The following is a 57,671-nucleotide window of genomic DNA, read 5'->3' on the forward strand; positions in this document are numbered from 1 at the left end:
GATGCCGCTGACCATCTGTTTCTTGTTCCCGTAAACAGAGACCAAATACTCCCGGTACGCCACATCATCCGCGCTGTCCAACTTGGCTACTTTGATTTCTTCGCTCGCCGGCATGATCGGCGGGATGCTGCAAGGCAACAAATATTCATCTTCCGGCAAGGACCGCAGCACGACATCATGGATAGCCATCAGCCATTCATGCGTTTCCTCGATCGACTGCATCGGCGGTGTGATCAATTCCGGTTGGCTTTCCGCAAAATCAGTCTGGATGTAAGGATGGAAACTGCGATTACCGAATATGATTGGATGGTTTGTATTGGCGATCGTGCCGTCATCCGTTATCCGTTGGCTTTCTTTTTCGATTCCAAAAGAGGCTTTCGAAAATAATGCCGATAATTTATGTGTTAAAATAATCTCTTTGAAATCTGTCATTATGTACTCTCACTTTCTGCTTCCAATTTTCAATGTATTCATTATAGCTTTTCTGCTTGTAAATAGTAAAGATGTTGCCTGCCTTTCTTTTCAATCAATTTTCACAAATCCGCAAAAAATAACCGGGCGAATGTTTGTTCTTTTTTATCAGATGGCATATAATGGGTAGAGAAAAAGGAGCGGAGATCAATGAAACAACCTTTAGCATACCGTATGCGTCCTGTCCACATCGACGAAGTCATCGGCCAAAGTCATCTGGTCGGCGAGAATAAAATCATCCGCCGCATGGTCGATGCCAAGATGCTTTCTTCCATGATACTGTACGGCCCACCGGGAATCGGCAAAACCAGCATTGCGAGCGCCATCGCCGGTTCGACGCATTCGGCTTTCCGGCAACTGAACGCCGCCACTGACACAAAAAAAGACCTGCAGATCGTCGTGGAGGAAGCCAAATTTTCCGGCCAAGTCATCCTCTTGTTGGATGAGGTGCATCGGTTGGACAAACCCAAGCAGGATTTTCTCTTGCCGCACCTTGAAAGCGGCCAGGTCATCCTGATCGGCGCCACCACCGAAAATCCATACATCAGCATCAGTCCCGCCATCCGGAGCCGGACCCAAATTTTCGAATTGAAGCCCCTGACAACACAGGACGTCATATTGGCGTTGGAACGGGCCATTGCGGATGAAAAGCGCGGTTTGGGGAATGAAAAAATCGTAATCGACGAAGATGCCTTGCTTCATTTCGCCAGAAGCACGATGGGTGACGTGCGCGGCTCGCTGAACGCCTTGGAATTGGCTGCCCTATCCACCAAACCGGATGCGGATGGCACCATCCACATCACCTTGGACATCGCCGAGGAGTGTGTCCAAAAGAAGGCATTGGTCCACGATAAGAACGGCGATGCCCATTACGATGTCATATCAGCCTTTCAAAAATCGATCCGCGGCAGCGACGTCGATGCAGCCATGCATTATCTGGCCAGGCTGCTGGAAGCCGGCGAATTGCTGATCGCCTGCAGACGTTTGATGGTCTGTGCCTACGAAGACATCGGCTTAGGCAATCCGCAGGCAGTATCCCGGACCGTTTTGGCCGTTCAGGCTGCTGAAAAATTGGGCTTGCCGGAAGCCCGCATTCCCTTGGCCAACGCTGTCGTCGATTTGGCCCTTTCGCCGAAATCCAATTCGGCCTATCTTGCCTTGGACAGCGCTCTGGCCGACGTGCGCGCCGGAAAGTCCGGGGACATACCGGATAGTCTGCGCGATGCCCATTACAGCGGCGCTAATAAGTTGGGCCGCGGCATCGGCTATCAATACCCGCACGATTTTCCGGATCACTGGATCAAACAACAATATTTGCCTGATTCGCTGAAAGATCGCCGCTACTACGAGCCCGCTTCGACCGGGAAATATGAACAGGCCTTGGCCAGCCAATTGCAGCACCGCTTCAATAAAGATTCCTGAGGATTGTTTGGCAGCGTTTAACCTGTTGCGGCTGTAATGTTTCCGGAATGAAACTCTTGTGTTTTGCTTGCCAACGATTGATTAGTATGCTACTATACGTATATAGATTTCTGAGGTGTTCGACATATTCTCAATGTGTTGACCGAACAATTTATTACTACCTTGGGATCCTGTTTATTCCGGTGGATAACACGCCTTATCATTTGGTAGTTAGAGACTGGATATTGGAGCCCACCTGCTTATATGCGGGTTCAAAACTAGTAGAATATAACTCACCGGCACCATCGGATTTCTAATAAAGTTTTATACTTTTGGAGCTGCTCTTTGAGCAGCTTTTTTTGCAGACTGGAAAGCACAGGATAGCACTTTTTGAGCCATTATCCCGCAATTTCCTTGAGGAGGACGCACTTTGGTAGAATTGTTGATTGCCATTTTTTCATTATTGCTGGTTTCGACCGGACTTTTCATGACATTGAAAGGCCCCACCGTCTTCGTGTTGGCTCCGGACCGGATCACCGAACAGCAACGCCATCAAATCTGGCTCTTTTTCCGTAACGGCGGAGCCCTGTACATGTTGATCGGTTTTCTCTGCCTGCTGACGATTTTCTTCAGGAGTACCCTGCTTTATGCATTTGCCGTGCTGATTGCTTCAGGGTATACAGCACTCTTCAGCATCAGGCTGGCCGGCATGATGAAAGATCAGGGCCGCTGACCAAGAAATTCCCGGAAAGAATCGCATACGCTTTCATTTTTATGTAAAGTGAAGTAAAATAAACTTGTAAGCGATACTAGTTTAGAGGAGTGGTTAATATGTTTCAAGAGTATAAGAAAATTTTGATACCGGTTGACGGATCGAGAGAATCAGAATTATCCTTCCGTAAAGCTGTGGAAGTGGCCAAACGGAATAAAGCAGCCATCATCATCACTCATATTATCGATACAAGAGCCATACAGACCCCCACAGGTTTTGAAGGCAGCTTCACGGATGAAATCGTCCGCCAATCCAAAACGTTGATGGAAGAATACAAAACCTATGCTACGAATGAAGGCATAACCGATGTTCATACCGTCATCGAATACGGTTCACCAAAAGCCATCATCGCAAAAGATTTGCCTGCCGAATACGGCGTGGATCTGATCATGATCGGTGCGACCGGCCTTAATGCCGTAGAAAGACTGTTCATCGGCTCCGTATCCGAGTACGTCATCCGCAACGCACCCTGCGATGTGCTGGTCGTCCGGACCGATCTCGAGAACAAACCAAAACCTAAAAAATGACAGGCAGCGGCCTGACCGTCCTGCCCCAGAAAAAATTCAACAAAAAAATTCCGTTATGCCAGTAGTTGGCATAACGGAATTTTTATTTTTAATGAATATTTTTAGCTGAAGCGTACGACGTCGCGAGCAATCATCATTTCTTCGTCCGTAGGGATCAACAGCACTTTAACTTTTGAATCGTCAGTTGAAATGATTCTTTCAACGCCGCGGACATTGTTCTTTTCATCGTCGATTTCGCAACCGAACCAAGACATGCCATCGATGATGATTTTGCGGGTAGGCGCTGAATTTTCTCCGACGCCGGCAGTGAAGACGATCGCATCCACACCGTTCATGATCGCAACGTATTGTCCGATGTATTTTATGATGCGATTGTGGAAGATATCCAATGCAATTTGAGCTTGCTCGTTGCCTTTTTCAGCTTCTGTTTCGACATCGCGCATATCGCTTGATACGCCGGATAATCCCAACAGGCCTGATTTTTTGTTCAGGATGTCAACGAATTCATTGATATCAGTGATGCCCAATTTGCCCATCAAATACGCGATCAATGATGCATCGATGTCGCCTGAGCGAGTTCCCATCGTGATGCCTGCCAATGGCGTGAAGCCCATGGATGTGTCGATTGATTTTCCGCCTTGGACAGCAGTGATGGAACCGCCGTTACCGATATGGCACGTAACGATCTTCAACTCTTCGATCGGTCTGCCCAACATTTCAGCAGCGCGTTCAGCAACATATTTGTGGCTTGTTCCGTGTGCGCCGTATTTTCTGGCAGCATATTTTTCATAGTATTCCATCGGGATGCTGTAAAGGTAATTTACTTTCGGCATTGTTGTATGGAAAGATGTATCGAATACAGCAACACTTGTGATGTCAGGCAACAATTTCTTGAATGCACGGATTCCAGTAGCGTTCGCTGGGTTGTGCAACGGCGCCAATTCAGCCAATTCTTCGATTTGTTCCAGGACAAGATCATCCACTCGCGCAGAATCTTTGAAGATTTCGCCGCCGGCAACGACACGGTGGCCGACGCCTGTGATCTCATCGTAGCTTGAAATGATGTTTAGTGCTAACAATTGATCAAGTAATTTCTGTACCGCGATCTCATGGTTCGCAATATCTTCCGTTACTTGGAATTTTTCGCCTTCTCCGTGTTTGATTGTGAAGACGGAATCGTTCAAACCGATTCTTTCGATAATTCCGGTTGCAAGAACTTCCTGATCAGGCATAGCGTATAATGTAAATTTCAAGCTTGAGCTACCAGCATTGATAGCGATGATTTTTGACATTTTTTTCTCTCCTTTAAATTGACTGATTTTTCTTATATCTCTAATAAATATTATATCATCTTTGCGCTCCAATTGTGGAAAATATCCAGGAAAGATTGCATCTTTTGTGCGTTTTTAAGATCTGGAATTTCCCCCAAAAGCACTTGTTCGGCTTGAATCGATTTTTCACCATTTTTTTGAACAATAATGATTGATTTTTTCATTCCATTTTTGTGGAACAGATCTTCCGGAAGGCTCAAAAACGCCTGTATATGAACGTTTTCCTTCAACCACCCAATTAATACAGATGTTTTATCTGTTTCAAAAATGTCGGACGGAACGATAAAAATCCCCCAACCGGATTCTTTCAAATAGTTCACATTTTGTTCAAACATTAGGAAATGCGCAAAAGAATTCCCTTCCGAAAAAGCTGTTTTGTAGTTTTTTGCGCGCTCGTTTACCGGATAATATCCGATTGGAAAATCCGATACCATGATATCCGAGGGTTCGATCAACAGTTCCTGCAGGCTGTCTGAATGGGTGTAATGGATTTTTTCGGACAATCCCATCAAGGATCCGCTGTTTGCCGCGACGCTGATCAACAGGTCATCGTTGTCAACTGCTTCCGCAGTCACTTCATTGCCTCTGCTTGCCAAATGCGCCAGGACGATATTGAGAAGATTCCCTGTCCCTGCTGCCAAATCTGAAACATGCAGTTTTTCTGTCTTATCTTTTTTTATTTCTCCGATGAAATAAGCGATCAGATACGCAATCGTGTCCGGAGTCATTTGATGATTCATCTGAAGCTTGTCTTCTTTCGTGGCTTTGATGAAAGTCAGTTGTATGCTCTTGCGGATGATTTCTTTGTCCAATGCTTCCAAATTCATCTTTTTGTAGAGGCTGTTCAGGCGTTCGATTGCCTCATTTGAAGGCAAACCTTCCACTTGTTGTGCTTTCCCTTCAAAGGAAAGATTTTCCAGCGTCTCGGACAACGCTTCTATATATGAAAGTTCAGCTTCCGTTTGAAGTAATTTGATGGCTTCATCCATTAAACCGAAAAGACTCTCAACATTTGTTGCTTTCAAGTCGTTCACCGTCCCTTACTTTTTGTTGTTCTGTAAAAAACAAAAAAACCTGCGAAGGAAGTGACTGATCATTTGCCCCCGCAAGGTTTTTTTGTGTGTATGTAATTGGTTGATCGGCAAAAGTACAAGTATTATTTAGCTGTAGGGTATACAGAAACTTGTTTTTTGTCACGGCCTAAACGTTCGAAACGAACGACACCGTCAACTTTTGCAAATAGAGTGTCATCTCCACCGATACCGACGTTAGTACCTGGATGGATTTTTGTTCCGCGTTGACGGTACAAAATCGATCCGCCAGTTACTGTTTGTCCGTCTGCACGTTTAGCGCCTAAACGTTTAGATTGGGACTCACGTCCGTTGGTAGTAGATCCGCCCCCTTTTTTGTGGGCGAACAATTGTAGATTCAATTTCAACATGTGGTTTGCACCTCCTTATTAAGTAGTACAGTTTTTATTGCATTTTTATGGTCACATAATCTGGATATGTCTGAGCGACATCTTCCAGTGAATAGAATAGATGCTTCAGTAAAATCTGCGTGATGTATTGCTGTTCCGCTTCCCTTTCGGAAAGTATTTCTGCATAGAGATACCCGCCTTCATCATCAGCTTCATCAACAAGCATCTGGTAACCGGCTAAACGTTCAACGCTATTCACAGTTTCGATGGCCAGTACAGAAACAGCGGCACAGATAATATCTTCACCTGCTACCCCATACCCGGCATGTCCCGTAATCTCGAAAGAAAGCAGGTTGCCATGGTCATCTTCTTTAAATTTCACTTCAATCATGGTTATTCACACTCTTATGCTTTGATTGCGTCAATGATTACTTTTGTATAAGGTTGACGATGACCTTGCTTGCGGTGTGTATCTTTTCTTCTCTTGTATTTGAAAGTAGTTACTTTCTTTTCTTTGCCCTGTTTTTCAACAGTGCCTTCTACAGAAGCACCTGTTACGAATGGAGCGCCAATTTTGGTTTCTTCTCCACCTACAAATACGATTTCATCAAAAGTTACTTTATCACCAGCTTCAGCATCTAATTTTTCAATGTAGATCGCTTGTCCAACTTCAACTTTTAATTGTTTACCACCTGTTACGATAATTGCGTACATATTCTCTGCACCTCCTTATTTTACTTAGACTCGCCAAACGAAGTGCCCTTTAAGGTCTTATGACTCCCATTCGTGCGGTTGTAGCCGTGGTGCGCACATTTACAACATTAATAGCTTATCAAAAATCAAGCCTCAAGTCAACCAAAATCAAAACATTCGTCAAATAAGTCGCCTTTTACCTCACTGAGGACCAAAAATGGTAAAACAAAAAACAGGGCAGCTGCCCTGTTTTTTGTTTGGACTGTCCGATTTTCTGCGGACATGCCCGAGCCTTCACAATATCATTAACGGTTCTTGACGAATTCGCTTGAGGATACGATCCGGGTACCATATTGTTGCCCGAACTCGGTATCATGCGTAACGATCAGGATGCCGGTTCCTCCTGCTGCAATTTCCTGGATTAGCTTGCCGATGCTGTCGGAAGATTCACGATCAAGCGCAGAAGTCGGTTCATCAAAACAAAGCACGCGAGGATTCAGCATCATCGCCCGGGCGATTGCGACCCTTTGCTTCTGGCCTCCGGACAACGTCGACGGCATCGCGTTCAATTTGTCTTCCAATCCCATTTGCTCCAATAATCCAGCTGCCTTCGCCGTCAACTCTTCACGGCTGCCCAATTTTTGAGCAAGCGGCGCCTCAAGCAGATTGTCCAGCACAGAAAGGTTCGGGAACAAAGCGTAGTCCTGGAACACCATGCCGATTTTATTTTGGTAAAGACGCCTTTGTTTGCGGTCCGCATATTCTGCGCCTTTCAAACCTTGCTTGCACAAGACAGCATCTTCGATCGAAATGGTGCCTTGGTCTGCTTTTTCAAGATTGTTTAGCAAGCGCATCAAAGTTGTCTTACCCGTTCCGGAACGTCCCACAAGCACAACGATTTCATTGGAATCGATGTGGAATGAAAAATCATCGATTACGGTTATGTCATGATAAGACTTTGTTAAATTCATCGCATTTAATAACATGATTGCCGCTCCTCCCTAAAAGTTCCCTTTGGATTCAAGTTTATTCAGCAGCACCGTAATGACAGCCGTAACGGATAAATAGACGATACCCACTGCCAGGAACGGCACTAACGAAGCATACGTGTTCGCGGCAATCTGCCCTGCCCGCAACAGTTCCCCGAGACCGATGACATAAACCAAAGATGTATCTTTTACTAGCGCAATCACTTCATTCCCTACAGATGGCAATACGATCTTGGTGACCTGTGGAATGATGATTTTGAAAAACCCTCTGACCTTACCGATACCCAACACCGAAATGGCCTCGAACTGCCCTTTCGGAACAGCCGTGATACCTCCGCGGAAGATTTCCGCATAATAGGCGGCATAGTTGATCATATATGCCAGAATTGCTGCCGAAAAACGATCCAACGTGATGCCTATCAGCGGCAAACCGAAGAAAACAAACATCAATTGCAACAGCAATGGCGTCCCTCTCATGATGAAGACATATATCTGGATCAGAAAACCCAGCCACTTGGGTCCGTAAACCCGGATGACGGCAATCAGAAATCCTAACGGAATGCTGGATATCCCTATGATGAAGAACAACGTAAGTGTCATCTTCAAGCCGTCAAGCAATGATGGCAGTATCGTCTGTATCAAGTCCATTTCATAAACCTCTTTCTTACCCTTTATTTTCGTTATTCACTATAGAACCATTTGTCGTATATTTCATCGAAGGTTCCGTCTTCCTTCATGTCGGCCAAAGCTGCATCGACACGCTCCTGCAAGTCAGTGTTGTCCTTTTTGAAGGCAACCGCCATCTCGTCTTCCCCGAAGTTATCCTCCAGGACACGGTAGATGTCTTTGCCGGACTGCTTCATGTAATAACGCCCGTAGACTTCACCGACTACAATGGCATCCACACGGCCTGATTCCAGGTCGCTGAAGGAATTATTATTGGAAGGATAAAGCACCAGATCCCCGCCCAATTTTTCAAATATCCCTGATGCGTCCTCCATGATTTTGTCCACAGAACTGGACGATTGTTGTGTCGAAACCAACTTCCCTTCCAGGTCTGCTTTCGTTTGGATGTCGCTGCCCTTCAAAACGATGATGGATTGCGCATCCACGATGTACGGTTTGCTCAAGAGGACTTTTTCGGCCCGTTCCGGCGTGATGGCATAGCCATTCCAAATCATGTCGATGTTACCGGAATCCAATTCGGTTTCCTTCATTGCCCAATCAATCGGTTGAAAAACCATTTCGGCTCCGATCCGTTCACCGACCTCTTTCGCCAGATCGACATCGAATCCGATGATTTCATTGTTGTCATCACGGAATCCCATCGGCGCAAACGTGTCATCCAAACCTACAATCAGCGTTTCCTCGGCAACAGCTTCCGAGCTGTCGGAAGCATCATCAGCAGTCCCGTCGTTGCATCCAGCCAACAACAATAAACCCGTTCCGATCAAAGCGGCTTTTTTCAGCTTATCCAACATGCGGCTTTCCTCCTTCAATAAACAATTATGTTATTCAGCGAACCAAGTTGTGTAGATTTCATCGTACGTTCCATCTTCACGCATGTCGTTCAACGCTCCATCAATCGCTTCTTTCAGTGCGACATCTTCCTTGCGGACACCCACACCATATTCTTCCTCGCCAAAATTATCGGTAAGAACGGTATACTTTTCCTCACCTTTTTGCTTCATTGTGTAACGGCCCAACACTTCATCAACGACGATTGCGTCACTGCGGCCACTTTCCAGGTCATTGAACACGTCATTGAAAGTAGGGTACAAAATAGCCGTGCCCCCATCAAACTCAGCGGCAATTCCCGTTTCGTCGGCATTGATGGCATCGAATGCCGCAGATCCTTGTTGTGTCGCGACGACTTTCCCGGCCAAATCGGCTTTTGTTTCGATATCACTGTCCGCCATTGTGACGATGATTTGGCTGTTGTTCAGATAAGGTTCTGTGAAAAGCACTTTCTCTTTGCGCTCATCCGTGATGGTATAGCCATTCCAGATCATGTCGATGTTCCCGGAAGCCAATTCGGTTTCCTTCATTGCCCAATCAATCGGCTGGAAAGTGATTTCAACATCCAAGCGTTCAGCGACTTCTTTCGCCAAGTCGACGTCAAAGCCGACGATTTCGCCGCTCTCATCTTTGAAGCCCATCGGTGCAAAAGTATCGTCCAACCCCATCACCAATGTTTCTTTGATCCCTGAATCTTCCGATCCGCTTGCAGAAGAATCCTCAGCAGCTCCTCCACCGCATGCAGCCAATAAACTTGTAGATGCCAACAACATTAATGCTAATTTTTTCATATTCTTCTCCTCCATATATGTGTACTTTTTTATTACCGTATTTTGTGGTGGCCCCTCATCAATCCGTTTCCAATAAAAAAAGCCCTCTAACTTCCTGCTGAAAGTTAAAGGACGATTGAAGTCGTGGTTCCACCTTTTTTTGCGGCATCTTCACAGAAACCGCCTCATAACGTTCCATTCGAAACGTCAGCGCTGTAACGGGCACAACCGAGTCAACCTACTGAGAACAGCGGATGCTGTCTTTTCGGCCTTCTTGCTCAGAGACGTGATTTCACTGCATGCTATTGTTTGCTCGCACCACCCGCAAACTCTCTGGAAATAGGCAAAAGTTACTTTTTCTCTTCATTGCATTTAGAATTTAAGACAATAATACCACAGCGTTCGTTAAATGCAAGCATTTCATTAAAAAAGATCTCATTCATTTCTCATCATGGTCAGTCGTACATCCAGCCCACAAGTTTAAACAATGGGTAATAAATTACAATGAACAGCACAATGTTCAACACGATGGTTGGTCCCAGACGTTCTGAAGCGAAAGCGCTGAAATCAAGCTGCGTAATGTCAATCAAGCTGTAAAAGCCAAAAACGAATGAATCAACCATAACGATCGCTAAGATGAACAACAGAGCCAACACGAAAACATTTTCCGTCAAATATTTCTGCATTTTCTTCACGAAGTACACGATCACCGCAAAAGCGACTGCGTAAACGCCCAAAATGCCGCTGTAATAACTGTCGAACAACAGCCCGAACAGAACTGCGTATAACTGCATCGGTTGTTTTGGGAAGTAGTAGGCAAAAAGCACGAATCCGAACAGCGCCAAGTGCGGCACAAGGATATACTCTTCACTGACGAACTGGCCCGGGAAGGCATTGATCAAAAAACCATCCAAAATCAAAAGCAAGTAAAGCATCACGGGGATGAAATAAGTGTGATGCAAAGATCTGTTCTGCACCATCACTCACCACTCCCGCTCAGCCGTTTGATGACCGTCACGAAACGGATATTATAAACCTCTCCGGCAGGCTCGATCGTCACCTGTTTGAACAGGCCGTAGCTGTCCATGGATACTTCTTTGACGGTTCCGATCAACAAGGCGCTTGGCGAAACGCCGCCCAATCCTGATGTGATCACACTGTCGCCCGGATTGATCACTGCATCCGGGGCAATCTGGGACATGGAAAGCATCTTCGTATTTTCATCATAGCCATTGACGATGCCATGAACAGGTCCGGATTCCGTTTGGATTTCAGCTGACACGCGGTTGGTCGTATCGTTTGAAGTGGTCAACAAAAGCACTTTCGCGCTGGTCGAATTGACTTCGGATACACGGCCGATCAGACCGTTTCCGGCCATCACCGACATGTCGACCTCCACCCCGTCCTGGGACCCTTTGTCGATGACGATCTGGTTCAGCCAACTGTCCGGGTTGCGGGATACTACGGAAGCATTGATTTGTTCATATTCTGATAAAGTGTTTTTTAGTTCAAGCTCTTCCTGCATCCGGGCATTTTCTTGCTCCAGATTATAGACTTTCACTTGCAGCTCATAAACGGTATCAATTTTACTTTTTAAAGATTGGTTTTCTTCATACGTATTCATCAGGTTATCGACTGAATCAACAAAATTCGCCACTACTTCCGCTGGCTTAGAAAATATTCTCGCAATGGAGCCCGTCACATCGTTCCCTACTTGTTGCGGTATCGATGTATCTTCTCTGTTGTTGGTGAGAGAATATGCTATCAAGCTGATAAAGGTGATCACACTGATCAATAGGATAATCAATTTTTTGTTGTTAAAAAACTGATTCACATTGACACCTCATTTCGTACATCACTTTCAATTACATTCATTATCTTAATGCCTTAAATTTTTACGCTTGTACACGTTGATATTCTTCAATGTTTCGCCTGTCCCGATGGAAACGCAATCCAATGGATCGTTGGCGATAAATACAGGAACTTCCGCTTCCGCCGAAATGACTTCAGCAATGTTCTTCAACAAAGCCCCGCCGCCTGTCAAAACGATGCCATGATCGATGACGTCGGCAGATATTTCGGGAGGAGTCTCTTCCAGAACTTCCCTCACGGAAAGGATGATGTTCTCGACCACATCGTGGATTGCAACCGCTACATCCTCGGCATGGATCTCCAAAGTCTTGGGCAGGCCGTTGACCATATCGCGGCCCCTTATTTCCATGGAGCCGTAGGAAGCTGCCTTTTCGATGTCGGCACAACCGATCGTTATTTTGATGTTCTCGGCCGTCCGCTCGCCGATCAACAGACCGTACTTTTTGCGTATGAACTGAATGATTGCCTCATCCATGCGATCGCCAGCGGCTGTGCTGGAACGGCTCGTAACGATGCCTCCGAGCGAAATTGTCGCGACATCCGTCGTCCCGCCACCGATGTCCACGACCATATTGCCTGTAGGCGCATGCACCGGAAGTCCGGCACCCACCGCGGCAGCAAAAGGCTCCTCTATGATGAAAGCTTCTTTGGCTCCGGCTGTCCGGGTAGCATCCAGAACTGCCCGTTTCTCGACTTCCGTCACACCACTTGGTACGCAGACCATCACGTATGGTTTGATGAATGCATTTCCAGTCGCTTTTTTGATGAAATATTTCATCATTGCGACAGTTGTATCATAATCCGCAATGACGCCTTCCTTCATCGGGCGGGATGCCACAATGGTTCCTGGTGTCCTGCCAAGCATCTGGAAAGCCTCTTCCCCAACGGACAGAATCTCCCCCGTATGGATATTTTTGGCGACGACAGAAGGTTCTCTGATCACAATGCCTTTGCCGGCTATGAAGACGATCGTATTGGCCGTACCTAAATCAATTCCGATGTTTTTACCCTTAAAATTCAAACTTACCAAGTACTTCTCATCCTTCCGTCTGATTGACTACAAACTCTCCCACAAACAAATTCTTTTCTATTTTACCACAAACCGGAACAAGAAAAACATCAATGTAACAAACAAAAGAAAGAATTAATCTATTTGACAGGAATGCCGTCGATCGGTAATGCTGACGTAAACAACTCACCCTAATTGACACAATATATCTACACGAGCCACAGTGAATCCTCCAGCAGGTCGGCATTTAAAAAGGCCCGAGACAGTGTCCCGGACCCTTTGATCGTTTAAGTTAAGGAAAATTAGATTTTTTCTACGTTAGAAGCTTGCGGTCCACGGTTTCCATCAACGATTTCGAATGAAACTGCTTGTCCTTCTTCTAATGATTTGAAGCCGTCGCCCAAGATAGCTGAGAAATGTACGAATACGTCGTCTCCGCTTTCGCGTTCGATAAATCCAAACCCTTTTTCTGCGTTAAACCATTTTACTGTTCCTTTTTCCATGAAAAATTCCTCCTCGTGCAAAGCACTAAAAATGTGATTCTTGCTTTTGGTACGATAGGAATGTTCAAGACAATCTTTTCTTTACCAAACAAAAACACTGATATAATGATATATCAGGTTTTCCGATATTGCAAGTTTTTTGCCATCAGATTTTCATTTTCATCTGCGGAAATATTGGCGGCAATAGAGACTAAATGATGCCGTATTCCCGCAGGCTGAGATAGTCATCGACCCCGATGATGAAATGGTCAAGGATTTCGATCCCCATCATCTCTCCGCATTCCACCATCCTGCGGGTGAAGACCAGATCAGCTTCCGAGGGATCGGGGTTCCCGGAAGGATGATTGTGCGCAAGGATGATCCGCGCAGCGGCAAACCTTACCGCTTCACGGAAAATCTCGCGCGGATGCGCAACCGAACTGTTCAGGCTGCCGATGAATATCGTCTTCTTCTTGATGATTTCGTTCTTTGTGTTCAGATAGACAGCCACCACGTGTTCCTGCTGGAGATCGCGCATCTCTTTCTGCAGAAGTGTTCCGGCACTTTGCGTCGAGGTGATCGTTCCGCTCTTCAATTGCGTGGCATTGGCTACGCGCACTCCCAACTCGACACAGGCCTTGATTTCGATCGCTTTGGTTCGGCCGATTCCGTGGATTGAAGTCAACTCTTCCAGTGAGGCCATCTTCAAGGAATGCAGATCTTCGAACTCATTCAGCACCCGTAACGCCAGTTGCATGACATTGCTGTCCCTGGGCCCCGTCCGCAGAATGATCGCCAATAATTCATGCGTCGCCAGGGCTTTTTCTCCGAATTGATCCAATCTTTCACGCGGGCGCGAGGCTTTCGGAACCTCCATCAGCAGATTTGTTTCTTGAACCATCCTGTTTTACCCCTTTCCTTCCGTCTACTCAATAGATACGCAGGAAGGGGCGGAACAGGTTATTTCTCTTTCAGCCAATCCATGACCGCGTGCAGGTCCGGCAAAATGGCAATCGTTTTTGCTTTCGCTTCGTCATCCGGAACGATCAGATCCGGGATCATGATCACTTCAATGCCCGCATCATAGGCCGCACGGATGCCGTTAAGCGAATCTTCCAGGATCAGACAGTCCTCTTTCGGAATGCCGAGGGGTTTCCAGGCGCTCAGGAAGATTTCCGGATCCGGTTTGGCGAAGGATACTTCATCCCCGCAGACTTGGTAGCGGAAATACTGCGAAATATCAGCCAATTCGAGGTAGAAGCTGACTTCTCTCCTCCGGCTGCTGGAAGCAACGACGCACACCACGCCCTCCTCCTTCAGAAAGGCCAGCAAGTCATAAAGGCCTTTTTTGATCGGGAGTCCCTGCTCGGAGGCGATGTCCGTCTGCCGCTTCTTCATTTTTCTCAGGAATCGCTCCGCCAGTTCAGCATCGCCGAAGTCGGATGCCAATTCAGGCATCACATCCTTATCGGATCGCCCTACTTGCTTCAGGTAATAATCGAAGTCGAACGCTATCGGCAAGGCCAGCTCTTCCGCCAATTCACCTTGTGCCTGATAGCCCAACGTTTCCGTATCGAACATCAGTCCATCCATATCAAAAATGACCGCTTTTTTACGCATCTCAAAACTCCTTATTCTTTAATAAATAATGTCTAACTTCGGAAAGAAAATACAGTGAGCCTGTAATCAATAGCATGCCCGCTTCGGATTGCGTCGCCTTCAGATCATCGATCGCAAAGCGCCAATCTTCATAGGCCGCAGCTTCTGGCACGCCCACCCGCTCGCACAGTTCCTTGACAGAGGCAGCCCTCGGAAAATCGAAACTGGTCACGTACAGCTTGCTGTCCGGGATCGACTTGATCAACTGGCCCATTTCCTCCAAGTCCTTATCCGCCAACGCAGCCAACAGAATGGTGATATTTTTGTCAGAAAACTTCTTTTTGACCGCCTCAGTCAGCACTTCCATAGCCGGGATATTGTGGGCACCATCCAGCATGACGAACGGTTCTTGCGAAACGATCTCCATCCGGACTGGCCAAGCTGTCCCCAGAAGTCCTGCTTTGATTGTGGTCTCCGAGTAGTTTAAAGCGTATTTTTTGCAGAACAGCAAGTAGGTCTGCAGCGCAGTGGCCGCATTGTCGACTTGATGGCCACCCATCAAGGCAATTTCAAGGTTTTCAAAAGTGCCCAAAGGAGAGGCAAAGTCAAAGACTTCATGGTAATCGGAACCCTCATGCCAATTGGTGACGCTGAAGTCCGGTCCGAATACATGCAAGGGCGCTGCCTTTTTTTCCGCAGTGTCCCGCATCACCGACAAAGCCTCTTCAGGCAATCTTCCGATGATGACAGGTGTCCCTTTCTTGATGATGCCGGCTTTTTGATAGGCGATTTTCTCAATGGTATTCCCGAGAATATTGCTGTGGTCTTTGCCTATCGTCGTGATGAGCGACAAATCCGGCTCGGCAACATTCGTGCTGTCGTAAAGACCGCCCAGACCGACTTCCAACAATACGACATCGCACGGATGGGAGCCAAAATAGGAGAACATCATGGCGGTCACTACTTCGAATTCCGTCAGCGGACCCATATCCGTCAGGCCGATTTCTTCATAGAGTGCGTAAAGGATGTTCGCTTGTTCCAATACGTCTTCATCCGGGATGTTCGCTCCATTCACGCCGATCCTTTCATTGAAACTGACGATATGCGGCGAGGTGAAGGTTCCCACCGTATAGCCAGCCGCCATGAACAGGCTTCTTAAGTAAGCAACATTCGACCCTTTTCCATTTGTTCCGGCAATATGGATGGATCTGAATTTGCGTTCCGGGTGATCCAGTTTTTCCATCAACCATTTCATCCGGACTATTCCCGGTTTAGGGCCCATGCCTTTGCGGGTATGGATCCATTCCATCGCTTCTTCATAAGTTGCAAACATCTACCGCTTCACTCCATTTCCATTTAAGAAGAACCCTATCCACAAAGGAGCTTGCTAATAGGGTTCTTCCTGTTCAATTCGATTCTCTTATCAAGCTAGCTGTTCTTTTAGGGCAGCGATGCGTTCTTCAACGGCCGCCAATTTTTCGCGGTATTCCGTTCCTTTTTGTTTCTCCCCGTCGATTACAGCCTGCGGGGCTTTGCTGACGAATTTTTCGTTGTTCAATTTGCTTTCCACCCGGTCGACTTCTTTGGTCAATTTCTCCGCCTCCTTCTCGAGACGGGAAATCTCATCTTCCAATTTGATCAGACCGGCCAACGGCATATACACCTCTCCGCCTGAGAAAACCGCGGTGACAGCGTCGCTGGCTGCCTGGATGTGTTGGCCGATTTCCAGTGTATCCGGGTTGCAGAAGCGGAAGATGTACGATTCGTTGGCGCGGAAAATCGCTTCGGTCGCCTCGTCATTCACTTTCAGCTGCATCGGAACTTTCTTGGATAACGGTGTGTTCATTTCAGCGCGGACATTGCGGACGCCGCGGATCAATTCGATCAGTTTTTCCATCGCTTCCTCAGCTGCTTCATCGATGTAGCTGTCATCCGCTTCCGGATAGGCTGCCGTCACGATGGAATCGCCTTGATGCGGTACATTCTGCCAAATCTCTTCGGTGACGAACGGCATGACTGGATGCAATAAGCGCAACACATTATCCAAAACATACGCCAAGATGCTGCGGGTTGTCTGTTTGGCCTCTTCATTTTCCCCTTGCAGAACTTCCTTGGACATTTCGATATACCAGTCACAGTAATCATCCCAGATGAAACGGTACAACAATCGGCCGGCTTCACCGAATTCAAATTTCTCGAACAGATCCGTCACTTTTGTGATGGTCTTGTTCAGGCTGGAAAGGATCCATTTATCGGCGATCGTCTTTTCCCCTGAAATGTCGATAGCGTCGAATGTCAGATCTTCCAAATTTAGCAGCACGTAACGGCTGGCATTCCAGATTTTGTTGATGAAGTTCCAGGATGCATCCATCTTCTCATAGCTGAAGCGGACATCCTGACCAGGTGCGGAACCGTTCGCCAAGAACCAACGCAAAGCATCCGCCCCGTATTTTTCGACCACATCCATCGGGTCGATCCCGTTTCCGAGCGATTTGCTCATTTTGCGGCCTTGCTCGTCACGGATCAGGCCATGGATCAGCACATTCTCAAACGGACGCTTTTCGGTGAACTCCAGACTCTGGAAGATCATCCGGCTTACCCAGAAGAAGATGATGTCATATCCGGTAACCAAAGTGCTGGTAGGGAAATAACGTTTGAAATCTTCCGCCTCTTCATCCGGCCAGCCCATCGTCGAGAACGGCCAAAGCGCTGAACTGAACCACGTATCCAGAACATCCTCATCCTGCGTCCAGTTTTCGCTGTCGCTCGGAGCTTCCATGCCTACGTACATTTCGCCGGTTTCTTTATGATACCAAGCCGGGATTTGATGTCCCCACCATAATTGGCGAGAAATGACCCAGTCATGGACGTTACCCATCCAAGTCAGGAAAGTATTCTCAAATCGTTCTGGATAGAAGGAAACTTTTTCTTCTGCGGATTGGTTTTCGACCGCACGCTCAGCCAACGGTTGCATTTTGACGAACCATTGCGTCGAGATGCGCGGTTCCACAATAACGTTTGTGCGTTCCGAATGTCCGACGCTGTGGGTCATTTCTTCAATTTTGACCAAATAGCCCAGTTCTTCCATATCTTTTACGATCGCTTTGCGCGCTGCAAAACGGTCCATTCCTGCATATTTTCCGGCTGCTTCGTTCATCGTCGCATCATCGTTCATGACGTTCACTTGCGGCAAATCATGGCGCAAACCGACTTCAAAGTCGTTCGGGTCATGAGCGGGTGTGATCTTAACGACACCAGTACCGAAGTCCATCTCGACATAATCATCAGCGATGACCGGAATTTCCCGATTCACCAGCGGCAACGTCACGGTCTTGCCGATGAACTGCTGATATCTTGCATCTTCCGGATGAACCGCGATGGCAGTATCGCCCAACATAGTTTCGGGACGGGTAGTCGCCAACTCCAGGTAGCCTGAGCCATCCGTCATCGGATAGCGGAAGTGATAGAAGGCGCCCTGAACGTCCTTGTGGATGACTTCGATATCGGATAAGGCCGTTTTCGCTTTGGGATCCCAGTTGATGATGTAGGCGCCGCGGTAGATCAAGTCTTTTTCGTACAAGCCGACGAAGACTTTGCGGACCGCATCCGACAGACCCTCATCCAGCGTGAAACGCTCGCGGTCATAATCAACGGAAATGCCCATTTTTCCCCATTGCTCGCGGATGACGCTAGCGTAATCCTCTTTCCATTCCCATACTTTGTCGACGAAGGCTTCCCGGCCCAGGTCATAACGGGTAAGGCCATCTTCGGCTAATTTCGCTTCAACCTTGGCTTGGGTGGCGATGCCGGCGTGGTCCATCCCAGGCAACCACAGCGTATCGAATCCTTGCATGCGTTTTTGGCGGATCAACATATCCTGCAGCGTCACATCCCAGGCATGGCCCAAATGCAGTCTGCCGGTTACGTTCGGAGGCGGAATCACGATTGAATACGGTTTTTTGCTCTTGTCGCCGCTAGGTTTGAACAGCCCCGCTTCCACCCATTTTTGATATTTCCCTGCTTCTACTTGCTGGGGTTGATACTTTGTCGGCATTGCGTCTGCTTTAGACATTCAGCCACTTCCTCTCTCTTTTACATTGATTTGTTGCGAAAAAAAATCGTCCTGCATACGAATATGCAGGACGATATGAATCGCGGTACCACCTAAATTACAGGAATCGGATCCCTGTCTCTCTTTTTGATAACGGAGAATACTCCGAGCTGCGCTACCCAGTCCACGGACCTTCACGCAACTTGCTCACAAGCTACTTCACTTTCCTTCCCCAAAAAAGCTTTCACCAAACGCTTTTCTCTCTTGTGTGGTTCCGGGTAAGCTACTCTTCTTGATCGACGCTTATTTATACTTCACTAGTTTAGCACCTTTTGATTGAAATCTCAATGCGATTAAAGTAAATTTTTTGCAGCTGCCAATGCTGCAGCTTCATCCGGTTCCGTTGAGATTTCAGGGACGATCTCCATGTAGGTAAGAACGCCTTCTTTGTCGATGACGAACACGCTGCGGGCCAACTTGTTGCCCATCTGAGGCACCTTCAGTCCGTAGGCTTCGGCAAATTCGCCGTTGTCGTCGTGCAGCATCTGCATATCGATGCCGTTGGCCGAGCACCAGTCGGCTAATTCTTCTTTTGTGTTTCTCGAAACTGACAACAGTGTAACGCCTTCGATATTCGCTGCTGTCTCGTTGAATTTGCGTGTTTGATTATCGCAGACCCTCGTGTTGATGTCCGGGAATACGCTGATCAGGACAACCGAACCGCGCAAATCATCCAAAGATACCTTTTCGTCTTTTGTGTTGTACAACGAAAATGCCGGTGCCTTCTCCCCAACAACAGGCTGAGTCCCTAAAACCTCAATAATTTCACCTTTTAATGTCACTTGCATGAAAACATTCCCCCTTATCCGATAGTACTCTCATTATACAGATAAGCGGCGATTTATGGTAAGGATACGCTCTCGTAGGGAGAGTTACAGCAGATCCGAAAAGAGCGCCTCGTCTTGGCTGGCGGTATCCTCGCGGCCGGTTATGCTTGATATGACAATGCCTGCAACCGCGCGTGCCACGAGCGGTTCCACATCCAGGATTGCTTCAAAACGTCTGGCCTTGTCCAAATGCGGTTTTGTTTTGGGTGATGGTGGCGCAAAAATCGTGCAGCAGTCCTCGAACGGTTGTACCGACAAATCAAATGTATCGATTTTCTGCGCCAAATCGATGATTTCCAATTTGTCCATCGTTGCGACAGGGCGAATGATCGGCGTCGTTGTGACATCATTGATGGCAATCATGCTCTCCAGCGTCTGGGAAGCGACTTGGGCCAAAGATTCCCCATTAAAGATGGCCAGCCCTTTGCGTTCGGCTCTGATGGCATCAGTGATCCGCAGCATCATCCGGCGCGTGATCGTCATCAGATAATCCGCCGGAATCTTCTCTTTGATTTCTTCCTGGATTTCCGTGAACGGCACTTCGATGAACTGGATTTCACCGCCGAATTTAGTCAATTTGGCAGCCAGATCTTTGGCTTTCTGCAACGCTTGCGGACTTGTGTAAGGCGGACTGTGGAAGTGCACCGCCTCAATCTTCACGCCGCGCTTCATGGCGAGATAACCGGCTACCGGCGAATCGATGCCTCCGGAAAGCATAAGCATGCCTCTGCCGCTGGAACCAACAGGCAATCCGCCAGCCCCCTGGTAGGTTTGCGTGCTCAGCATGATGCCGCTGGTCTTGATGTCTACGCGCACAAGGATGTCCGGTTGCCTCATCTTGACCGAAATACCCGGGAAAGCATCCAGTACGGTTGCCCCCAGTTCGGCATTCATGAAGGTCGTGTCATGCTCGTAGGCATGATCCGCGCGACGCGTAGCTATCTTGAATGTCTTTCCGGCAGTCTCCATTTTGGCAAGCAACTCCACCAAAACCCGTTTCACTTCATCGAGATCACGCGAAACCAGATAGACCGGCGAATAGTTTTGGATGCCGAACACATGCTGCAGGCGTTCGATAATGACGGCCTCATCAGCTCCGTTCAGGTCCAACAACATAAAATCGTGCTCGGGTTTGATTTTAATCTGCGGATAATCCTTTGTGACCATCCTGACATTTTGCGCCAACTGCTGGACAAAACGTTTTTTGTTTTTCCCTTTGGTCGACAGTTCGCCAAAGCGGATTTGAATGTGCGTTTCCATTTATGTTCTCTTCCTATCTGTCAGTTATTCTACTGTATTTTTTGGAACTGTTCATGCAGCGTCCGGAAATGTTCAATGAAGGCTTCCGCTTCCGACTCGGTATTTTCGCCGGAAAGGCTTATCCTGACAGCACACTGGCTCCAGGAAACGGGCACACCCATCGACCCCAACGTATAGGGTGTGTCTTTCTTTCTGCTCGAGCAGGCGCTGGTTGTTGAAATGAAGATGTCCTGGCTTTCGAAAGCATGGACCATCACTTCTCCCCTGACGCCTTTCATGGCAAAACAGAGGATATGGCCGGCGCCATCTTCAGGTGAAAAGATTCGGACATCCTCATATTCCGAAAGGGCCGCAATCAACTTACTCCGGACCAATTGTTCTTGTTTTCGGCTTGATTCGCTGCCTTCAAGCGTCATGCGCAGGGCTTTCGCCATCGCTGCGACTCCCCCGACATTCTCCGTCGTGCTGCGCATGCCGGCTTCTTGACCGCCTCCCGTCAACAACGGTGCAATCCGCTTACCATGTTTCTTGTAGAGAATGCCTACGCCTTTGGGGCCGTGGAATTTATGCGCTGAAAGCGACAGGAGATCCACACGTGGATGCCGGATCAGCGGATCGCATTCACCGACAGCCTGCACGGCATCCACATGGAAATGGACCCAAGGATAATTTTCAAGCAGCTCGCCGATAGCCTCGATCGGCTGGATGCTGCCGACTTCATTATTGATGGCCATGACGCTCAGCAGGATCGTATCTTTCCTTATGGCTTTCTCAAGCTCCTCGATGGATACGATTCCGTTCGCGTCGACAGGCAAGTAGCTGATTTCAAAGCCTAACTTTTCCAGTTGCTCCAATGATTTGGTGACCGCCGGATGTTCAACCGAAGAAGCGATCATGTGCTTCCCTGCAGCGAACTTCTCCATCGCGGTGCCTTTGATCGCCCAGTTGTCGCTCTCCGTACCGCCGCTCGTGAAGAAAATTTCATCCGGCTGGGCACCCAGTAAGTGTGCAATCTGTTTGCGCGACTGCTGCAGCAAAGCATCGGCTTCATTGCCTAATCTGTGCAGACTCGAAGGATTGCCAAAAAATTGTTCGTTGACCTTCCGGTAAGTATCCAAAGCTTCCGGATACATTTTTGTTGTTGCACTGTTGTCAAAATAAATCATCTTTATCTACACTTCCTTAATAACTTCACACTCTCGTCGGGACATCCTATTCATTATATAGAAAATGCCTGACCATTAAAAGCTTACGGCTTAATTTTATTCACTTCTCATAAAAGAGTGTCCAAAAAAGGGCCGAGACAATGTCCCGACCCTTGCGTTTCGTTTGTTCTGTATTTAATAGTAGCGACGATTTTTTTCTTCCTGGTAGGATTCTTCCACTTTGCGGGCAGCACCTGCTTCGACGCGATTCAGCGGGATTTTGACAGCCTCCAACGCACCTTCGTAGTCATATTCGCGATGGAAAAGCACCAAAGCTTTGTTGATGGCATTTTCGATTTCCACATGCGAATGGCGGAAACGGTTTGCGTACTGGATCATATACTCCGTCAGCATCGCATTGTCCACGATCGCTTGCGTTTGGTTATCCAACATTTCGATGTCCTCTTCGCACATCTTGGAAATGGCATCGATTTCGTCCATGTCGATCTTCACGCGATTCAGCTTGGAAGCCAAATCCTCGATGCGATCCGTGACTGAGAAGAAAAGATCCAAATAGATTTTCGGCAAACCAGGCAGATGGTATTTCTCGATGGTCCGCTTCATGTTACGCATATCCAACTCATACAAATCGATGCTGTCTTTTATTTCCTTTTCGCGGTTGCGCAGATCACTGAGGTTGCTTACCAATTCAGACTGTTCCTTGTCGATTTCGGAAAGGCGTTGGCTGATTTTTTCGTAATATTCGCGGACAACCGAGTAGGAAATTTCATGTTCCTTCATCATCTTATCGTAATAACGCAAGGCTTCATTTTCCTTCAGCAACTGCTCTTCGAACTCTTGCGCACGTCCCAATTCATTCTTGTTCAGGAAATAATTCTGGGAAACGCGGTCGATTTCAAGCAGCACATAACGGTTGCTCTGCAGGACATGATCCATTTTCTTCTGCAGATTCGCCGTATGACGACCCACAAAATCCTTGGCTTCCATTTCCTTCTCCATGATGGCATAGACCGCTTCGATATCGCGTTCGACCTTATCCATCTTCTTGCCTGCTTCATTGATATCAGCAAGGCCGATGGAATCTTTTGCTTCCTGGATTTCTTTTTCGACAGCAGCTATCTCAACAGAGACATCCACACCTTCGAAAATGTACTTCTCATCCAACAGGCGTTGGTAGCCGTCTTTCAGATCATTCACTTGTTCTTCATACTCTGTTTTGATTTTTTCGTTCAGCTGAGGGATCTTTTCAACGACTTCTTCCATAACAAGCAGATCCTGCTCGATTCGCGATAAGATTTCTTTGGCTTCCATATGGTCGCCTTCGTTCGTCAATGAATTGAATTTCGTGAAATCCAACTCCATGTAATTCAGGTTCTTCTCCAACGTTTCGATGGCTGGACCGAATGTAAAGCTGTGCGCCAATAATTGTTTGCGGATTTTATTATAGCGTTCCTGGATTTCTTCCAGCTCTTTGCGGTTTTCCTGTGCACTTTCCAATAGTTTTTCGAGTGCTTTGTTCACTTTTTCAACGCTGTTTTTTGTTTCGTCGATCAGTTGATCTGCTTGCGAAATGGCTTGCTTCGCCTTGATGAAATTCATGCGTTGGATGTATTGTTCGGCACTGACCAGCGCCGCCTCGATTTCAGGATACTGAAAGCGCGTGATGGTCTGCCATGTAGCTTGCCAACTTTCATAAGTGCGCTTCGTTTGGCCTGTCAAATTCATATTTTTCAATGTGAACAGGTTGTCGGCCACAGGTATGGCCATCGCTTTTTGTTTCTTCTCATCGATTACTTTGATCCGATTCGCTTGTTGCCTCGTCAAATACATGATCGCACCGTACCCGATCAACACTAACAATATTATCGCTACTAACCAGTATATAAACTCCATCAATAAATCCTCCACCTATTCCGACAATTTCGTTTATTTGATCTGAAAATTGAAAACGCCCAATATATCTCATTTTTCAGTATAACATAGAAAGAACCAATCAGAAACCAGAAAATTATAAGGGAGCTGAATTCCTTCCCTTGGAGGCGCGAAAGCGTTCCGCCGCCGCCCAAAGTCCGAAAAACATCACTTTTCCATTGCATTAACTTCTGTTGTTTGGTACAATAACCTTTGTGTAAAATAATGCAGCGAGAAAGAAGCACCCGCGTCAACAGTTCATCGCCATCGTTTGATGGTTCAATTGCGTACCCTTGCGGCTGCATAAGGTGAAGATTGAAGGATCAACTGCACGCATTGCTGACTTATCATTCTTATTTTACTCCAAAAATCAAACATTTATTGGAGGAATTTTATTATGTCACGTTATACAGGACCAAGCTGGAAACAGGCTCGTCGTTTAGGCATCTCCCTTTTGGGAACAGGTAAAGAATTGGAGCGTCGTCCATACGTTCCAGGTCAACACGGCCCTAACAACCGTAAAAAATTATCTGAATATGCTATGCAATTGCAAGAAAAACAAAAATTGCGTCACATGTACGGCATGAACGAACGTCAATTCGCAACTTTATTCAAAAAAGCTGGTAAAATCAAAGAAGGTAAACAAGGTGTTAACTTCATGATCTTATTGGAACAACGTTTGGATAACGTAGTTTACCGTCTAGGTTTAGCTTCTACTCGTCGTCAAGCACGTCAATTAGTTAACCACGGTCACGTAACTGTCGATGGCAAACGTGTTGACATCCCTTCATACGAAGTGTCTGTCGGCCAAGTAATCGGCTTGCGCGAAAAATCTAAAAACTTAGTAGTTGTTAAAGCTGCTGCTGAAGCTTTGTTCGGACGTCCGGACTTCATCACCTTCGACACAGAAACATTCGAAGGTTCATTGAACCGTCTGCCAGTTCGCGAAGAATTGCCAGCTGAAATTGATGAGTCATTCGTAGTAGAATACTACAACAAATTAGGCTAATCTCGCCGGAGATCAGCTTCAAGGAAACGGCAAAGCAATTTGCCGTTTTTTTGTACAAAGAAAAGGACTGAACAGCGATCAATCCCGCTGTTCAGTCCTTTTTTTGGTTTGTCTTGGGTTACGCACTTAGCGATACTGTTCCATACAGACCCGGTAGATCGGCAGCAGTTCACGGAGCGTTTCCTCCATCACTGCAAGCGTGCCTGCTTCCGTCGCCAACCGGGGATCGGCTGGCGCCAATTTGCGGCCGATCAACAGTTCAGCCTTCTTCACATCCCGCAGCCGGATCAGGACAGGCTGCCAAACGACAGCCTCTATCGGCAACACAGCCGGCACGGTATGGTCGACCGAAACGACGAAATCACGCGGCAACTGTCCTAATTCCGGAATCCGCTCCAATAAGGCAGCAGCCATCTCTTTTTCTTTGACTGGTTGATCGATCAGGCAAAGATAAAAGCTGACCCCCTCTTTCGCAATTCCGATCTGGAAATGCGGATATTTCTTGTAGCCCCTCGCGTTCCCACCGATGGCGCACCAGGTATTCTCGGGCGCATGTTTCGTGCGGCGCAGGTGCTTGGCGACATGCACGGGAACTGAGTCAGCCTCCTCTTCCGAAACGATGAGGCGGGCCCCCGCTTCCGCGAAATGCCGGAACTTGGGTTGGATCCGTTCACGGATGCCTGCCATCCTCTCATCGAGTCCCTGAATGTCAAAAACGTTGAAGTCTTCCTTGCTGAAGTGATTACCTTCCAAACCGTGCACCTCTTTCTGATTTCCTTCCATCATTATAGAGAAAAAACCAGCAGATGGACAATCTTTTGATTCCGCTTATGATTACTGGAAATCCGCTGCGACCTCTTCGACCATCAGGTGGATCGATTCTATCCCGCCTCCGGAAAGATACCACAAATCGGAGGACAGGTTGATGATTTTGTTGTTTTTATAAGCATCCGTTTGATAGACGAAATCATTCTCCAACAACGCCGCATTTTCATCCGATGCTGTTCCGATTGCCGCTGTGCGGTCGACGACGAACAAGATCTGCGGATTAATTTCCAGCAACCCTTCATAGCCGACGGACTGTCCATGTGTGGAATCCTCGATCGCTGCATCGACAGGCGTGAAGCCCAATGTATCGTATATGAAGCCGAAGCGTGAGCCTGTGCTGAAAGCGGACATGCTGCCATCGTTCAAGAGCAACGTCAATGTTTTCTCGCTGATTCCGGCCGTCTTCGCTTGCACAGCCTCAATCTCTTCGTTCAAGGTAGCGATGGCTTCATCGGCTGCAGCCTCTTCGTCAAAGATGGTCCCCAAGGTAGCGATGTTCTTTTGGGCCGACCCCCAATAATCCGTGTAGTCGACACTGAGTACGACTACGGGCGCGATTTCCTCCAATTGTTCCGCAAAGTCCACCAATCGGTTCGAAATGATGATGAGCTCCGGCGCCAAATTCGCCAACGCCTCCACATTCGGTTCTTTAAGTGTCCCTACATTCTCGAATTGATCTGCCTTATCCGCCAGATAAGCCGGCATGTTTTCGGTCGCTGTACCCGTGACTGCATCCTCTTTACCCAATGCGATCAATGTGTCCAAATGTCCAAAATCCAAAACAGCCACGTTTTTCGGGTCTTTGGGCACTTCTACGGAGCCGCGTGCATCCTCGATGGTCACCGTCGCTTCGGATTCCGCAGTCGCTGTTGTTGAATCTGCCGCATCGGCAGCCCCTTCCTGGGCGCCGCAAGCCGCCAAGGTGAAGATCGAAGCCAAACTTAAGATTGTCTTTTGCCATTTTTTCATTTTCCATTCTCCTCTATGTCAAATTGCTTGATAGGTGCAATGTTTTTTTCCATCCGCAGTCGTGATGACTTCCAATGGCACTTCATATAATTCCTGCAAAACTTGTGTCCGGATGACTTCCTCGACCGTGCCGCTCCGGAACACCTTTCCGTTTTTCATGGCGATGATGTTGTCCGAAAAAACAGATGCGAAGTTGACGTCGTGGATGACAATCAGAATGGTTTTACCCAATTCATCCGCCAAATTCCGGATGGTCTGCATCGTCACGATGCTTTGTTTCAGGTCGAGATTGTTCAGCGGTTCATCCAATAAGATGTACTCGGTATCCTGCACCAGTATCATCGCGATGGCCGCCCGCTGGAGTTGCCCCCCAGACAACGTATCCAAATAGCGGTTGGAGAATTCCACCAGGTTCAGATAGCCCAAAACCTTGTCGATCATAGCATGATCCTCATCATTCAGCCTGCCCTTCGTATAGGGGAACCTGCCGAACGAGACCAGTTCGCGGACCGTCATGCGCACTTGATAGGCATTCTGTTGTTTCAGGATCGAAAGCTCCTTCGCCAGTTCATCGGATTGCCAGGCCTCGATTTCTTTCCCGTGTATCGTCAATATGCCCTCGTCCTTTGTCAGCAGACGGCTGATGACCGAAAGGAGCGTGCTTTTGCCTGCCCCATTCGGACCGATGAAAGCCGTGATTTTCCCTTTCTCGATCGCCAAAGAGATGTCATCCAATACTTTTTCAGCCTCATAGGCTTTGCTGACGTTGCTGATTCTCATAGTTTGCCCCTTTCCTTCCATAATAACCAAAAGAAGTAGATTCCCCCGAACAGTTCGACCAGAATGCTCAAATTCGTCTGCAGCTTGAAGACTTCTTCTGCCACGAATTGTCCGCCCACGACCATCACAAAACTGAGCAGACTCGCACCAGGCAACAGGTAGTTCAGGCAATACGTCCTGAATAGCCGATAAGCGATGTTCGCCGCCACAAAACCGAGAAACATCATCGGTCCAACGAGCGCTGCGGAGACTGTCATCAACAGGATGACATGCATGAAGGTGAGCTTCGTCTCCTTTTCGACGGCGACCCCTAAATTTTTAGCCGTTTGTGTACCCAGTCCCAAAACTTCCAATACCTTCCGCTTGCGCCACAAGCTGATGATCGAAAACACGGCGATCGGAACAGCTAAAATAAGTACGGAATCATTGATGTTCTGAAAACTGGCATACAGCTTCGTCTGCAGTTTGTCGTACTCATTCGGGTCCATCAGCACTTGCATGAAGGAACTGATGCTGTTGAAAAATGTCCCCATGACGAGCCCAATCATCAGGATGACCTGCATATCGTAATTTTTCCGGTTCCAAGATAGCCGGTACAGCAAAAAGTAACTGCCAAGCATCAGGAACAACAAGAAAATGAACTGCCATTCAGCATTCATTTGGCTGCCCAACAGCGAGAAACTGAAAAACATCAACACTGTTTGCAGAAGCCTGTAGAAGGATTCGACCCCAAGAATGCTGGGGGTCAGAAAATTGCTGTGCACGACAGTCTGAAAGCTGACAGTCGCAAAAGCAGTGCTGATGCTGATGACCGCAAACGCCAAAAGCTTCGTGCTCCGCAACTTCATGATGAACAAATTTCCGTTGCCTTGGTTCCAGAAAAAATAAAGGAAAGCCACAGCCACTGCAATCACAGCCAACCGCTTCATGATGATGCGGTTTTTCAACACGTTTTTCATGCCGTCTTCCCTCCCTTCAGCAACAGCCACAAGAACAGGCCGCCGCCGAAAACACCCAGCACCGTTTCCACCGGAATTTCGTACGGTGGGATGACCGAGCGCGAGAACACGTCGCACAGCAACAAGAACATCGCTCCGAAAAGCGCAACCTTGCCGTGGGTATTGCGGATGTTATCGCCGAAGCGCAACGAGACGAGGTTCGGGATGATGACTCCCAAAAATGGCAGATTGCCGACTGTACTCAGGATGACCGCAACAGCCAAGGAGACGAACAGCGTCCCGATGAACAAGACGGCTTCAAAAGGCAGGCCGAGGTTTTTGGCCGCGTCTTTCCCGAAGCGCGCAATCGTAAAATGATCGGCAAAAAAATAAAGTGCCAAAAACAACAGGAAAATGAGGTACATCCCCTCATATTGTCCTTTAATGACCAATGAAAAATCGCCTTGCATCCATGCGGAAAGATTTTGTGTGACGTTGAAGCGGAAGGCAAAGAAATTGGCGATCCCTCCCAAAATGTTTCCATACATCAGACCCAGCAAAGGGATCGTCATCTGGCTCTTGAAAGGCAAGCGATTCACGACCACCAAAAACAGGAACGTCCCCGCCGCCGCAAAGATGAAGGAAAGAGTCATTTTCCCCACAACCGATAAGCCCGGAAAGAAAATCATCCCGCACAGCATGCCCACCCGCGCCGCATCCACCGTGCCGACTGTATCGGGAGCGGCAAATCGGTTCTGCGTCAATGATTGCATGATCAAGCCGGATAACGACAATCCCGCTCCTGCCAAAAGAACCGTGATCGTCCTCGGCAGCCGTGACGACAACAATATCAGACGGTCCGTGTTGCTCCCGACCAGAAACTGTTCCACCGAAAAAGCAGCAGTCCCCACTCCGAGGGAAAGCACAATCACTCCTGCCAACGCCAGAACAAGCAGTAATTTCTTCAACATCTATTCACCATCTTCAAAAAACAACTCCTTAATGATAACGATTCTAATTGAGAATCGTTCTCAATTAATGGTATAGGTGCTATTCTACTTGATGCGGAAATAAAACACAATACCAAATATGAGATTTTCATGAAAAAAAGTAAGCAACTTTAAGGGGAGCGTTTTCACGTCTTCGGATCATCCGAAAAAACGAACCCAAAAAGACCAGCCCTTGTGGGACTGGTCTTTTCGGTCTGTCTTCATTTTTTCAGGATGCCCAAAATACCGCGGGAGATGACGCGGCCGACTTCCCTGCCTACTTGCGACATCAAATTTTTTGTGAATCTGTCCATCGTCGAATCGCGGGAACTGCTCGTTCGTTTTTGCTGGGTTTGTTCTTTTTGGCGCTCTTTTTCGAGTTGCTTCAGCTGTTCGGCTTTTTCCCTGTCCCTTGCGGCAAGCTCTTCATTTTCCTCCAACTCAATCGCCTTGATTTCCGACAGTCGCTGCAGTTGTTCGTAGGAGGATTCCCTGTCGATTGCCTCGCTGTATTTATAATACAGCAAGGAACGGTTGATTTTTTCTTCTTTGACGAGCGGATCCAGGATGCCCATTTTACTCTCTGGAGGATAAATCATGACTTGCTGAACATAGCCGGGAATCCCTTCCGGATCGAGAAAGGAGACCAGCGCTTCACCGACCTTCAGCTCCGTCAATTTCTTGTCCAATTCTTCCCCCTCCAGCTGCCTGAACGTTTCGGCAACCGCTTTGACTGTCTTCTGCTCCTTTGGCGTGAAGGCACGCAATGCATGCTGAATTTTGTTGCCCAATTGGCTCAGAATAGCATTCGGCAGGTCGGTGGGATTTTGCGTCACGAAATAAACACCGACTCCCTTGGACCGGATCAGCCGGACAATCAGTTCGATTTTTTCCTCAAGCACATCCGGAACATCCTGGAAAAGGACATGCGCTTCATCAAAAAAGAAGACAATCTTTGGTTTTTCAAGATCACCGACTTCCGGCAATTGCTCATATAGCTCCGAAAGGAACCACAGCAGGAAAGTCGAGTAGAGTTTTGGCGACATGAACAGGCGGTTCGCCATCAGAATGTTCACATAGCCGCGTCCCTCTGCATCTATTTTCAATAAATCCTGGATATCGAACATCGGCTCCCCGAAGAAAAGATCGCCGCCCTGTTCCTCGATCACCAATAAACCTCTTAAGATCGCACCGATCGATTGCTTTGAGATATTCCCATATTCGCGGCGCAGCTCTGTGGCGTTGTCTCCGACGAAATTCAGGATCGCCCGCAAATCTTTGATGTCGATGAGCAGGAGTTGTTTCTCATCCGCAACTTTGAACGCGATGTTCATGATCCCTTCCTGGGTTTCATTGAGTCCCAACAGCCGCGACAACAGGATCGGACCCATATCGGAAATGGTCGTCCTCACCGGCACACCGTTCGATCCGAAAATATCCAAGAGTTCAACGGGGTATGCGCGCAGCTCAAAATCCTCCGGCTGCAGCTTCGTTACCCTTTCCATTATTTTTTCGCTCAACTCACCCGGTTCCGCAATGCTCGCCAAGTCCCCTTTGACGTCCGCAAGGAATACCGGAATCCCCGCTTTGCTCAACTGTTCCGCAATCACTTTCAAAGTCACCGTTTTCCCCGTACCGGTCGCTCCGGCGATTAAGCCGTGGCGATTCAGCTTATCCAGATGGATGATTGCCGGTTTGTCCCCTTTCCCGATCACCAGTTCTTGGCGCATCCAAAACCCCTCCTTAGCCTGACATTTCATTCTTATTGTACAATATTTTGAAAAGCCCTTACAACAGTAAGCACTTTCTTTTGCAAGTAATAGTCCCGAAAGTGCCGCCGACAGTAAAAACCACTCCACCGTTTTCGGTTGAGTGGTTCAGGCTTGCTTAATTGCTGATTTCAGCTCCCAAAGGACCGGCAAAATGCCGCAAGGCTTCTATTCTTCGCTAGTTTTCAGTAATTCGATGACCATTTCCGCGGATTTTTTCCCGGCTTCGACGATGAACTCGTCGAACGTCAGCGCCGCGCCATCGCTTGCTCCGTCCGAAATGGCACGGATGATTGCGAATGGTGTGCCCAATACGTAACAAGCTTGGGCGATTGATGCGCCCTCCATTTCGGTCGCATAGGCATCAGGGAAATGTTCCTTGATGCGGCTAGTGCCGCTTTCGGAAGCGATAAAGGAATCGCTTGATACAATCGTACCTTGGACAGCATGCAAACCGACTTTTTCTGCTGCCCGCGTTATTTGTTCAACGATTTTTTTATCAGCCGTATAATAATGCGGCATCTGCGGCACTTGTCCCACAGAATAACCGAATGCCGTAGCGTCCACATCATGGTAAGCAACCTTATCCGCTACGACGACGTCACCCACATGCAAGGCTGCGTTTAATCCCCCGGCTGAGCCGGTGTTGATGACGAAGTCGGGACGGTAACGATCGATGATGAAGGCGGTGGCTATGGCCGAGTTGACTTTACCGATGCCGGACTGCACCAATACTACATCCTGATTTTCGATTTTCCCTCTTGTAAAAACGAGGTGGAAATGTGTTTCTTCTGTTTTGTCTGTCATATTTTCCAATAAAATACGGTTTTCTTCTTCCATTGCTCCAATAATTCCGATCATGAGTGTTTCCTTCCTTGTATCTGCATTGTTAGGTCATAGGACGAAGGCTATCGCAAAAACCAAGATGATCAACAAGATGACGATCAGGATGGCTTTGTTCAGATAGTTGTCCAGTTTTCTGCCTCTTTCTTTGTCCGTCAGACGCTCCACCTTCGTTGAAGTTGCGGATTTGTCGGCCTTCCGGAACAGCTTCGCCTTTGGCTTGGCTGTCTTGGCTTTGTTGCCGTTTTCCGACCTTTTCTTTTCAGTCGGAATACTGCTTTTCTCAGTTTTAGAGGCAGAAGGCTGCTTGTTGTTTTTTTCCTTTGCCGGTGCGGAACGCTCTGCGTCTTTTGCCTGCGGAGCGCCTTTCTTTTCATCTGTCACCGGTTTTGTTGTTTGGTCCCTTTTGTACTGACGATAACGTTCCCGAGTGATCAGAGGTTTCTTTGGTTCTGACATACTATCCCTCTATTCTTTCCCGCAAAAGACGCATCTCCCAATACAGCATGGCATAGATTGTTTTCGAATCGCAGATTTCTCCGGATTCCTGCAAAGCTTTCGCTTCGTCGTATGTCAATTCCAGGATTTCGATGAATTCATCCTCATCCATCGGCAAAGAATTTTCGACTTTCGTCAAACCTTCCGCCAAATAGATTGTGATTTTTTCATCCAAATAAGCCGGTGTCGGATAAAAAACCGTCAATTCTGACCAATTCTCCGCACGGTAATCGGTCTCTTCCTCGAGCTCGCGGATCGCTGCCAGCAAAGGTTCCGCATCAGATGTCTCCAATTTGCCTGCCGGGATTTCGACAACTGTCCGATCCAAAGGTTTCCGGAACTGTCTGACCATGACCATTTTCCCGTCGGAAGTAAAGGGTATCATCGCTACAGCACCCGGATGCCTGATCATCTCTCTGACTGAAGTTTTCCCGTTCGGCAGCAACACTTCTTCCCTCACCAAATGCAGCAAGACACCGTCGAATATTTTTTCACTTTTCAATGTTTTTTCTTCAAATTCCATTTTATGTTCCTCCCAATCTACTATCCTGATCATGTATTATCATAACCTATCTTTTCCGCTATTTACAAGAGCCGCGAGCGAATCGGCCCAAACGGGGGCTGGCGATGAAAATCATCCTTTCGGCCGATAGGTGTACGTAATGCTTTTATGCTAGAATAATAGCATAAGCACAGACAAAGTGAACAGCATGTTATCAAAGGAGGAAAAATTTATGTGGAGCAACATCAAAGATATATTGAAATACACGTTTTCCAGCGTCATCAGCCTGATTGCGTTAGTGGTATTCTTTTTCATATTCGAGTTCGATTTCTGGACTTCGATCGGCTTGACAATCGGCTTGGGCGCCTTCCTATACTACATCCAATCCGGCGGAAGGATGCAGTGGTCACCTAAGTCAAAAAGACAAAGAGACACACTGGGAAAAGTGAGCGCCGACAAAGAAGCCTTCTACCATTCAAAAGGGATGACCAAGGAACAGATCGCCTATTTCCGCAGCACCATGGATCAAGCCAAGAATACGATCCAAGACATCGAATCGAATCTGCAGCAGCGATCAAAATTAAAAGCTATCGCGGCACGCAACGATACGGTGGACATACTGAAGGATTTCTTCAAAAATATCGTCAATCAGCCTAACCGACTGCACGAAGTCGATAAATTCCTGTACACCAATCTCCCCAACCTGAAAGAGCTGACAGACAAATACATCGCAATCGATGGCCACGTTTCCAAGACGAAAGAAACCTACACAGCCTTGGATAACTGCTCCAAAACAATCGATGATATGTGTCGTCTGATCGCTGAAGACTACGTGCGCTTCATGTCCAATGATATCGAGGATATGGATATCGAGTTGGAACTTGCCAAGCAAGTTTTGAAAAGGGATAATGAAGGAAAGAGCAATGAAAATGCTTTAGACGAAGAGCTATAGGGGGAATACTGATGGACCAATTTGATGCTACCGGAAAAAATGGACAAACAGACAGCAAGGATGTCAATCAAGAATTGGACGATTTGCTGGCCAATCCTTTTTCGGATCCGTTTGCTCAACCGGCAGTGGTTGTCGATAATACCACAGTCGCCAACGAGGTGATCAACCCGGATCGGCTGATCGACCGGTTGCCGGAAGAAAGACAAAAACAAGCACTGGCATTAGCCGGCCAAATCGATGAGAACAACATGCAAGCCATCATCAGTTATGGCGCTGCAGCTCAAAAACAATTGGGGGAATTCTCCCATTCGATGCTGGACCATGTTCAGAACCAGGACACCGGCGAAATCGGCGATTCCCTGAACGATCTGATGTACAGGCTCAACGAAGCCAAACCGGAAGATCTGCGGGCAGAAGACAACAACGTCTTCCGCAAAATCTTCGGCAAGGTAAAACAATCCGCCTATGAAATGACGGCAAAATACCAGAAGATCGGCGCCCAAATCGACAAGATTGCGATCAAGCTGGATAAAGAAAAGAATGGCCTGCTCAACGACAACGTCACGCTGGAACAGCTTTACCAAAAAAACAAGGATTATTTTGAGGCCTTGAACATCTACATCGCTGCCGGTGAAGTGAAAATGGAAGATCTTCAGAAAAATGCGATCCCGAAAGCGATCCAGACCGCCGAGGTTTCCCAAAGCCAAATGGATGTGCAGATCGTAAACGATCTGAAACAGTTCCTTGACCGTCTCGAAAAACGCACCCATGATTTGCGCTTGACAAGACAGATGACGATCCAACAGGCGCCACAGATCCGCTTGATCCAAAACACGAACCAGGCATTGGCTGAGAAAATCCAATCCTCGATCCACACCGCCATTCCCTTATGGAAAAACCAAGTGGCCATCGCCCTTACCCTTCTGCGCCAAAAAGATGCAGTAACGGCGCAAAGGCAAGTATCCCAGACCACGAATGATCTGATGCGCAAGAATTCGGAAATGTTGAAAATATCAGCCATCGAAACCGCTAAAGAAAATGAACGGGGTGTGATCGATATCGAAACGCTCAAACAGACGCAGCAGGATCTGATCGAAACATTGGAAGAGACGCTGAAGATCCAGCAAGAAGGCCGAATCAAACGCAGAGAAGCTGAAAAGGAATTGTCTCTGATGGAGAACGATCTCAAAGTCAAACTGTTGAATATCCACCAACAAGAACAACAACTCCATTAATGACACAGGGCTGCCTCATTTTCTGGGCAGCCTTTGGTTTTGCCCACTTATCCGATTCAAATTCGTTCCGAAAATACGCGCTTGTCGTGAATCAGAATTCTGAATTTTTCCCGTCGTTTTCAGAAAACCTCTCATCTCGAGGGCATATTATTTGTAATGTGACTCATTTTATATATAATAAGAGTATAGTTAATTAGAAATAACTATATTGTTACTGCATTTGTATTTGAAAAAAGGAGGAAAAGAAATGGGCTTTATTTGGTCTTTAATTGTTGGTGGTATCTTAGGCGCATTAGCAGGATCGTTCATGGGTAAAGATATTCCAGGCGGCATCATCGGCAATATCATTGCTGGTTTCATCGGTTCATGGTTAGGAACAACTTTATTTGGAGCATGGGGTCCTGAAATCGGCGGATTCTATATCGTTCCTGCATTAGTGGGAGCAGTCATCCTGATTTTCATCGTATCCTTCGCAATGAGAAGCATGAAAAAGTAACCTCTCCATACCTAACATAAGCAGACAGTTGTCTGCTTTCTTATAAAAGCGTTGTTTTGCGATCCTGAGAGGGATTGCTGAAACAACGCTTTTTTTTGCATGTAAAAAGCGCACCAGGAGTAGTGAACCTCCCGATACGCTTTGAATTCGCTAATGTTAAAAAGAATAGGATTATAATTTTACAACGTTAGCTGCTTGAGGACCACGGTTGCCGTCAACGATTTCGAATTCAACATCTTGGCCTTCTTCTAATGTTTTGAAACCTTCGCCTTGGATAGCTGAGAAATGTACGAATACATCGTCTTTTCCGTCGACTTCGATAAATCCAAAACCTTTTTCGCCATTAAACCATTTTACTTTGCCTTGTTCCATAATCGTGTAATACCTCCAAAAATTTCATTGGTAAAATGCTAATACAAATATTTACTATCATATTAGTACAAGTTACTAATATAATTATAACGAATATCTCACCCGATTTCAAGAGAAAGTTATGCGCTTTCTTTGAAAAAATTATCAACATTGGAGAAAACATCTGCCCATTTGCCCTAAAACCAACAGAAGCACGCAAGAATGACGTCAGAAGCCGTCCTCTTGCGTGCTCTTTACTTATTGTTTACATAATTTTAACGATTTTATTCAAGGCCGGGTGGGTTATGCTTCTTCCGGCACAAGTGCTTCCGGATATTCAGATCTCACAATATCCGCACAGCGTTCGCATAAGGATGTTGCGTCCGCGATTGTTCCGACCTCTGCTTTGATGGCACGGCATCTTTCACAAGTTTCCCCATGTGCGTGTTCCACCAGGATCGCAAGATTATCGAACTGCATCGCTTCAGCTGGAGCAGCCGCCAATTCTTTGATGTCAAGCTGTGAAACGATGAATAATTGTTCCAGGTTTGCATCAAGGGAAGTGAACAATGCTTTTGTATCTTCATCAACAAACAGGGACAGATGCGCTTCGAAAGATTTTCCGATCGTCTTTTCATTACGCGCAACTTCCAATGCTTTCAAAGCCGCATCGCGGATGTCCAGGAATTTTTCCCATTGGCCTAAAATCTCCGCTTGGTCTTCACGGACGCTGCTTTCCGGCAATTCAGCCAGTTGGGCGTATTGTTCCTCTTCCTTCAGGAAACTCCAGATTTCTTCTGTTGTGTGTGGGATGATCGGCGTCAAAAGTTTAGCCAATTTAACCAATACTTCGTAAAATACGGTCTGCATGGCGCGTCTCTCCAGGTTATCCTCTTTTTCGATATAGACAACATCTTTCGCAAAATCAAGATAGAATGCCGACAAATCAACTGTACAGAAGTTCATGATCGTTTGGTAGATGGTCGAGAACTCGTACTCCTTATAGGCTGTCACACATGTTTCAACGACTTGATCCAAGCGCGCCATCATGTACTGATCGACACTGCGCAGCTCTTCGTAGGCCACTGTATGTTCTTTCGGTTGGAAATCTTCCGTATTCCCGATCAGGAAACGCATGGTGTTGCGGATCTTGCGGTACGTTTCGGAAACTTGTTTCAGGATGTCGTCGCTGATTCTGACGTCGGATTCGTAGTCGACACTGGATACCCAGAGACGGACGATGTCTGCGCCCATGTTTTTGACGACTTTTTCCGGCAGGACAGTATTGCCCAATGATTTGCTCATTTTGCGGCCTTCTCCATCCAAAACAAAACCTTGGGAAAGGACTGTTTTATAAGGGGCTACTCCGTTGATCGCAACGCTGGTCGTAATGCTTGAATTGAACCAACCACGGTATTGATCGGAGCCTTCCAAGTACATATCAGCAGGGAATGTCAAATCTTCCCTTGCACGAAGCACCGCTTCATGCGAAGAACCGGAATCGAACCATACGTCCATGATGTCCATTTCCTTCGTAAATGTGCCGTTCGGGCTGCCTGGATGCGTGAACCCTTCAGGCAGCAGGTCTTTCGCTTCTCTTTCGAACCAGACGTTCGATCCGAATTCGCCAATCAATTTCGCAGCGTGGTCGATTGTTTCCGGCGTGATGACAGGTTCTCCATTTTCCGCATAGAAGATCGGCAACGGAACGCCCCACACACGCTGACGGGAAATTACCCAATCGCCGCGGTCGCGGATCATGTTGAACAAGCGGACTTTTCCAGATGGATGCAGCCACTCAACATTTTCGATTTCATCCAAAATGTCTTGACGGAACTTATCGATGGAAGCGAACCATTGCGGTGTTGCGCGATAGATGACCGGTTTCTTTGTGCGCCAGTCATGCGGATAGCTATGGACGAAGAAATCCAATTTCAGCAAAGCGCCTTTTTCAGCCAACAATTCGGTTATAAGTTTATTGGCTTTGTCGTAGAACACGCCTTCGAAACCTGGCGCTTCCGCCGTGTAGCAACCTTTGTTGTCGATCGGTGATAATACTTCCAGACCATATTTTTTGCTGACCAGGTAGTCATCCTCACCGTGTCCAGGAGCAGTATGAACCAAACCGGTACCTGCTTCAAGCGTTACGTGCTCACCTACCATGATCAGTGATTCGCGATCGTAGAACGGATGCTGGACAGTCATGTACTCCAACTCCGAGCCTTTCAGTTCTTGCAAGATTTCCACAGATTCCCATCCGATGGCTTCCTTGACTGTGCCCAACAGTTCTTTTGCGACAACAAATTTTCTTCCGTCAGCGGAAACAACCACATATTCGAAATCAGCATTAACGGAAATGCCTAAGTTTGCCGGCAAAGTCCACGGCGTAGTCGTCCAGATGACGAGTGCAGTGTCATTATCCAACAGGCCTTTGCCGTCTTTGACCTGGAAAGCCACATAGATGGAAGCAGACTTCACATCTTTATATTCGATTTCGGCTTCCGCCAGAGAAGATTCGCTTGAAGGCGACCAATAGATCGGCTTCAGTCCTTTATAGATGTAGCCTTTTTCCGCCATTTTTCCGAACACGCGGATTTCGGCTTCTTCATATTTCGGCAACAAGGTCACGTATGGATTTTCCCAGTCGCCTGCGATACCCAAACGTTTGAAGACGGTTCTTTGACCTTCGATCTGATTCCAAGCATAATCTTCACATAATTTACGGAAATCGGCCAAGCTCATCGCTTTGCGGTTCACGCCTGTATTCGTTAAGGCTTGTTCAATCGGCAGACCATGCGTATCCCAACCCGGGACAAAAGGGGATCGGAACCCGGACATGGATTTCGAGCGGACGATGATGTCCTTGCTGATTTTGTTCAAGGCGTGTCCCATGTGGACAGCACCATTGGCATATGGAGGGCCATCGTGTAGGACAAATGTCGGTTTATCCGCATTTTTTTCTTGTCGTTTGGCATAAATATCTTTTTCTTCCCAATCCTTTTGCCATTCCAATTCACGGACAGGCAGGTTGGCTTTCATAGGAAAAGCCGTTTTCCCCAGGTGCAGCGTTTCTTTCATTTTCATTGTCGGAAGCTCCCTTATCATTAATTTTATTTGAGAAAAGCTGAACGGGTTTGTTCAGCCCTGAAAGAATTTTAGGAAATCGTGCCGACTGAGCATCGTAGAGCGCAATAGGTACGATTTATCTAAATTCCGAAGGGCTTACCCGTGAAGCTAGCCATCATTCATGGATGCATAAAACATTTACAAATCTGTGAAACACCTACGGTGATGCACTTTTTAAATTAAAAATTTTTATGAACTACTTTATGCATACAAAAAAAGACCCGTCTCCAAAAGGGACGAAGTCTTCGTGGTACCACCCAAATTTAAAGCGACAACGGCCGGAACAGGCTGTCATGCTTCCTCATTCAAACCGTTAACGCTGTTCAGGCGACCTTTTTTACTTATGTTTGTTCAAAAAGATTCTCATGGAGGATCCTTAAAATAGAGGGACTTATTGGCCTTTCACCATTCGCCAATTCGCTGGAAGTTTCTTTTTTTCGGGTGTTCCATTCTTCAATATCTAGATTTTACTTGTTTTCTTCCGGAATTTCAATAGCTTCCACAGCAGCTTCCGCAAGTTTCTCTTCAGCTCTGGCTTCTTCGGCCAATCTTCCGCCGATTTCGAATTCAGCCGCATCCTCAGAGTTGGCGACCAATTCGTCGATGATGCGTGTGCGGTTGGATAACACTTCATTCAAAGTTGGCGTTGAAACTTGACCTTCCGGAGAAGCATTCAACAAGTTATTCCATTCATCATTCATGATGAGGTTCAATTGCGACTCAACCAAAAGTTGCAGCTTCTGTTTGAAGTTGCGGCTTTCCTTGCGGACGCCGTCAGTCTCTTCATTGATTTTTGTCGCTTTCCCAGCCGCTTCATGCAATAAACGATCCGCACTCTTTTCGGCTTCGAACAGAATGATTTCAGCTTCTTTGCGTGCATTTTCTTTCAGTCTGTCGGCAGCGTCCTGCGCCACTACGATCGACTTGTTCAAAGCATCCTGCAGGTTGCTGAAATACTGAAGTTTTTCTTCGGCAAATTTCAGTTGCTTTTGCAGGTCTTTATTTTGTTTGATGACTTCTTCAAATTCTTTTGTGACATTATCCAAAAAGTCATTGACTTGTTCTTTATCGTACCCTTTTATTTTGACAGGGAATTCCTTGTGTTGAATATCTAATGGAGTCAAGCTCATCTTATACACACCTTTCGTTCTTGTCATTCTTATTTGTACAATACGCCAAATTCGACGCGCCATTTGTCTTTCTTGGACTTTCCTTCTATAGCCTTAATCTGGATCCGTCCATAACCGCGGATGGAAACGATGTCCAACAAGCCCAATTCGAAATCGGGGCGTTCAAATGCGGCCCAGTTCAATTTCACTTTTCCGCTGGTCACCAATTCTTTTGCGCGTTGTCTCGATATGTTGTAGATGGCAGCGATCACTGTGTCCAACCGCAGCGAGCTGACAGTGTCATGCACAATCGTCCAATCATCGATAGGTATGATCAAATCAGTATAGGACCGGCTCTCTAAGCGGACACTGACCTTGCCTATCTTAGTGACCTGCGAATGCACATAGCTTGCTATATTCGACGCCAACAGAAACTGCCAGCGTGTGCCATCAGACAGGATATCGCCGAAAAGCTCCCTTTTCATGCCGGTTCCGATCAGCGTCCCCAGTATTTTACCATGGGTCAGACTGGCAAATTTCGATGGGTACACTACTTCAGTGAGCTCCATTTCAAAATCACTTTGCGTCGGACTGAAATACTCGGGGCAAATGATTGCCCGCTTGCGCTCCGCCGCTTCGTAACCCCCATAGAATTGGACATGGATGTCTCCTTTTTTCCCGACCATCATTTCAAGGATGTACTGCTGTCTCGGATCCAGAAAATCCGTCAAATACGGTGAATAGGTTTCCTCCGCTTGCGTAATCCAAGATTGAGCACTGTCAATGAATGGCTGCTCTTCCTTGCGGAAATGTTGATAAACTTCTTGCATACGAATCCCTCACTTTTTCGTTTGATGAAAAAATGTCCGTCAATTCAGCAATCTGATCAGGAACAGGATAACGACCTGTGCTCCATACTCCACCAAATTCAGGAACAGGATGCCCGCCACTACACTGAAGCTCATCATGCCTACAGATGGGATCAATCTTCTGAATATATCCAGGTAAGGCTCCACAATGCTGGAGATAAAATAGCCGAATTTGGAACTTCTTGCACCCGGCAACCAACTCATCAATGCGTATACCAGCAGGACGGTTGAATAGGCCGATATGCCCCAACGGATAATCTGTAAAAGCCAAATCAATATTTGTGTCATTTTGTTTCCTTTCTAGTAGAACGAACGCTCTTCCTCCAGTGTTTCGTCCAGTGCGCCTTCGACTCCGACTGAAGCGGGGGTGCATAAAAAGATTTCATCGCCAACGCGTTGGATTTCTCCCCCGATCGCATATACCGTTCCGGTCAGAAAATCCACGATCCGTTTTGCTTGTTCCGCATCTATCCTTTTGAAATTAAGTAGGACTGCTTGGTTCATCAGCAGATTATCGGCAATCTTCTCCACCTCGGAATAGACTCGCGGCTCCACGACATGGATGCTGGCTTTTTCGGTCATTGCTTGTTGATTCATAGGAATTACCTTTGCTTTCGTCGATCTTTTTTGGGTGCTCCGATAAGACGGAGCCCCTTCTTCATTGCGCTCGGACCTGCGGACTGGAACGACTGTCGATGGTTCCTCGACTTCCTCAAATCCGTCTTCCTCGTCTTCAATGACAAAGTACTTTCGGAATAAATCTTTCAGACCCATAAGACCCCTCGCTTCTTCTTCGTCTATGCTTCTGTTTCAGCAAAGAACGCCGATCCGACGCGTACGAAGGTCGCACCTTCGGCAATCGCTACCGGATAATCTTGGCTCATGCCCATGCTCGTCTCCGTACATGGAGCATAAGGCAAGTTCAACGCCGCTACTTGCTCTTGCATTATTTTCAGATCTTTAAAGCATTGACGCAACTCCACGTCTGTCGCATCAATGGGTGCCATCGTCATCAATCCGACAACGATGATATTCGGAAAACTTTCCAGACTCTGGATGAAAGGCACTGCCTCGGATGCGGAAAGCCCATGTTTTGAACTTTCACCTGTAACGTTGACCTGCACGAAGCAAGAAACAGGCTTCTCCGCCCGCTCATTGATTTCCTTTGCCAATGAGGGACGATCCAATGCGTGGAAATAGGCGATGCGATTGATCACCTGCTTCACTTTCCTTGTCTGTAAGGTACCGATGTAATGCCAGCTGATATCTTCTTGCGGAAGAGCTTCCTGCTTTTCGAGCAGACCTTCAAGGCGATTTTCTGCAAAGTGGCGGTAGCCCAAGCGGTACAATTCCTCCACTTGCTCTGCAGGTTTCGTCTTCGTGACGGCGATGACCGTCACATCTTCGCGTTTGCGTCCAGCTTTCAAGCAGGCTGCTTCCACAGTTGACTCCACTTTCCGGCAATTTTGCTCAATATTCATTCTTATCTGCGTCTCTTGCGGAAGAAAGGTGGTGTATCCAATGAATCCTCTCCACCGTTTTTATCTTCTTTATTTTCGTGATAACGTGGATAATTATTTTCTGTTTGTTTGACAGGGTATTCTTCTGGCTCAGGTTGAACCGATTGGGGCGCCTGTTCTCTTACGTTTGTGTCTCTGCGGATATCCCAGTCGCCGAATAGGTCTTTGGCTGGTTTTTCTTCTGCTCTTTCAGTCGGAATTTGTTTCTCCGGGTACGAGACAGGTGCGTTCCCTACTTCTTTACGCCCCTTAAAAGCACTGCCTCCGCGATTAGCGGTTTTTTTTTCATCTTTTTTTTTGTCGTCGATCCCTGTAGCGATTACTGTAACGATAACTTCGTCGCCCAAGTTTTCATTGATGGAAGTACCGAAGATGATGTTCACTTCGGATGATGAAGCTTGTGCTACGATATCACTTGCATCTTGTGCTTCGAACAACGTCAAGTCTGAACCACCCGTGATGTTCAACAAAATCTGCTCGGCGCCATCGATGGAAACTTCCAACAATGGGGAAGAGATAGCTTTTTTGGTTGCTTCTGCAGTACGGTTTTCACCTGAAGCGATACCGATACCCATCAAAGCAGAACCTTGATCTTTCATGACGGTCTTCACATCAGCAAAGTCCAAGTTGACATATCCTGGAGCTGTGATCAAGTCTGAGATCCCTTGAACGCCTTGACGCAATACATTATCGGCTTCACGGAAGGCTTCCAGCATAGGCGTCTTTTTGTCGACGATTTCCAACAGACGGTTATTTGAGATGATGACCAATGTATCAACGTTTGCTTTTAAATCAGCGATACCTTCTGCAGCATAACGGCCTCTTTTAGGCCCTTCAAAAGTGAACGGACGTGTCACAACACCGACAGTCAACGCGCCAAGATCTTTAGCGATTCTGGCTACGATAGGGGCTGCACCAGTACCTGTACCGCCGCCCATTCCGCATGTGACAAAAATCATGTCTGCTCCAGCCAAGGCTTCAGAGATTTGTTGTTCGCTCTCTTCCGCAGCTTTGCGGCCTACTTCTGGAACTGAGCCTGCGCCCAATCCTTTCGTCAATTTAGGCCCGAGTTGGATTCTTGTTTCCGCACTTGATGCATTCAAGGCTTGTGTGTCCGTATTGGCCACGATGAATTCAACACCTTTAACGCCTTCTTCGATCATACGGTTAACGGCATTGCTCCCTGCCCCACCGACACCGATAACTTTAATTTTTGCTCCATCACTCATGCTTGAATCGAATTCCAATTCCATTTCATTTCCTCCTATTTCATACCATTCTTTTTATGTTCAGCGTAATTATTCAAACAGATTATTGAACCAACGTTTTAATTTCCCGACTAAGCTTTCTTCGTAATGATCCTCATCGGCATAAGTCTCATTTTCATAGACAGGTTCTTCGATGATTGTCGGTTGTTTCGCAGCTTTCGATTGCAAAGGGATCACTTTGCCTGTCGCCTGTACTTTTCCTTTGGCGACACGGTAAATGTCATCCAGACCCGCCACATACTTGATCAGGCCGATGCTCGTTGCATAGATCGGATTGCGCATCCCCATCTGCTCCGGAATATACAGCTTGACGTTGATTTCAAAGATTTCTTTCGCCAAATCGACGACGCCAGGCAATGCCGCTGCGCCTCCTGTCAGAACGATACCGCCGGGTAGGTCGCGGGCTTCCACTTTATCCAAGGCACGTTTGATGTTTTCGAAGATCTGCACAAGGCGCGCTTCGATGATTTCGGCCAGATATTTTTCATCCACTTTCACTGGTTCTTCTTTCCCGATCGTTTCGACAGGGAAAAATTCTTCAGCGGACGTGTCTTCGGAAATGGCATAACCGTATTCGCGTTTTACGCGCTCCGCATTTTCCAACGTCGTGTTCAAGATGACGGAGATGTCCTTGGTCACAAGGTCGCCGCCCTCGGGATCAACAAATGAAAATTTCAATTGATCGTCGTGCATGACAGAGGCGCTTGTTTGGCCGCCACCCATGTCGATAAGGATGGTCCCGAAATCCCGCTCGCCCTTATTCATGGCTACGCTTGAGATGGCCAATGGCTGTACAACCATATCTTCGATTTGAAGGCCTGCTTTTTCTACACAACGTTTGATGTTATGGATGATTGTTTTCGGACCGGTGATCATGCTTGCGTACAATTCAAGACGGACGCCGATCATGCCTCTCGGGTCCCTGATGCCGTCGAACCCATCTACGATGAACTCTTCAGGGATGACGGAAATGATTTCTCTTTCTGGTGGAACGGAACGGACTTTTGCGGCAGCAAAGACGTTTTGCACATCCTTGTCTGTGATTTCCTTGTTTTCGCTTGCGACTGCATACATCCCGTGGCAAGGTTCGATACTGATTTGATTGCTTGGTATGCCTACGATGACGTTTGATATTTGAATATTCGCTTTTCTTTCAGCTTGACTGACTGCACTGCGGATTGACTCGACCGTTTCATCGATATCAACGATGACGCCACGGCTAAGACCTTTGGAAATTTCATTACCGACTCCAATAATGTTCATTTGATCTTTCACATATTCTGCGACTACAACTTTTATTGAAGTGGTTCCAATATCTAGACTGACGTATATTCCTGAATTCTTCATGGTTTTATTGAAACCTCCGTTTGACATAATGGCTTGTGTAAACATCCGCATTGTTCCGAAAAAAATTGTCGGTTACTGATACGTGATGCCAGAAAGCTATACCTTATCATTTTATCATAATAATTCTTCATTTACGAAGATTTTTACAAATAATTCTATCAGAAGGAAGTCTGACAAAAGTTCTTCAATCCCTCAACAATGATCGGAATCATTGTTCAAGGATTGACTGCAAGTCAATCCTAATCTCTTTCAGCTCATTCGGCTGGAGTGGCGGAATCTGCCGAAGCGGACGCTTCCTCTTCCGTTGTTTGCGCAAAGGGCGTAAAGTAGACACCCACCTCAAGATCGATGGTCCCTTTCGTCTCGCCCAATTGGCTCACGATGTCAGGGTAGTATAAGATCTTCTCGGCAAAGGATGGCAAGATCGCCTTCACTTCATTCCCATCGTTCATATAGACCGTGATCGCGTATGGATTTTCTTCCGTTCCGGTATATTTGATTTCAGAGATGCTGTTCTGGACACTGTCCGTCAATTGCATATATTGTTCGAGCAGGTCCTCCAGATTCTGGTTCATTTCAAAGCTTGTGATGATCGGGTTATTCCCGATCGGAACCTTCAATTCCGTGTCTGCCACTGTACCGTTCTCCAGGACATTATAATAGCTGCCGCCCGAATAAACATAGGCAATGGTTTCGTGTTCCGTCACATGGATCGTGACATCGTTCATGCCGCGCAACGTCACTTCCGCTGTTTTGACTTGGGACAAAGTATTAGTGATGTAAGCATCGATCTTTTCGTCATTCCAGACGACTCCCAAGGCGGTCAGTTTCCCGGTGATGTGGCTGGCATCGATGATGCTTTGTTCCGGAACATCTTCGGCCCCTTCCACATAGATGTCCTTGACTTTACCGTAGGGGGAAATCAGAAAACTGCTGACGATGGCCCCAACCAAGAAAATGCTGTACCAGCCAAGGTACCCTTGTCTTTTGCCGGTTTTCGCGGTTTCGGAAAGGTTTTTTCTTGGTTTCAACTTCGCTTTTTTCTCTTCCAACAAACGATGCAGGCGGCCGATTATTGTGACCTTCTGCTTTATCTGCGCCTTTTTTTGCCTTTCCGATTCAGCAGTCGCGCGCTGCCAGGGAGTCCCTTCCGACGAACTCTTACTTTTCAGCTTCTGCCGGATTTTTCCGAAAACCATCTGGCCTCCCTCCCTTTCTCACTTTTTCAAAGCCAGGATAACATCGATGATCCGGTCTGATGCATCCGTTATGCCCATCTGTTTGGCTTGGAAAGCCATTTCTTTGCGTCCCGTTTCATCGGTCATCAGCTTGTCGATGGCGTCAAACAAGGATTGTGCCTGCAGATCCTTCTCGAGGATCATTTCGGCTGCCCCGTTCTTCACTAGGCTTTCCGCATTTTTTTGCTGATGGTTGTTCGTGACATAAGGACTCGGGATCAGGATACTCGGCAAGCCCAAAGCCATCACTTCCGTCAATGTCGTCGCACCGCTGCGCGATACAATCAAGTCGGTACGCTTGAACAATTTCGGCATGTCGTGGATGTACGGCAAAATACGGACGTTGTCCAAACGGTCAGTCACCGCGTTGATTTCTTGCTCCACCGCATTGAAGTGGACATCTCCGGTAGCCAGCAGCACTTGATACGGCTTGTCTTTGAAGAGCGGATAGGCGGCTACGAAAGATTCATTCAGCTTCCTGGCTCCCCGGCTGCCTCCAAAAATCAAAACGGTCGGCACGTCTTCCTTCAATCCGTATTCCTTCAGATCGGCACTTTCCTTCAAGGAGGCTACTTCCTGCGCCCTTGGATTCCCCGTGAAAACAATCTTCTCTGGATAGGCGGAGAAATCACTGCGGGCATCCTCAAAACAAATGCAGATGCGGTCCACAACTCTGCTCAAAAATTTATTGGTGACGCCTGCGACTGAATTTTGCTCATGGATGATGGTAGGCACGCCCAGTTTGGAGGCGGCATACAGGACGGGGGCGCAAACATAGCCACCCGTCCCGATGACGACATCCGGTTGGAATGCCTTGATGATTTTCTTCGAGTCCGAAATGCTCTTGATCATCAGGTAGACCGTCTTCAGGTTCTGAAGCGATAAACTCCGGCGCAGCCCTTGGATCTTGACGGATTTGAAGGCCACTCCAGCCTTCGGTACGATTGTGCTTTCCAAACCGCGATCCGTTCCCACGTAAAGGAATTCGCTGTCCGGATATTTTTCTTTGATTCGGTTCATCAGGGCTAACGCCGGGTAGATATGCCCGCCTGTTCCCCCACCAGATAATACTATTTTCATAAGTACATAGGTTCTCTAGAAAGAACCTTCCTCCTCACTCGTGGCTTTGACCAAGGAATGGACAGCATCCGTGAATGTTTTGCCGCGCACTTCAAAATTTTTGTACTGATCCCAGCTCGCGCAAGCCGGTGACAACAGGATCGTGTCGCCTTCTTCGCTGTACTGGTAACTGATCGGAACCGCACTGGCGACATGATCCGTCACGACGATTTCTTTGATGCCGGCTTGCTCGCCTGCATCCTTCAATTTTTCGGCAGTTTCCCCGAAGACGATCAACGTCTTCACATTTCCAAGAAAGGGAACGAGCTCTTCGAAGGTATTCCCACGGTCCAATCCTCCCGCCAACAGGATGATCGGCGTCCGGAAGCTGCTCAGAGCTGTTTTGGTTGCGAGAATATTCGTTGCTTTAGAGTCATTGTAGAATTTTCTTCCGTTGAGCTCGGCTACGAATTGGATCCGGTGCTCGACGCCATAAAAGAGATGGAAGGCTGATACGATAGCCTCATTCCCTACACCGGACAGTTTCGCTACAGCGATCGCAGCCAGTGCATTTTCGATGTTGTGTTCGCCAGGAACCCTCAAATCGGAAATAGCCATCACTTTTTCGCCCTTGAAATACAGCGAACCTTCTGATGCATAGGCGCCATCTTCGAGAACTTGCGTGCGTGAAAAAGGAATGATTTGCGCTTTTGAAAGCTGCGACATTTTACGCAATTCGGCTTGATCCCAATTCAAAACAAGATAATCATCCGCGGTTTGATTCTCGGTTATGCGCCACTTCGCTTTTACGTATTCCTTGCGGTCCCCATGATAATCCAGATGGGCTTCCGTGATGTTCGTGATGACGGCGATGGCAGGCCGCATCGCTTCGATACCCACCAATTGGAAGCTGGACAACTCCATCACGACATCGTCGTCTGCAGTCGCCACACGCGCCACTGCAGATGCAGGCACGCCGATGTTGCCGGCTTTATAGGCTTTTCCTATTTTTCTGCCCGCATTCAACAGGTCAGTGATCATCGTCGTAGTCGTGGTCTTTCCGTTCGTACCTGTCACACCGATCAGGCGGCCTTCGAGGATTTCCGCTGCCAACTCGACCTCTGTCAACACGGGGATTCCCAATTCAAGGGCACGTTTGACCATCGGATTGTTGTAAGGGATGCCCGGGTTCTTGACCATGAATGAGAAAGATTCATCCAGCAGCTCGATCGGATGGGATCCAGCGATCACTTTGATGCCGGATGAAATCAACTCCTTCGCATCCGGATTGTCGTTCAATTCCTTTGCGTCATTGACTGTGACCATTGCGCCGAGTTCCAGGAGCAGTTTGGCCGCATTCATCCCGCTGAGCGCCAAGCCCAGCACCAATACTTTTTTGTTTTCGAATCGATTATTTGTTTTCATGTCTTTTTCTCCTTTCGCTTAGACAAGCAGCCACAAGGCTAAGATTGCAGAAACCAGACCGACAGCCCAGAAAGTCAGGACGACGCGCCATTCGCTCCACCCGCTCATTTCGAAATGATGATGGATCGGCGACATCTTGAAGATGCGTTTGCCGCGCAATTTGAAGGAGCCTACCTGCAGCATGACGCTGGCTGTTTCGATGACGAAAACAAGGCCGATCAGCAACAAGGACCATTCCAGATGTAACGCCAGCGAAACGACGGCGAGTCCTGCACCCAATGCCAACGAGCCGACGTCGCCCATAAAGATCTTAGCTGGTTTTTTATTGAAAAAGAAGAAACCGATCAGGCCGCCCACGATCGCAATACAAAACAGCAATACTTCCAGTTGTCCTTGGCGGTATGCCAATATGCCGTAAGCGGTATAGGCGATGCCTGCTGTGCCGGCAACCAATCCGTCCAAGCCATCGGTCAGATTCACAGCGTTCGAAAAACCTGTGATCCAGACGATCGTAAATACAGCGAACACCAACCAGTTGTGGATCTGTCCAAAGAATGGGATCGTGATCAAAGGATCCGAACCCGACAAGAAGAACAGTGCGACGAAGACGAAGGACCCCACCAATTGCGAAATGAACTTCTGCTTGGAAGTCAGCCCTTCGTTTTGTTTTTTGAATATTTTCAGGAAATCATCCAAAAAGCCGATTGCTGCAAAAAACAACAGCACGAACAGCAACATAGCCAGTTTTACGGTGAGGACATCCTTCCAGATCGCTGTGCCGATAACGGTAAGGATCGCAGCGATGATGAAGACGACCCCTCCCATCGTCGGTGTGCCGCTTTTGACTTGATGCCATTTCGGGCCTTCTTCCCTTGTGATCTGTCCGAATTGTTTCACTTTAAAATAGCCGATGAAAATTGGCATCATGCTGATTGTAATGGCAAAGCTGATCGATAAAGGCAACAGCATTTCTGTCCAATGCATATGATTTCCTCCTAATAGGTGTTTAACATTTTTTGATTGATTTTATGAGTGTTGCTTCTGAACGCTTACTCCAGAATGATCTGGACTTCCGTGGCAGCGTTCAGGATGGAGCCCGTCTCCAGACTCTGGAACACGACATAGCCTTCGCCTTCAAAAGTGAAGTTTATGCCTGCGATTTCTGACACTTTCAGGACATCGTCTTTTGACCAGCCGTAAACATCAGGCATCGTCATCGCACCTTCCGTCATGAGGATCGCCTTCTGGTTCGTGATTGTTTGTGTTCCGGCGTATGGATATTGTTGGACGATCCGGCTGCCGCTGCCGATGATCGCTGTATCATTATAGCCGACAGCAGTCAGTGCCGCCAAAGCCTCATCCTTGGATAAAGTTGTCACTTCAGGCATCGAGGCCTGATTAACGTCCCCGGTCACTTCCGTGTTCAGATTGTCATACTCGATTGCCCTTGTCATGAATGGATTGAATATTTCCGACAGATATTTGGAACCATTCAAACTGTCCAAGTTGGCGGGCCGTTTCATGGTCAAATACAGGATGTAGCTGGGATCATCAGCCGGAGCGAATCCGACTACCGAATACAGATAATTGGAGTAGCCAGTGTAATATGCGCCTGTTGTGGAATTCACCACTTCCGCCGTACCCGTTTTGGCAGCGATCTCTGTCCCTTCAATCTTGTAAGCCTGCCCGGATCCATTCTCGTTGTAGACGACTTCTTTCAGGTAGGTCAGGACCGTCTGGGCGGTTTCCGCCTTGATCGGGGATCCGACTTCTTCCGGTTCGTTAACGGTGACCTCGCCCGTATTCGGATCTTCTGTGCGATCCAGATAATTCAGCTTCATCATGGTGCCATCATTTGCGATTGCCGTAAATGCTTGCATCAATTGGAAAGGCGTAACGGTTACCCCTTGTCCGAATGCCGTATTCGCCTTTTCCAGCGGATACGTATAGCTGTAATTCCCAGTTGCTTCATTTTCCAGTCCTGAATCGGTTGATTGGCCGATGCCGAAAGCTTTCATATAGGACTCCCAAACGTCGTAACCCATCGTTTGCACCAGTTTCACGAAGGCCACGTTGCTTGAACGGGCCAATCCCTCGAGATAGGTGATATTTCCCCAACCATCCTTATTGTAGTCACGGATGGTTCCGCCTTCCACTTCCACACTGCCGGAGGTGTATGTCGCAAACGGGCTGAATACCCCCTCGTTCACGGCTGCCGCCAAAGTCAAAATTTTGAAAGTGGAACCCGGTTCGTAGGTATCCTCCACCAACAGATTCTGCCATTGCGAATCGATGCCATCTTTGGTCGTGGCGTTGAAGGTGGGCCGCTGGGAAGCCGCAAGGATCGCACCGGTGTCCGGATCGACCAACATAGCTGTCATCGATTCCGGTTCGGCCTCTGCGTACACTTGCGACATCAGGCTTTCGAGATAAATCTGCAGGCGACTGTCGAGCGTCAGATAAAGATTGTCGCCTTCCACAGGCTCCTTTCCCTGAATCTGCGTTCCTGGAATCAGATAGCCATTGGAATCTTCTTGATAGGTGACTTCACCATCGCTGCCATCCAGTTGATTATCGTACAGGGATTCTATCCCCATCATGCCGACCAATTTCTTTTCTTCGTTTGTGTCCGCTTCTTCTTCGTTGGCTGAACTTTGCGCAAAGCCGACAAGATGGGAAGCAAAAATCCCGTTCGGATAAAGCCTGGAAGGTGTTTCCTCGAACGTGATACCCGGAAGGCCTTCCGCTTCAATGCTGGATTTGGTCGCATAATTCAGGTTCGTTCCTGCGCTTCCGAATTCGACCTGCTTCAAGTCCTCTTGGTTCAGGATGGTCAGAATCTCTTCTTTGCTCATGCTGATGTATTGCGCCAGCGCTTCGGCTGTTTTTTCCTTGTCGACGATATGATTCGGATTTTCTGTATCTTCACTCCATTCATCGGTCAAAACGGCCACCAACGAATAAGAAGTAGCATCCAAGGCAATGGGATTACCACCTATGTCATAGATGGTACCTCTTTTTGCGGCAAGGATACTACTTCTGGTATATAAGTTATTAACATGCTCGCTTAGATTCTCGCCATTTACCTTCTTGGTGATCATGATCATAGAAAAACGAAAAATAAATACAAGAAATAGTAAACCTGTCAAACCAACCATGATGCGAGTCATTTTTTTTCGGTTTTTCTGAGGATTAGCTGTTTTTTTCATCGCGTAACATTCCTAACGTTTGCTTCATTCATTTCCAGACCAAGTTCTTTTGCTATCTCGATGATGCGGTCGTATCTTGAAAGCTCTTGGACTTCCTGCTCCAAGTTTTGATTCTCTAAACCGATCGCAACGCTATCATTTTGTAAGTCCTGTAACGCTCTGTTCTGATTGGAGAGGGTCACTTGTGTAGCCAGTGACAGCAGCAATACGACCAATGCGCTGAACAGCGTGATGGTGATGGCAAATTTTTCAAGTTTAACATATTTATCTCTAACGACCTTGTAGCCTTTCGGTTCAGGCTGGCCTTTTTTAGGTTCCGTCAGTTGTTTCGGCAGCGTCGGTTCTGCTATCGCCGCCCTATATTCAGGTAATGCCACTTAATCCTCTCCTTCCCGCAATAAACTGTGCAGCTCAGGCACAATTTATTGTTTCCGACTGTTGATCTTCAGTTACAAATCTGCTGTTATTTCTTGGTTCTTTCGATGACACGCAATTTTGCACTTTGAGAACGCGAATTTTCACTTAATTCCGCCTCGTTGGGCATGATTGGTTTGCGGCTGATCAACTTGTAGTCCGCCTCATATTCCTCGGGTAGAATGGGCAACAGCGGCAAGGTTTCTTCTTTCGAGCTGGCTTCTTTGAACAGGACTTTAACGATTCGGTCCTCCAAGGATTGGAAGGAAATGACGCTCATGCGCCCTCCGACGTTCAGCATCTTCAAGCCATCTTCTATCGAATCTTCAATAGCGGATAATTCATCGTTGACAGCGATGCGCAAAGCTTGGAAAATGCGCTTAGCTGGATGACCGCCTTTTCTTCTGGCAGGTGCAGGGATGCAGTCTTTGATGATTTCGACCAGTTCGCCGGTCGTCTCGATCGGTTGGGTTTCCCTGATTTTTTCGATTTTGCGGGCAATCTGTTTTGAAAATTTTTCTTCGCCATAACGATAAAAAATCTTCACTAATTCACCAAAAGGCCACTCATTCACAATGACGCGGGCCGTCAATTCCTGTTCTTGGTCCATGCGCATGTCGAGTGGTGCATCATAGCGGTAACTGAACCCTCTTTCAGCTTGGTCCAATTGCGGGGAAGACACTCCCAAATCGTACAGGATGCCGTCTACGCCAAAAACACCGCGGTCTTCCAGTTCTTCTTTGATATTCCGAAAATTGGCTTTGATGAGTGTCACCATGCCTTTTTCGATATAAGTCGCCAACGTTGCTTCAGCATTTTCGATGGCGATACGGTCTTGGTCAAAGGCATACAGATGCCCATTTTCATTTAATTTTGATAAAATCACGCTGCTGTGTCCGGCACCACCTAAAGTGCAATCGACATAGATGCCATCTGGTTTGATGTTCAAACCATCGATGGACTCTTTTAACAACACGCTATAATGTTCAAATTTTTCCATTTTTACACCTACAATCCAAAGTCGATCATCGTTTCAGCAATATCTTCGAAGTTTTCGGCAGCCTCATCAGCAAATTCTTCCCACTTCTCGTTGCTCCATATTTCAATACGGTCGGCTACTCCGACAATACGACATTCTTTTTCAATTTTCGCATAATCCAATAATGTTTGAGGGATATTGATGCGCCCTTGTTTATCCAATTCAGCTTCCATAGCGGCTGAATAGAAGAAACGGGTAAAAGCACGCGCATCTTTTTTGGCAAGGGGCAGCTGTTTCAATTTCTCTTGAAGCAGCTCCCATTGGCTTAACGGATAGCCGAACAAACAGCCGTCCAAACCACGGGTGATGATGAACGTATCGCCTAATTCCTCACGAAATTTTGCGGGCATGATCAATCTGCCTTTAGTATCTATATTGTGTTTGAATTCGCCCATCAACATAAAGACACTCGCCCCCACCTTCAAATATGTTTTCAGTCTACCACATCCCCCCACTTTCTACCACATTTTCCCGAACAATTCATAAAAAAAACAAATTGATTTCGACAAATAATCGAAATCAATTTGTTTTCAGTTATCATCTATCATTTTGCGTGGCGCAAGGATGGGACATCACAAGCGCAACGCGGATAAAGCTTGCTCAGGACCAGCCGGTTTCGACAAATTTCTCGAAAGTGGGGATTTATCCCACAAAAAATTATTTTGTGCCCGGAACCGATATTTCCCCATTATCCGCCTTATGCAACTGGATGGCAGTTTCGTAAGCACTCCTCAATTCCGAACCGATGTAGCTGAGGTCCTTCTGACGTATGCGATCCTGGCCGGCAGCCTTCAAAGAAGGCAGGTCACCTTCCAGGATGCCGCTGATCAACCTTCGGAAATCGTCATTCGTTTTGCCTTTGTAGACGTGCTTGCCATCGACCAGATCATCTTCATAAATCGGTATATCCCGGATTAGAATCTCCTGCCCCATGGCAAGAGCCTCCAGAAGGACGATTCCTTCCGTTTCTTCGTAGGTTGGGAAGAAAAACAGATCAGCACCGCAGTATGCATTCCGGAGCTCATCAGGAGCCACATAACCGGCAAATTGCAGATTGGGCAATTTTGTCTCCACCGCTTCACGGATTTCCCGCGGAACTTGATGGAGGTTCAAGTACCCGAACCAGATGAACTGGTAAGCAGGCATCGATTTGGCCAATGCGACAAAATCAATGATCCCTTTCCGTTTGATGTAAAGTCCGACAGACATGACGACCTTGTCTGTTGCTTTATATCCATATTTCTGTCGGAAGGACGCGCCCATTTCCGCGGTCGCTTGGTAAAACGACAAATCGATTCCGTTCGAAATCGGTATGATCGGTTGTTGCAACCCCGCCCGCTGCAGCAATTGTTTGGAATAAGGGGTTGGCGTCAAAACAACATCCCCATGGCTGTAGCAGTGCAGAATCCACTTACTGAAAAGCGGTGCAGCCGCATTGGAGAAGATAAAAGAATTCTGGAAGTCCTCCTTTGTGGAGTGGGCATGATAAACGATCGGTTTCCCCTGCTTTTTGACTTTATGCAGCAGACGATAAGATTGCCCGAAGTAGGTATTGATGTGCATCAGATCAAAATCATCTCTGTAATCTGTCGTAAAAGATATCCCTTCCAGTGTGAGAGCTTTTTTCTGGTGCTCGATGGCTCTGCCTAAACCGGATTTCCCGATGTATTTCATGCCTTCAGAGTACAATAATACTTTCATGTTTTCGTGCCACCTCATTCTTCAATTTTCGGACTATCCCCTTACAAGGAAATAAATGCGCAACAGCACCAACATGTAATAAGAAAGCAGTGCCATCAAAAACAGTATTTTTATGAAATAACGATAGAACCTCTTCGGCTGATGGATCTTTTTGCGTTTGTCGAAATACAGCGTCTGCAGCAGACCCACGACGCAAGCCGCCAGCAGAAAGTGCGGCAAGAGTGAATAAGTCAAACTGTAGACACTCAGCAGATGGATGCCTACGAACAAAAAAGGCAACACAACATCCGCAACCGTCACTTGGATAATTTGTTTGTATCTGAGATACGGCCTAAAAAATTTATTGATCAGAATGATTTCTAAAATCGGAAAAACATACAACAGAATTTCAAAATAGTGGAAGTTTTGCATCCCAACGCTCCTTAACAAAAATATGGCGTATATGCCCGCATACATACATTTTACATCATTCCGGAAAATTATGCCTCCTTGAAAAATGAGAACAAAAAAAGCCAGCAGAAAATTCATTCTGCTGACTGGAATTGCGGATGGTATTTCAGGATTAGCTTTGTTTTTCGATAACTACTTCTCCGTCATAGTGACCGCATGATGCACAAACGTGGTGGCTCTTTTTCAATTCGCCACAGTTAGGGCATGCGTTCAAGCCTGGAATTGATAACTTGAAGTGCGTACGTCTTTTTGCTTTTCTTGCTTTAGATGTTCTTCTTTTAGGTACTGCCATTTCCTTACACCTCCCTGTACTAATCGCTGTATTTAGTTAAAAATCAGCGGCAAAAATTTCACTCTGTTTTTTCTTCGTCTTCTAACAGGGCCTTCAGACCAGCTAATCGCGGATCGATCTGGTCGGCTTTTTCCTCTTGTCTCTTTCTTGCGAAAGATTCTTCGGAAACAACTTCCCATTCAGCGCCACTAGGCATGTCCTCAGACTCCATCTCTTCCGGCGTGAATACTTGTAGAGGCAGATTCAGCAGAATGTTGTCCTCGATAGCGGAGACCAGATTCACTTCATCACCTTCAAGCGGCAACACGACTTCCGCAGGATTGTCCTGCTCGAGGTAGAGCGATTCACTCTCAGTGTACACTTCTTCGATTGCTAATTGCAAGGGTACCTCAACTAATTCCAACGACCTTGACGAAGGCAGGGTAATCGTTAAATCGATTCGGAAATTGGCAAGCACAGAATGATTTTCGTATAATAAGAAACCTTCCGCCTTAATCGGCGACACTGCTTTGATTTCATTATTTCTTTGCATCAATGAACTTTCCCGGTCTATCATCCGAGAGAAATAGTACGGTTCACCACGATGTTCTTGTAATTCTTTTAATGGCCACTTCATTTCCATCACCCCTAAAATAACAAATTGAATTATACTAGTGAAAAAAAAGTTTGTCAATGTATTTTCCTTTACATCAAAAAAGGAAAACGTTTTTTTACGCTTTTAATTCTTTGGCCAACGCGATTGTTTTGTCCAAAAGCACCTTTTCCGCGTCGACGATCGGATAGCGCTGTTCTTCATCTTCGCTGTTCATCAATGAAACTTCCGTGCAACCCAACAGCACAATGTCCGCACCGCAATTTTTGAAATCTTCCAAAATTTCGTAATACAAAGGGAAAAATAAATGCGATCTCTCTTTGATGTAATAATAAATCATTTTATTGATTTTGTCTTGTAATGCTCTGTCCGGCAATACCACTTGGTAACCTTTCTCAACAAGCCGATTTTCGTAGATGCGGCTCTGATGCGTTCCCTCTGTGGCAAATAATCCGACTTTTTTTGCGCCCTCATAGTGTTCCGCAATATAGTCGACCGTAAGATCGATCATATTCAGAATCGGAATATCCGTTTCTTTTTGAATATCATCGAAGAAATAATGGATAGTATTGCAGGGCATGATGATGAATTCTGGCTTAAGAAGATTCAACATATGAACATCTTCTATCACGGCTTCCACCGGATTCGGTTTGGTCGGATCCAAAATATATTCCGTACGGTCGGGAATATCAGCGTGATTCATCAGAATGTAATTGAAATAATCC

The 57,671-nt window shown here is 47.0% G+C and carries 60 protein-coding genes, 1 other RNA gene and 3 other annotated features (2 of these 64 only partly in view); of the genes, 8 read left to right on the forward strand and 53 right to left on the reverse strand.

The window, feature by feature from the left end; all coding sequences use genetic code 11:
* Positions 1–432: the 5' portion of a bifunctional glutamate--cysteine ligase GshA/glutathione synthetase GshB gene (gshAB, locus tag PH235_RS02640; RefSeq protein WP_272160906.1), read on the reverse strand. The gene continues 1,860 nt to the left of window position 1, outside the view; the window shows 432 of its 2,292 coding nt (coding positions 1–432); the start codon lies at positions 430–432; its stop codon lies beyond the left edge, outside the window.
* A gap of 189 nt (positions 433–621) precedes the next feature.
* Between gshAB and PH235_RS02645 the strand changes: the two genes are divergently transcribed.
* The 4 genes from PH235_RS02645 (at position 622) to PH235_RS02660 (ending at position 3,171) form a co-directional block, all read left to right on the forward strand.
* The gene (locus PH235_RS02645; RefSeq protein ID WP_272160907.1) at positions 622–1,893 is read left to right on the forward strand and encodes a replication-associated recombination protein A; all 1,272 of its coding nucleotides are present in this window, start codon (positions 622–624) and stop codon (positions 1,891–1,893) included.
* 104 nt (positions 1,894–1,997) lie between these two features.
* Positions 1,998–2,188, forward strand: a non-coding RNA gene (ssrS, locus tag PH235_RS02650) — 6S RNA.
* A 114-nt stretch (positions 2,189–2,302) separates the two neighbouring features.
* Complete coding sequence (locus PH235_RS02655) at positions 2,303–2,605, forward strand: hypothetical protein (protein ID WP_106448793.1); 303 nt, start codon at positions 2,303–2,305, stop codon at positions 2,603–2,605.
* A gap of 98 nt (positions 2,606–2,703) precedes the next feature.
* On the forward strand, positions 2,704–3,171 hold the full coding sequence (locus tag PH235_RS02660; RefSeq protein ID WP_086628292.1) for a universal stress protein: 468 nt from the start codon (positions 2,704–2,706) through the stop codon (positions 3,169–3,171).
* Between the two features lie 101 nt (positions 3,172–3,272).
* On the opposite strand, the gene PH235_RS02665 is transcribed toward PH235_RS02660, so the two are convergent.
* The 21 genes from PH235_RS02665 to PH235_RS02765 all read right to left on the reverse strand — a co-directional run bounded on the left by PH235_RS02665 (position 3,273) and on the right by PH235_RS02765 (position 24,111).
* Positions 3,273–4,463 carry an acetate/propionate family kinase gene (locus PH235_RS02665; protein WP_272160908.1) on the reverse strand — a complete coding sequence of 397 codons (1,191 nt, stop codon included), beginning with the start codon at positions 4,461–4,463 and terminating at the stop codon, positions 3,273–3,275.
* Between the two features lie 50 nt (positions 4,464–4,513).
* The gene (locus tag PH235_RS02670; protein WP_272160909.1) at positions 4,514–5,527 is read right to left on the reverse strand and encodes a class I SAM-dependent methyltransferase; all 1,014 of its coding nucleotides are present in this window, start codon (positions 5,525–5,527) and stop codon (positions 4,514–4,516) included.
* Positions 5,528–5,658: 131 nt separating this feature from the next.
* Positions 5,659–5,943, reverse strand: a complete 285-nt coding sequence (gene rpmA / locus PH235_RS02675; protein WP_068560128.1) for a 50S ribosomal protein L27 — start codon at positions 5,941–5,943, stop codon at positions 5,659–5,661.
* 34 nt (positions 5,944–5,977) lie between these two features.
* Complete coding sequence (locus PH235_RS02680; RefSeq protein WP_086628295.1) at positions 5,978–6,313, reverse strand: ribosomal-processing cysteine protease Prp; 336 nt, start codon at positions 6,311–6,313, stop codon at positions 5,978–5,980.
* Positions 6,314–6,327: 14 nt separating this feature from the next.
* Positions 6,328–6,636, reverse strand: a complete 309-nt coding sequence (gene rplU / locus PH235_RS02685; protein WP_086628296.1) for a 50S ribosomal protein L21 — start codon at positions 6,634–6,636, stop codon at positions 6,328–6,330.
* Between the two features lie 16 nt (positions 6,637–6,652).
* Positions 6,653–6,726, reverse strand: a sequence feature (ribosomal protein L21 leader region).
* A gap of 194 nt (positions 6,727–6,920) precedes the next feature.
* Positions 6,921–7,601, reverse strand: a complete 681-nt coding sequence (locus PH235_RS02690) for an amino acid ABC transporter ATP-binding protein (protein WP_272160910.1) — start codon at positions 7,599–7,601, stop codon at positions 6,921–6,923.
* Between the two features lie 15 nt (positions 7,602–7,616).
* Entirely contained in the window at positions 7,617–8,252 is a 636-nt protein-coding gene (locus PH235_RS02695; RefSeq protein ID WP_086941783.1) for an amino acid ABC transporter permease, read from the reverse strand.
* Positions 8,253–8,284: 32 nt separating this feature from the next.
* The gene (locus PH235_RS02700; RefSeq protein ID WP_272160913.1) at positions 8,285–9,085 is read right to left on the reverse strand and encodes an amino acid ABC transporter substrate-binding protein; all 801 of its coding nucleotides are present in this window, start codon (positions 9,083–9,085) and stop codon (positions 8,285–8,287) included.
* A gap of 30 nt (positions 9,086–9,115) precedes the next feature.
* Positions 9,116–9,913, reverse strand: a complete 798-nt coding sequence (locus tag PH235_RS02705) for an amino acid ABC transporter substrate-binding protein (RefSeq protein WP_272160915.1) — start codon at positions 9,911–9,913, stop codon at positions 9,116–9,118.
* A gap of 104 nt (positions 9,914–10,017) precedes the next feature.
* Positions 10,018–10,268 (reverse strand) — a binding site (T-box leader).
* Between the two features lie 79 nt (positions 10,269–10,347).
* The gene (mreD, locus tag PH235_RS02710) at positions 10,348–10,872 is read right to left on the reverse strand and encodes a rod shape-determining protein MreD (RefSeq protein WP_272160917.1); all 525 of its coding nucleotides are present in this window, start codon (positions 10,870–10,872) and stop codon (positions 10,348–10,350) included.
* Positions 10,872–11,726 (reverse strand): rod shape-determining protein MreC, encoded by an 855-nt coding sequence (mreC, locus tag PH235_RS02715; protein WP_272160918.1) that lies wholly within the window; start codon positions 11,724–11,726, stop codon positions 10,872–10,874. The genes mreD and mreC overlap by 1 nt, the downstream gene beginning before the upstream one ends.
* 45 nt (positions 11,727–11,771) lie before the next feature.
* Complete coding sequence (locus PH235_RS02720; protein WP_140186293.1) at positions 11,772–12,785, reverse strand: rod shape-determining protein; 1,014 nt, start codon at positions 12,783–12,785, stop codon at positions 11,772–11,774.
* A 290-nt stretch (positions 12,786–13,075) separates the two neighbouring features.
* On the reverse strand, positions 13,076–13,276 hold the full coding sequence (gene cspD / locus PH235_RS02725; RefSeq protein ID WP_086628303.1) for a cold-shock protein CspD: 201 nt from the start codon (positions 13,274–13,276) through the stop codon (positions 13,076–13,078).
* Positions 13,277–13,466: 190 nt separating this feature from the next.
* A complete protein-coding gene (radC, locus tag PH235_RS02730) occupies positions 13,467–14,156 on the reverse strand; it encodes a RadC family protein (RefSeq protein WP_170100137.1) in 690 nt (229 codons plus the stop codon).
* 59 nt (positions 14,157–14,215) lie between these two features.
* Complete coding sequence (locus PH235_RS02735; protein WP_272160919.1) at positions 14,216–14,875, reverse strand: HAD family hydrolase; 660 nt, start codon at positions 14,873–14,875, stop codon at positions 14,216–14,218.
* Between the two features lies 1 nt (position 14,876).
* A complete protein-coding gene (locus tag PH235_RS02740) occupies positions 14,877–16,187 on the reverse strand; it encodes a bifunctional folylpolyglutamate synthase/dihydrofolate synthase (protein WP_272160920.1) in 1,311 nt (436 codons plus the stop codon).
* Positions 16,188–16,277: 90 nt separating this feature from the next.
* Entirely contained in the window at positions 16,278–18,926 is a 2,649-nt protein-coding gene (locus tag PH235_RS02745; protein WP_272160921.1) for a valine--tRNA ligase, read from the reverse strand.
* A 63-nt stretch (positions 18,927–18,989) separates the two neighbouring features.
* Positions 18,990–19,214, reverse strand: a binding site (T-box leader).
* A gap of 44 nt (positions 19,215–19,258) precedes the next feature.
* Entirely contained in the window at positions 19,259–19,753 is a 495-nt protein-coding gene (gene tpx / locus PH235_RS02750; RefSeq protein WP_272160922.1) for a thiol peroxidase, read from the reverse strand.
* Between the two features lie 84 nt (positions 19,754–19,837).
* Positions 19,838–21,052 carry a tRNA uracil 4-sulfurtransferase ThiI gene (thiI, locus tag PH235_RS02755; protein WP_272160923.1) on the reverse strand — a complete coding sequence of 405 codons (1,215 nt, stop codon included), beginning with the start codon at positions 21,050–21,052 and terminating at the stop codon, positions 19,838–19,840.
* Positions 21,053–21,081: 29 nt separating this feature from the next.
* Positions 21,082–22,218 (reverse strand): cysteine desulfurase family protein, encoded by a 1,137-nt coding sequence (locus PH235_RS02760; protein WP_272160924.1) that lies wholly within the window; start codon positions 22,216–22,218, stop codon positions 21,082–21,084.
* A 174-nt stretch (positions 22,219–22,392) separates the two neighbouring features.
* Complete coding sequence (locus tag PH235_RS02765) at positions 22,393–24,111, reverse strand: septation ring formation regulator EzrA (protein ID WP_272160925.1); 1,719 nt, start codon at positions 24,109–24,111, stop codon at positions 22,393–22,395.
* Between the two features lie 415 nt (positions 24,112–24,526).
* Between PH235_RS02765 and rpsD the strand changes: the two genes are divergently transcribed.
* A complete protein-coding gene (gene rpsD / locus PH235_RS02770; RefSeq protein ID WP_086628311.1) occupies positions 24,527–25,138 on the forward strand; it encodes a 30S ribosomal protein S4 in 612 nt (203 codons plus the stop codon).
* A gap of 126 nt (positions 25,139–25,264) precedes the next feature.
* On the opposite strand, the gene PH235_RS02775 is transcribed toward rpsD, so the two are convergent.
* The 9 genes from PH235_RS02775 to PH235_RS02815 all read right to left on the reverse strand — a co-directional run bounded on the left by PH235_RS02775 (position 25,265) and on the right by PH235_RS02815 (position 33,275).
* On the reverse strand, positions 25,265–25,891 hold the full coding sequence (locus tag PH235_RS02775) for a DUF1054 family protein (protein WP_272160926.1): 627 nt from the start codon (positions 25,889–25,891) through the stop codon (positions 25,265–25,267).
* An 81-nt stretch (positions 25,892–25,972) separates the two neighbouring features.
* Complete coding sequence (locus PH235_RS02780; protein WP_272160927.1) at positions 25,973–26,935, reverse strand: siderophore ABC transporter substrate-binding protein; 963 nt, start codon at positions 26,933–26,935, stop codon at positions 25,973–25,975.
* A gap of 18 nt (positions 26,936–26,953) precedes the next feature.
* Positions 26,954–27,715, reverse strand: coding sequence for an iron ABC transporter ATP-binding protein (locus PH235_RS02785; RefSeq protein WP_272160928.1), 762 nt, complete (start codon positions 27,713–27,715; stop codon positions 26,954–26,956).
* Entirely contained in the window at positions 27,712–28,674 is a 963-nt protein-coding gene (locus tag PH235_RS02790) for an iron chelate uptake ABC transporter family permease subunit (RefSeq protein WP_272160929.1), read from the reverse strand. Before PH235_RS02790 ends, PH235_RS02785 begins: the two co-directional genes overlap by 4 nt.
* Entirely contained in the window at positions 28,671–29,624 is a 954-nt protein-coding gene (locus PH235_RS02795; protein WP_272160930.1) for an ABC transporter permease, read from the reverse strand. The genes PH235_RS02790 and PH235_RS02795 overlap by 4 nt, the downstream gene beginning before the upstream one ends.
* A 239-nt stretch (positions 29,625–29,863) precedes the next feature.
* The gene (locus PH235_RS02800) at positions 29,864–31,372 is read right to left on the reverse strand and encodes a helicase HerA-like domain-containing protein (RefSeq protein ID WP_272160931.1); all 1,509 of its coding nucleotides are present in this window, start codon (positions 31,370–31,372) and stop codon (positions 29,864–29,866) included.
* Between the two features lie 207 nt (positions 31,373–31,579).
* Entirely contained in the window at positions 31,580–32,272 is a 693-nt protein-coding gene (locus PH235_RS02805) for a 5'-methylthioadenosine/adenosylhomocysteine nucleosidase (protein WP_140186021.1), read from the reverse strand.
* Between the two features lie 33 nt (positions 32,273–32,305).
* The gene (locus tag PH235_RS02810) at positions 32,306–32,713 is read right to left on the reverse strand and encodes a hypothetical protein (RefSeq protein WP_272160932.1); all 408 of its coding nucleotides are present in this window, start codon (positions 32,711–32,713) and stop codon (positions 32,306–32,308) included.
* A 1-nt stretch (position 32,714) separates the two neighbouring features.
* Positions 32,715–33,275 (reverse strand): NUDIX domain-containing protein, encoded by a 561-nt coding sequence (locus PH235_RS02815; RefSeq protein WP_272160933.1) that lies wholly within the window; start codon positions 33,273–33,275, stop codon positions 32,715–32,717.
* 211 nt (positions 33,276–33,486) lie between these two features.
* On the opposite strand from PH235_RS02815, the gene PH235_RS02820 reads away from it, so the two are divergent.
* The 3 genes from PH235_RS02820 to PH235_RS02830 all read left to right on the forward strand — a co-directional run bounded on the left by PH235_RS02820 (position 33,487) and on the right by PH235_RS02830 (position 35,937).
* Entirely contained in the window at positions 33,487–34,206 is a 720-nt protein-coding gene (locus PH235_RS02820; RefSeq protein WP_272160934.1) for a 5-bromo-4-chloroindolyl phosphate hydrolysis family protein, read from the forward strand.
* Between the two features lie 11 nt (positions 34,207–34,217).
* A complete protein-coding gene (locus tag PH235_RS02825) occupies positions 34,218–35,441 on the forward strand; it encodes a toxic anion resistance protein (RefSeq protein ID WP_272160935.1) in 1,224 nt (407 codons plus the stop codon).
* 247 nt (positions 35,442–35,688) lie between these two features.
* Positions 35,689–35,937, forward strand: coding sequence for a GlsB/YeaQ/YmgE family stress response membrane protein (locus tag PH235_RS02830; protein WP_272160936.1), 249 nt, complete (start codon positions 35,689–35,691; stop codon positions 35,935–35,937).
* Between the two features lie 171 nt (positions 35,938–36,108).
* Here PH235_RS02830 and PH235_RS02835 read toward each other — a convergent pair whose 3' ends face one another.
* From PH235_RS02835 to PH235_RS02940, 22 genes are all read right to left on the reverse strand, one after another.
* Entirely contained in the window at positions 36,109–36,309 is a 201-nt protein-coding gene (locus PH235_RS02835; RefSeq protein ID WP_068560061.1) for a cold-shock protein, read from the reverse strand.
* Between the two features lie 282 nt (positions 36,310–36,591).
* Complete coding sequence (ileS, locus tag PH235_RS02840) at positions 36,592–39,372, reverse strand: isoleucine--tRNA ligase (protein WP_272160937.1); 2,781 nt, start codon at positions 39,370–39,372, stop codon at positions 36,592–36,594.
* Positions 39,373–39,881: 509 nt separating this feature from the next.
* Positions 39,882–40,544 (reverse strand): DivIVA domain-containing protein, encoded by a 663-nt coding sequence (locus tag PH235_RS02845; RefSeq protein WP_106450706.1) that lies wholly within the window; start codon positions 40,542–40,544, stop codon positions 39,882–39,884.
* 29 nt (positions 40,545–40,573) lie between these two features.
* Positions 40,574–41,353: a YlmH family RNA-binding protein gene (locus PH235_RS02850; RefSeq protein ID WP_272160938.1), complete on the reverse strand. Its 780-nt coding sequence runs from the start codon at positions 41,351–41,353 to the stop codon at positions 40,574–40,576.
* Between the two features lie 39 nt (positions 41,354–41,392).
* Positions 41,393–41,680, reverse strand: a complete 288-nt coding sequence (locus tag PH235_RS02855) for a YggT family protein (RefSeq protein ID WP_086628328.1) — start codon at positions 41,678–41,680, stop codon at positions 41,393–41,395.
* A 12-nt stretch (positions 41,681–41,692) separates the two neighbouring features.
* Complete coding sequence (locus PH235_RS02860) at positions 41,693–42,166, reverse strand: cell division protein SepF (RefSeq protein ID WP_272160939.1); 474 nt, start codon at positions 42,164–42,166, stop codon at positions 41,693–41,695.
* A 23-nt stretch (positions 42,167–42,189) separates the two neighbouring features.
* On the reverse strand, positions 42,190–42,873 hold the full coding sequence (locus PH235_RS02865) for a YggS family pyridoxal phosphate-dependent enzyme (protein ID WP_106450703.1): 684 nt from the start codon (positions 42,871–42,873) through the stop codon (positions 42,190–42,192).
* 2 nt (positions 42,874–42,875) lie between these two features.
* Positions 42,876–44,165, reverse strand: coding sequence for a cell division protein FtsZ (gene ftsZ / locus PH235_RS02870; RefSeq protein WP_272160940.1), 1,290 nt, complete (start codon positions 44,163–44,165; stop codon positions 42,876–42,878).
* A gap of 45 nt (positions 44,166–44,210) precedes the next feature.
* Complete coding sequence (gene ftsA, locus PH235_RS02875; RefSeq protein ID WP_272160941.1) at positions 44,211–45,527, reverse strand: cell division protein FtsA; 1,317 nt, start codon at positions 45,525–45,527, stop codon at positions 44,211–44,213.
* A gap of 254 nt (positions 45,528–45,781) precedes the next feature.
* Entirely contained in the window at positions 45,782–46,726 is a 945-nt protein-coding gene (locus PH235_RS02880; protein WP_272160942.1) for a cell division protein FtsQ/DivIB, read from the reverse strand.
* A gap of 18 nt (positions 46,727–46,744) precedes the next feature.
* Complete coding sequence (murG, locus tag PH235_RS02885) at positions 46,745–47,845, reverse strand: undecaprenyldiphospho-muramoylpentapeptide beta-N-acetylglucosaminyltransferase (RefSeq protein ID WP_272160943.1); 1,101 nt, start codon at positions 47,843–47,845, stop codon at positions 46,745–46,747.
* Between the two features lie 15 nt (positions 47,846–47,860).
* Positions 47,861–49,249 (reverse strand): UDP-N-acetylmuramoyl-L-alanine--D-glutamate ligase, encoded by a 1,389-nt coding sequence (gene murD, locus PH235_RS02890; protein ID WP_272160944.1) that lies wholly within the window; start codon positions 49,247–49,249, stop codon positions 47,861–47,863.
* 18 nt (positions 49,250–49,267) lie between these two features.
* Complete coding sequence (gene mraY / locus PH235_RS02895; protein WP_272160945.1) at positions 49,268–50,233, reverse strand: phospho-N-acetylmuramoyl-pentapeptide-transferase; 966 nt, start codon at positions 50,231–50,233, stop codon at positions 49,268–49,270.
* A gap of 65 nt (positions 50,234–50,298) precedes the next feature.
* Positions 50,299–52,458, reverse strand: coding sequence for a penicillin-binding protein (locus PH235_RS02900; protein ID WP_272160946.1), 2,160 nt, complete (start codon positions 52,456–52,458; stop codon positions 50,299–50,301).
* Positions 52,455–52,835: a septum formation initiator family protein gene (locus tag PH235_RS02905; RefSeq protein ID WP_272160947.1), complete on the reverse strand. Its 381-nt coding sequence runs from the start codon at positions 52,833–52,835 to the stop codon at positions 52,455–52,457. Before PH235_RS02905 ends, PH235_RS02900 begins: the two co-directional genes overlap by 4 nt.
* A gap of 86 nt (positions 52,836–52,921) precedes the next feature.
* Positions 52,922–53,872 (reverse strand): 16S rRNA (cytosine(1402)-N(4))-methyltransferase RsmH, encoded by a 951-nt coding sequence (rsmH, locus tag PH235_RS02910; RefSeq protein WP_272160948.1) that lies wholly within the window; start codon positions 53,870–53,872, stop codon positions 52,922–52,924.
* Positions 53,873–53,880: 8 nt separating this feature from the next.
* A complete protein-coding gene (gene mraZ, locus PH235_RS02915; RefSeq protein WP_272160949.1) occupies positions 53,881–54,312 on the reverse strand; it encodes a division/cell wall cluster transcriptional repressor MraZ in 432 nt (143 codons plus the stop codon).
* 256 nt (positions 54,313–54,568) lie between these two features.
* Positions 54,569–55,612, reverse strand: coding sequence for a glycosyltransferase (locus PH235_RS02920; protein ID WP_272160950.1), 1,044 nt, complete (start codon positions 55,610–55,612; stop codon positions 54,569–54,571).
* A gap of 33 nt (positions 55,613–55,645) precedes the next feature.
* A complete protein-coding gene (locus PH235_RS02925) occupies positions 55,646–56,023 on the reverse strand; it encodes a DUF3397 family protein (RefSeq protein ID WP_272160951.1) in 378 nt (125 codons plus the stop codon).
* A 151-nt stretch (positions 56,024–56,174) separates the two neighbouring features.
* Positions 56,175–56,354, reverse strand: coding sequence for a 50S ribosomal protein L32 (rpmF, locus tag PH235_RS02930; RefSeq protein WP_086628343.1), 180 nt, complete (start codon positions 56,352–56,354; stop codon positions 56,175–56,177).
* A gap of 58 nt (positions 56,355–56,412) precedes the next feature.
* Positions 56,413–56,970, reverse strand: a complete 558-nt coding sequence (locus tag PH235_RS02935; protein ID WP_272160952.1) for a YceD family protein — start codon at positions 56,968–56,970, stop codon at positions 56,413–56,415.
* Positions 56,971–57,064: 94 nt separating this feature from the next.
* On the reverse strand, positions 57,065–57,671 hold the 3' portion of the coding sequence (locus PH235_RS02940) for an aspartate/glutamate racemase family protein (RefSeq protein ID WP_272160953.1). Its footprint extends 98 nt past the window's final position; the window shows 607 of its 705 coding nt (coding positions 99–705); the start codon falls outside the window, past its right edge; its stop codon occupies positions 57,065–57,067.

It is taken from the genome of Trichococcus sp. K1Tr (genome assembly GCF_028309625.1).
In the GTDB taxonomy this organism is placed as follows: Bacteria; Bacillota; Bacilli; order Lactobacillales; family Aerococcaceae; genus Trichococcus.

Coding starts and splice junctions, on each gene's coding strand:
- PH235_RS02765 (WP_272160925.1), bottom strand. CDS start 24,111: ATGGAGTTTATATACTGGTTAGTAGCGATAATATTGTTAGTGTTGATC.
- PH235_RS02865 (WP_106450703.1), bottom strand. CDS start 42,873: ATGAATATTGAGCAAAATTGCCGGAAAGTGGAGTCAACTGTGGAAGCA.
- tpx (WP_272160922.1), bottom strand. CDS start 19,753: ATGCAAGTGACATTAAAAGGTGAAATTATTGAGGTTTTAGGGACTCAG.
- PH235_RS02705 (WP_272160915.1), bottom strand. CDS start 9,913: ATGAAAAAATTAGCATTAATGTTGTTGGCATCTACAAGTTTATTGGCT.
- PH235_RS02780 (WP_272160927.1), bottom strand. CDS start 26,935: ATGAAAAAATGGCAAAAGACAATCTTAAGTTTGGCTTCGATCTTCACC.
- PH235_RS02795 (WP_272160930.1), bottom strand. CDS start 29,624: ATGTTGAAGAAATTACTGCTTGTTCTGGCGTTGGCAGGAGTGATTGTG.
- PH235_RS02735 (WP_272160919.1), bottom strand. CDS start 14,875: ATGCGTAAAAAAGCGGTCATTTTTGATATGGATGGACTGATGTTCGAT.
- rpsD (WP_086628311.1), top strand. CDS start 24,527: ATGTCACGTTATACAGGACCAAGCTGGAAACAGGCTCGTCGTTTAGGC.
- PH235_RS02880 (WP_272160942.1), bottom strand. CDS start 46,726: ATGGTTTTCGGAAAAATCCGGCAGAAGCTGAAAAGTAAGAGTTCGTCG.
- ftsZ (WP_272160940.1), bottom strand. CDS start 44,165: ATGGAATTGGAATTCGATTCAAGCATGAGTGATGGAGCAAAAATTAAA.
- PH235_RS02790 (WP_272160929.1), bottom strand. CDS start 28,674: ATGAAAAACGTGTTGAAAAACCGCATCATCATGAAGCGGTTGGCTGTG.
- cspD (WP_086628303.1), bottom strand. CDS start 13,276: ATGGAAAAAGGAACAGTAAAATGGTTTAACGCAGAAAAAGGGTTTGGA.
- PH235_RS02785 (WP_272160928.1), bottom strand. CDS start 27,715: ATGAGAATCAGCAACGTCAGCAAAGCCTATGAGGCTGAAAAAGTATTG.
- PH235_RS02900 (WP_272160946.1), bottom strand. CDS start 52,458: ATGAAAAAAACAGCTAATCCTCAGAAAAACCGAAAAAAAATGACTCGC.
- mreD (WP_272160917.1), bottom strand. CDS start 10,872: ATGGTGCAGAACAGATCTTTGCATCACACTTATTTCATCCCCGTGATG.
- PH235_RS02760 (WP_272160924.1), bottom strand. CDS start 22,218: ATGATTTATTTTGACAACAGTGCAACAACAAAAATGTATCCGGAAGCT.
- PH235_RS02740 (WP_272160920.1), bottom strand. CDS start 16,187: ATGTTTGCAACTTATGAAGAAGCGATGGAATGGATCCATACCCGCAAA.
- murG (WP_272160943.1), bottom strand. CDS start 47,845: ATGAAAATAGTATTATCTGGTGGGGGAACAGGCGGGCATATCTACCCG.
- PH235_RS02925 (WP_272160951.1), bottom strand. CDS start 56,023: ATGCAAAACTTCCACTATTTTGAAATTCTGTTGTATGTTTTTCCGATT.
- PH235_RS02660 (WP_086628292.1), top strand. CDS start 2,704: ATGTTTCAAGAGTATAAGAAAATTTTGATACCGGTTGACGGATCGAGA.
- thiI (WP_272160923.1), bottom strand. CDS start 21,052: ATGGAAACGCACATTCAAATCCGCTTTGGCGAACTGTCGACCAAAGGG.
- PH235_RS02680 (WP_086628295.1), bottom strand. CDS start 6,313: ATGATTGAAGTGAAATTTAAAGAAGATGACCATGGCAACCTGCTTTCT.
- PH235_RS02665 (WP_272160908.1), bottom strand. CDS start 4,463: ATGTCAAAAATCATCGCTATCAATGCTGGTAGCTCAAGCTTGAAATTT.
- PH235_RS02850 (WP_272160938.1), bottom strand. CDS start 41,353: ATGCAAGAAGTTTATCAACATTTCCGCAAGGAAGAGCAGCCATTCATT.
- PH235_RS02695 (WP_086941783.1), bottom strand. CDS start 8,252: ATGGACTTGATACAGACGATACTGCCATCATTGCTTGACGGCTTGAAG.
- radC (WP_170100137.1), bottom strand. CDS start 14,156: ATGGTTCAAGAAACAAATCTGCTGATGGAGGTTCCGAAAGCCTCGCGC.
- rpmF (WP_086628343.1), bottom strand. CDS start 56,354: ATGGCAGTACCTAAAAGAAGAACATCTAAAGCAAGAAAAGCAAAAAGA.
- PH235_RS02805 (WP_140186021.1), bottom strand. CDS start 32,272: ATGATCGGAATTATTGGAGCAATGGAAGAAGAAAACCGTATTTTATTG.
- PH235_RS02835 (WP_068560061.1), bottom strand. CDS start 36,309: ATGGAACAAGGCAAAGTAAAATGGTTTAATGGCGAAAAAGGTTTTGGA.
- ileS (WP_272160937.1), bottom strand. CDS start 39,372: ATGAAAATGAAAGAAACGCTGCACCTGGGGAAAACGGCTTTTCCTATG.
- ftsA (WP_272160941.1), bottom strand. CDS start 45,527: ATGAAGAATTCAGGAATATACGTCAGTCTAGATATTGGAACCACTTCA.
- mraZ (WP_272160949.1), bottom strand. CDS start 54,312: ATGTTGATGGGCGAATTCAAACACAATATAGATACTAAAGGCAGATTG.
- rsmH (WP_272160948.1), bottom strand. CDS start 53,872: ATGGAAAAATTTGAACATTATAGCGTGTTGTTAAAAGAGTCCATCGAT.
- PH235_RS02860 (WP_272160939.1), bottom strand. CDS start 42,166: ATGGGTCTGAAAGATTTATTCCGAAAGTACTTTGTCATTGAAGACGAG.
- PH235_RS02845 (WP_106450706.1), bottom strand. CDS start 40,544: ATGAGCTTGACTCCATTAGATATTCAACACAAGGAATTCCCTGTCAAA.
- PH235_RS02935 (WP_272160952.1), bottom strand. CDS start 56,970: ATGAAGTGGCCATTAAAAGAATTACAAGAACATCGTGGTGAACCGTAC.
- rpmA (WP_068560128.1), bottom strand. CDS start 5,943: ATGTTGAAATTGAATCTACAATTGTTCGCCCACAAAAAAGGGGGCGGA.
- PH235_RS02700 (WP_272160913.1), bottom strand. CDS start 9,085: ATGTTGGATAAGCTGAAAAAAGCCGCTTTGATCGGAACGGGTTTATTG.
- murD (WP_272160944.1), bottom strand. CDS start 49,249: ATGAAAACAAATAATCGATTCGAAAACAAAAAAGTATTGGTGCTGGGC.
- PH235_RS02920 (WP_272160950.1), bottom strand. CDS start 55,612: ATGAAAGTATTATTGTACTCTGAAGGCATGAAATACATCGGGAAATCC.
- PH235_RS02825 (WP_272160935.1), top strand. CDS start 34,218: ATGGACCAATTTGATGCTACCGGAAAAAATGGACAAACAGACAGCAAG.
- rplU (WP_086628296.1), bottom strand. CDS start 6,636: ATGTACGCAATTATCGTAACAGGTGGTAAACAATTAAAAGTTGAAGTT.
- PH235_RS02820 (WP_272160934.1), top strand. CDS start 33,487: ATGTGGAGCAACATCAAAGATATATTGAAATACACGTTTTCCAGCGTC.
- PH235_RS02645 (WP_272160907.1), top strand. CDS start 622: ATGAAACAACCTTTAGCATACCGTATGCGTCCTGTCCACATCGACGAA.
- PH235_RS02690 (WP_272160910.1), bottom strand. CDS start 7,601: ATGTTATTAAATGCGATGAATTTAACAAAGTCTTATCATGACATAACC.
- PH235_RS02810 (WP_272160932.1), bottom strand. CDS start 32,713: ATGTCAGAACCAAAGAAACCTCTGATCACTCGGGAACGTTATCGTCAG.
- PH235_RS02745 (WP_272160921.1), bottom strand. CDS start 18,926: ATGTCTAAAGCAGACGCAATGCCGACAAAGTATCAACCCCAGCAAGTA.
- PH235_RS02855 (WP_086628328.1), bottom strand. CDS start 41,680: ATGACACAAATATTGATTTGGCTTTTACAGATTATCCGTTGGGGCATA.
- mraY (WP_272160945.1), bottom strand. CDS start 50,233: ATGCATTGGACAGAAATGCTGTTGCCTTTATCGATCAGCTTTGCCATT.
- PH235_RS02815 (WP_272160933.1), bottom strand. CDS start 33,275: ATGGAATTTGAAGAAAAAACATTGAAAAGTGAAAAAATATTCGACGGT.
- PH235_RS02800 (WP_272160931.1), bottom strand. CDS start 31,372: ATGCGCCAAGAACTGGTGATCGGGAAAGGGGACAAACCGGCAATCATC.
- PH235_RS02830 (WP_272160936.1), top strand. CDS start 35,689: ATGGGCTTTATTTGGTCTTTAATTGTTGGTGGTATCTTAGGCGCATTA.